Below are 52,535 nucleotides of genomic sequence, written 5' to 3' on the forward strand. Positions count from 1 at the left end.
CGCTGCACGCCGAGGAACTCAACCCGGTCATCGACTTCGAGAGCTCGCCGTTCACCGTGCAGCGGGAGACGGCGCCGTGGCCGCGCGCGTACGACGATGCCGGCCGTGCGCTGCCGCGCCGTGCCGCCGTCAGCTCGTTCGGGGCGGGCGGCACCAACGCGCACGTGATCGTGGAGGAGTACCTGACCCCCGAGCCGGCCCCGGCCGGGCCCGAGCAGGCGGAGCTGATCGTCCTGTCCGCCCGCGACGAGGACCGGCTGCGCGCCCGCGCCGCCGACCTGGGCCGCACCCTCGCCGAGCCGGGTGCCCCGAGGCTGGCCGACGTCGCCCACACCCTGCGCGTCGGCCGCGAACCCCTCGCCGCACGGCTGGCGTTCGTCGTCGCCGACCTCGCGGACGCGGCCGGCAAGCTCGCCGCCGTCGCCCGGGGCGAGGGCGGCCAGTGGCTGCACCGGGGCCGGGTGGAGCAGCACCCGCCGTTGGCCGGCCTGCTGACCGACGGCACCGGTGGCGAGGACTTCCTCGCCACCCAGATCGCGGCCGGCGCCGACGACCTCCTCGGCCGGCTGTGGGTCTCGGGCGTCACCGTCGACTGGGACCTGCTGCACCGCCTGCGCCCCGCCGAGCGCCGCCGGGTGCCGCTGCCGACGTACCCCTTCGAGCGGGTACGGCACTGGCTCGACACCACGCCCGCCCCCGTCTGCGCGCAAGGCCCGCGCCGGTGGGAGCGCCGGCTCGCCGCCGACGAGCCGATGCTGCGCGACCACCTGGTCGACGGGCGGCCCGTCCTGCCCGGCGTCGGCCATCTGGACCTGGTCGCCGAGGCGAGCGGGGGACTGGCCGGCCGGGCCTGCGTGGACGTCCGCTGGGTCGTCCCGCTGGCCCTGAGCGGGGCCGAGGAGACGGTGGCGGTGGCCTTCGACGGCGACCGGTACGAGATCCGCGGCACCGACGACGCCGTACGCTCCTGCGGCCGCCTCGCCGCCGCCCCGGCCGCGCCCGCCCCCCTCGACGTCACCGCGCTGCGCGCCCGCCTGGACGAAGGCCCCGGCGAAGGCGCCTTCTACCGGGCGCTGGCCGGGCAGGGACTGCCGTACGGGCCCTTCTTCCGCCGCGTCCGGCAGGTGTGGACCGGCCGGGACGAGGTGCTCGGCCGGATCGGCGAGCCCGCCGGCGACGACCCGGCGCACGTCCTGCACCCGGGCGTCCTGGACGCCGCCCTGCACACCGTCGCCGCCCTGCTGGTCCGCCGCCGGGGCGCACACGCCCGGCCGATGCTGCCGTTCGCGGCCGACCGCGTCGAGGTGTTCGGCCCCGTCCCCACGACCGGCTGGTCGTACGTCCGGGAGACCGGAACCGACCGCTGCGAGGTGCTGCTCTGCGACGACACCGGCGAGGTACGGGTCCGGTTCGAGGGCCTGACCTACCGCGAGGCCAAGCCGTCCGCGGTGGTCGTGCACCGGCCGGTGTGGACCGCCCGGCCCGCCGAGGAGCGCGCCGCGGCCGCCCACAGCGTGCTGCTGGTCGGGGAGCGGCTGGACGCCGAGCCCGCCGTCGGCATCGCCCGCGCCCACCACCGCGCCGACGTACGACGGCTCCCGGTCGGCCCCGGCGGCCTCACGGACGCCGAACTCGACCGCGCCCTGGCCGGATCCGGCGCACCGGACCTGGTCTACTTCCTCGCCACGGCCCCCGGGCGCGAGCCCGCCGGCCGCGCCGAGCTGCGCGCCCTGACCGACCGGGGCCCGGTCGCCCTGTACCGCCTGGTGCGGGCGCTGGCCCGGCACGGCCTGCTGGAGCGCGAGACACGTCTGAAGGTCGTCACCACGGACGTCCACCCGCTGGAGGCGGGCGACGACTCCGCCCCGTGGGCGGCCGGGACCGCCGGCCTGGCCGCCGTCGCGGCCAAGGAGTTCCCCGCACTGCGGGTGGCGCTCGTCGACGTGCGTGCGGCGGAGGCCGCCCGGGCGGCCTCCGCGATCGTGGCCGAGCCGTTCCCGGCCCGGCCGGTTCCGGTGTCGCTGCGCGCGGGCGTGCGCCGGGTGCGCACCCTGGAGCGGGTCGAACTGCCCGCCGCCGCACCCCGGTTCCGGCCGGGCGGCGTCTACCTGGTCGTCGGCGGGCTCGGCGCCGTCGGCAGGGACACCTGCCGGCACCTGGCCCGTGTCTACGGCGCGAAGCTGGTCGTGGTCGGCCGCTCCCCGCTCGACGAGACCCGGCGGCAGACCGTCGCGGAGCTGGAGAAGGCGGGCGCCGAGGTCCGCTACCTCGCCCTCGACGCCACCGACCCGGACGCGCTGAAGGGGGCCGTCGATCTCGCCGTACAGGAGTTCGGCGCCCTGCACGGGGTGATCAACGCCGCGATGGTGCTGGTCGACCAGGTGCTGAGGGAACTGCCGGAGGACGGGCTGCGGAGCGCCCTGGAGTCCAAGACCGACTCCACCTGGAGCCTGCTGCACGCGGTGCGCGAGGTGCCGCTGGACTTCGCGCTCCTCTACTCGTCCGGCGTGGCCTTCGAGGGCAACCACGGCCAGGCCGGCTACGCCGCCGGCTGCACCTTCGCCGACGCCTGGGCCCTGCACGCCGCCCGCAGCCTGCCCTTCCCGGTGCGGGTGCTCAACCTCGGCTACTGGCACGCGGGCGGCGACCCGGAGCGGGAGCGGGTGCTGCGCCGCTTCGGCGCCGTCGGCATCCGGCCGCTGAGCGCCGAGCAGGGCATGGCCGTCGTCGAGCGGACCCTCGCGGCCGGGCTGCCCCAGGTGTTCGTCCTGGACGCCGACCGGCCGATCCTGGACAACCTCGGCATCGACCCCGACCGCACCCTGAGCGTGCTGCCGGGCGGTGCGCCGGACCCGCTGCCCGAGGTCCGCTTCCCGGGCGCGCCCGGCGCCGACCGCGAACTGGCCGCGCACCAGCGTGCGGTCGTTGAAGGGGAGGAGCTGGCGCTGCGCCTGCTGGCGTCGGTGCTCGACCGGGCGGGCCTGTTCGGCGCGGGCGATGCCTCCCGGGAGGAACTCGCCGCCCGCCTGGGCGTGGTGCCCGAGCACGCCGCGCTGTTCCAGGCGCAGCTGGACATGCTGGCCGAGGCGGACTGGCTGACCGTCACGGACGGCGGCCGTCTGCGTCCGACGGGCCGCAGCACCGCGCCCGAGGCGGAACTCGTCGTCGAGTTCACTCGGTTGACGGAGCGTCATCCGTCCCTCGCGCCGGTCGTCACGCTCCTCGGTGACTGCCTGACCGCGCTGCCCGACGTGCTCACCGGCCGCCGCCCCGCCATGGAGGTCCTCTTCCCCGACGGATCCGCCGAGCGGGTGGCCGCCGTCTACCGGGGCGACCCGGTCACCGACCGCTGCAACGGGGAGGTGGCGCGGCTCGTGGCCGAGCAGGTCGAGGCCCGCCGGGCCGCCGACCCCGACGCACCGGTGCGGATCCTGGAGATCGGCGCCGGCACGGGCGGCACCACGGCGGCCGTGCTCGCCGCCCTCGTCCCCTACGGCGACGGCATCGAGTACGTCTTCACCGACGTCTCCCCGGCCTTCGTCCGCAAGGCCAGGAACCGCTTCGGCGCGCAGTACCCCTTCATCCGCTTCGAGGTGCTGGACATCGAGGCCGACGCGGCCGGGCAGGGCCTGACCCCTGGCGCCCACGACGTGGTGCTCGCCACCAACGTCCTGCACGCCACCCGGCGGCTGTCCGACACGCTGACCGGGGTCAAGCGGCTGTTGCGGCGGGGCGGCGCCCTGCTGCTGGTGGAGGGCACCCGGGCGCGGCACCAGCTGGCGCTCGTCTTCGGCCTGACGGCCGGCTGGTGGCTGTTCTCGGACCCCGAGCAGCGCATGCCCCGCTCCCCGCTGGCGAGCGAGCGCCAGTGGCGGGACGCGCTGGCCGCGTGCGGCTTCACGGACATCAGCGCGGCCGCCCCGACGACGGAGGCCGGACCGGCCTTCCAGAGCGTCATCGCCGCCGTCAGCGACGGCGTGGTGCCCCGCGACGGGCGGGCTGCGGCGGCCGAGCGCGAGCCGAAGCGGACCCCGGCTCCGGCTCCGGCTCCGGCCCTTGCGCCGACTTCCGCCGTCGCCCCGGTCGCCCCCGTCCCCCCGGCCTCCCAGGACGACACCCTGCGCCAGGTGACGGACGTCTTCGCCCGCGTCCTGGAGATGACCCCCGACCGGCTCGACCCCGACCTCACCTTCGAGAACTACGGCGTGGACTCGCTGGTCGTCCTGGAACTGACCCGCGCCCTGGAAGCGGTCTACGGACCCCAGCCGGCGACCCTGCTGTTCGAGCGGATCACCATCCGGCAGCTGGCCGGGCACCTCGGCGCCCCGACCCACAGCCCCGAAACCCCCGACATCCCCGATGCCCCCGTCACCACCCCCCAGCCCACCACCCCCGCAGCGCCCGAACCCGCCCCGGCCGGCGACACCGAGCGCCTGGTCGCGGGCCTGTCCGACGCGGCCGTCGACGAGCTGCTGGCCGAACTGCTCTCCCAGCGCGGGGAGTCCGAAGGAGGCGGACGATGACTGCCGAGCCGTTCAGCTGTGTCGTGATCGGCGAGGAGACCCTCCTCGTCGAGTGCACCAGGCTGCTCGTGGCCCGCGGACACACGGTGGCCGCCGTGGTGTCCCCCTCCGCCGAACTGCTCGACTGGGCCGAGGGGGAGGGGCTGCCCGCCGTACCGTTCGGCGCGGACCTCGCCGAGCGGCTGACCCCGCTGCGCTTCGACTACCTGTTCAGCGTCGCCAACCTCCGGATGCTCCCGGAGGAGGTGCTCGCCCTGCCCACCCGGCTGCCCGTCAACTTCCACGACGGTCCGCTGCCCAGGCACGCGGGTCTGTTCGCCACCAGCTGGGCCATCCTCGACGGCGACAAGCAGCACGGCGTCACCTGGCACGTGATGCAGCTGGAGGCCGACACCGGCGACGTGCTCAAGAAGCGCACGGTGCCCGTCGACCCGGCGGCCACGGTGCACGACCTCGACGTCGCCTGCTTCGAGGCAGGCGTCGAGTCGTTCGCCGAACTCGTCGACGAACTGGCCGCCGGCACGGCCACCCGCACGCCGCAGGACCTGGGCCTGCGCACGTACCACGGCCGGTACGACGGCCTGCCCCGGGGCGGTGTGTTCGACTGGCGCCAGCCCGCCGCCGAACTGGACGCGCTGGTGCGGGCCACCGCGTTCGGGCGCCGCCGCAACGACTTCGGCACGGCGCTGCTGGCCCGCGGCGACGACCTGCTGGCCGTCCGCGCCGTGGAGGTCACCGACCGGCCCTCCGACGCCGAGCCCGGCACCGTCGTCGACGCCGGCCCCGACGCCCTCACCGTGGCCACCGGCGACCGGGACGTCCGCCTCACCGACCTCGCCGCCCTGTCCGGGGAACGGCTCGACCCCCTCGCCCTGGCCCGGGAACTCGGCGGCCGCTTCCCGCACCTGCCCGACGCGGCCGTCGCCGAACTCGCGGAGTCCGCCCGCGCCGCCCACCGCCAGGAGCGCCGCTGGCTGCCCGCCCTGCGGTCGCTGCGGCCGGTGCTCCCGCCGAGGTTCGGCCCGCTGCACCCGGTGGCCCGCCCGGCGGGCCCGGTCCCGCTGCCCGAGGCCCTGCGCGAGCGGAGAACGGAGCCCGAGCGGTCGGCCGTCGCCGCCGCCCTGGCCTTCCTGGCCCGGCTCACCCGGGGCGACGAGCGGCACGTCGCCGTGTCCGTCCCGCGGGCGGCCTCCCCGGCCGCCTCCCGCATCCTGGCGCCCGACGTGCCCCTGCACGCCCCGGAAGGGCTGCTCGACCTGACCCTGTCCGGCCTCACCGAGCTGATCGGCACCGCACTCGACGAACTCCGGGACCGCACGCCGTACCGGCGCGACGTGCCCCTGCGCCACCCGGACCTGACCGGCGCCGCCCGCACCGGGCTGCCCGTCGCCGTCGTACTGCCCGGCGGCGCGGCCGAACCGGACGACCGGCCGCTGACCGTCCGCATCGACGCCGACGGAGCCGTCGGCTTCCACGCGGGCGCCGGACTGACCGCGGACCACGAGCGCTGGCTCGCCGAGCACTTCGCCGCCTTCCTCGACGCCCTCGCCGCCGACCCCCACCGCCCACTCGGCACCGCCGACCTGCTCGCACCCGAGGAGCGGCAACTGCTCGGCCGGTGGAACGACACCGACGAGGAGTATCCGCGCGAGGAGACCGTGACCCGGCTGGTCACCGACATCGCCTGCGCCGCGCCGGACGCCACCGCCGTCCGCTTCCAGGACCGCGCCCTCGGCTACGGCGAACTCGACGAGGCAGCCGACCGGCTGGCCCGGCACCTCGCCGGCCTCGGCGCGGGCCCCGGCGCGGTCGTCGGCGTCTTCCTGGAGCGCTCGCCCGAACTGCTGGTCAGCCTGCTCGCCGTCCTGCGCACCGGCGCCGCCTATGTGCCGATCGACCCGATCTACCCGCCCGCCCGGATCGGTCACATGCTCCAGGACTCCGGCGCCCGACTGGTCGTGACCGACGAGACGCTGGGCGCCGCCCTGGCGGAGTTCCCGGTCACCCCGGTACCGGTGTCCACCGCGCTCACCGCCGGGCCGCCGGCGGCCCCCCTCGACCGCTCCGACCCCGACGCCCCCGCCTACGTGATCTACACCTCCGGCTCCACCGGCCTGCCCAAGGGCGTCCAGGTCGGCCACCGGGCGCTGGTCAACTTCCTGTGGACGATGGCCCGCAGGCCCGGCTTCGGCTCCCGGGACTCGCTGCTCGCGCTGACCACCGTGTGCTTCGACATCGCAGGCCTGGAGCTGTACCTGCCGCTGGTGCGGGGCGGCACCGTGGAGGTCCTCTCCGCTGCCGAGGCCGCCGACGGCGTCGCCCTGCGCGAGCGCGTGGAACGCTCCGCGCCCACCGTCCTGCAGGCCACCCCGACCACCTGGCAGATGCTGCTCGCCGCCGGCTGGAGCGGCGATCCGGCGCTGCGGGCGCTGTGCGGCGGTGAACCGCTGCCCCCGGAGTTGGCCGGGCAACTCGCGCCCCGGGTGGGCGCGTTGTACAACATGTACGGCCCGACCGAGACCACCGTCTGGTCCACCGTGGACCGGGTGCTGCCCGGCGAGGCGGCCACCATCGGCCGGCCCGTCGGCAACACCCGCTGCCACGTCCTCGACGAGCGCGGCGTCCCGGTCCCGCCCGGCATCCCCGGCGAGCTGTACCTGTCCGGCGACGGCGTCGCCGACGGCTACCTCGCCCGGCCCGAGCTGACCGCCGAACGCTTCGTCACCGCCCCCGGCGGCGGCGCCGGCCGCGCCTACCGCACCGGCGACCTGGTACGCCACCTGCCCGACGGCCGCCTGGAGTACCTGGAGCGGATCGACGGTCAGATCAAGCTCAACGGCTACCGGATCGAACTCGGCGAGGTGGAGTCCGCCCTGCGCCGGCTGCCCGGCGTCACCGCCGCCGTCGCCGTCGTCCGCGAGGACCGGCCCGGCGAACGCCGCCTGGCCGGCTATCTGGTCGGCCCGGCCGGCCCGCCGGACGCCGCCGGGCTGCGCGCCGCCCTGGGCGAGCGCCTGCCCGCCTACATGGTCCCCTCCGCCCTCGTCGTCCTGCCCCGGCTGCCGCTCACCCCGAACGGCAAGGTCGACCGGGGGGCCCTGCCCAAGCCGGACGTCGTCCGCGTCGCCGGCGGCGCGACGGCCGTCCGTACCGACCTGGAGCGGCGCATCGCCGAGGTCTGGTGCGAGGCGCTCGGCCTGGAGCGGGTCGGCGCCGAGGACAACTTCTTCGACGTCGGCGGCGATTCGCTGCGTCTGACGTCCGTGGTGGCGAACCTGCGCGAGCGGCTCGGCCTCCAGGTCACCCGCCTCGACATGTTCGGCCATCCGACCGTACGGGCCATGGCCGCCCATGTCGCCGGCGCCGGCCGCCCCGCCGAGCCCGCCGTGTCCCGGCCCCGGCGCTCCCGGGACACGGCGGCGCTCGCCCGCCGCCGCGACCGCAGGGGGCGGCCCTCATGACCGGCCGACACGACTTCGCCGCACCCACCGCACAGCCCGATCCGTCCGTCTCGCCAGGGGGTTCCGTGTCCAGTTGCCAGGTCTGCGCGCTCAAAGCCGGCCATCCGGGAGTGGTGCTCGACGACCAGGGGGTGTGCAATCTGTGCAACCTGGACTTCGCCGAGGACCTGCTCGTCAACTACCGCTACACCAGCGAGGTGTTCACCGAGTTCCAGCAGGCGCCGTCCGGCACCGGCGAGTACGACTGCCTGTTCATGTACAGCGGCGGCAAGGACAGCACGTACATGCTGGACAAGTTCGTCAACGAGTACGGCAAGCGGGTGCTGGCCTTCACCTTCGACGTGCCCTTCGAGAGCGTGCACGCCGCCCAGAACATCGCGCTGGCCCGGGAGAAGATCCCGGCGACGTTCGTCCTCGACGCCGACGACGACAACATCAAGCTGATGATGCGCGAGGTGTTCAACCGTCCCGTCCCGAAGAAGCCCGGCAAGTACCTCGACGAGAAGCTGCCCTGCGTCTCCTGCCGCACCTTCTTCGTGCTGCGCGCGATCCTCATGGCCTACCGGCAGAAGATCCCGTACATCGCGCTGTGCGCCGACCCGCAGCAGATCCTCACCATGGAGTCCAACGTCCGGGAGGTCGTGCGCGGCTTCTACAAGACGTTCGGCGAGCGGCTCGCCGACACGCTCTTCGGCGGGCAGCTGGAGGAGCTCCTCTTCGACGACGACGAGAACCTGCCGAAGATCGTCTTTCCGTTCATCGCCATGCGGCACGAGTACGACCCCGACCGCATCGTCGAGGAACTGCGCGCCAAGGGCCTCTACCAGTCCTCGCCGCTGGAGACCCACTGCACGCTCTTCCCGCTGCTGAACTACTACTCGTTCGCGAACTTCGACTGCATGTTCTACAAGCTCAATGCGGCCAGCCATGTGCGGTCCGTCAAGCGCAACGCCTCCTACGACCGCAACACCTTCAGCATCAAGTTCCCGCGCTCCCTCGACCTCGCGGACGTGGAGCACCGGCTCGGCAGGGTCGTCAAGGAGATCGCGGCGGGGGAGGGCGACCGCGACGAGCAGGAACGCAGCCTCGTCGACGTCTTCCAGCGCATGGACGCCTCCGAGGACGCCGCCCGCTTCGTCGCCCGCAGCTTCCTCGACATGCGCTCCGTCGCCGCCGACCTCGGCATACGGCTGAGCTGACACCCGAGCAGGAGAACCAGCACCATGACGCTTTCCGACTCCGACGTCGCCATCATCGGCATGACCTGCCGCTTCCCGGGCGCCGACTCCGTCGACCGCTTCTGGGACGTCCTCGGCGAGGGCCGCGAGACGCTGACCCGGTACACCGACGAGGAACTCCTCGCCGCCGGCGTGCCCGCCACCCGGCTGGCCGATCCGCGCTATGTGAAGGCCGCCCAGACCGTCCCCGGCACCGACCTGTTCGACTCCGAGCTGTTCCGGTTCACCCAGGACGAGGCCGAGATCCTCGACCCGCAGCACCGGATCTTCCTGGAGTGCGCCCTGGAGGCCCTGGAGCGGGCCGGCTACGACCCCGAGCGCACCGACGCCCACATCGGCGTCTACGCCGGCGCCGGCATGAACACCTACCTGCTGCACAACCTGGGCGAGCGCTACCGGGCCGCGTCCTCCGTGGACCACTACCGGCTGATGCTCGCCAACGACAAGGACTTCCTCGCCACCCGGGTGTCGTACAAGCTCAACCTGACCGGCCCCAGCGTCAGCGTCAACACCGCCTGCTCCACCTCGCTGGTCGCCGTGCACACCGCCTGCCTCGCCCTGCTCGGCGGCGAGTGCGACATGGCCCTGGTCGGCGCGGTCCACCTCAACCCGCCGGGCCAGGGCTACCAGTACCAGGAAGGCATGATCTTCTCGCCCGACGGCCACTGCCGCGCCTTCGACGCCGAGGCCCGCGGCACCGTGATCGGCAGCGGCGCCGGAGCGGTCGTCCTCAAGCGGCTGAAGGAGGCCCTCGCCGACGGCGACTGGATCCACGCCGTCATCAAGGGCTCCGCCGTCAACAACGACGGCTCCGCCAAGACCGGTTACACCGCGCCCAGCATCTCCGGGCAGGCCGCCGTCATCGCCGACGCCCAGGACGTCGCCGACGTAGACCCGGAGACCATCGGCTACATCGAGGCGCACGGCACCGGCACTCCGCTCGGCGACCCCATCGAGGTCGCCGCGCTCACCCAGGCCTTCCGCCACGGCACGGACCGCACCGGGTACTGCGCGCTCGGCTCGGTGAAGACCAACATCGGACACCTGGACACGGCCGCCGGCATGGCGGGCCTGATCAAGACCGCACTGATGCTGGAGCACCGCACCCTGGTGCCCAGCCTGCACTTCACCGAGCCCAACCCGGACATCGACTTCGCCGCCGGCCCGTTCTTCGTCAACACCGAGAAGACCGAGTGGAAGAGCGGGACGGGCCCGCTGCGCGCCGGCGTCAGCTCCTTCGGCATCGGCGGTACGAACGCCCATGTGATCCTCCAGGAGGGCCCGGCCCGCGCTCAGGCCCCGCACGAGAGCCGGCCGGAGCTGCTGGTCCTCTCCGCCCGCTCCGCGGACGCCCTCGAACAGGCCGCCGCAGCCCTGGCCCGCCATCTGCGGGCCCACCCCGGCCTCGACCCGGCGGCCGTCGCCCAGACCCTCGGCCTCGGCCGCCGCGCCCACACCCACCGGCTGGCCCTGGTCGCCGGCAGCACCCGCTCCGCGGCCATGGCCCTCGCCCTCGGCGACGAGGAGCGCATTCGCCGTGGCGTGACCGGACGCGAGCCGAGCGCCCCCGTCCTCGTCCTGACCGGCACCGGCGCCGACCCGGCCGACGCGGCCGAGCTGTACGCGTCGGCGCCCGCCTACCGGGACGCCGCCGACGCCTGCGCCGCCGCCCTCGGACGCCCCGGCGAGGCCGAGGCACTCCTCGCCGAGGACGGCACGGTCGCCGCCTGCTGCCACGAGTACGCCCTTGCCACCGCCCTCACCGCCTGGGGCGTCGCACCGGCCGGCCTCGCCGCCACCGGCGCCGGCCTCGCCACGGCCGCCGCCCTCGCCGAGGCCCTCCCGCTCGCCGACGCCCTCGCCCTGGCCCTTGGCGCCGGCGCCGCCCCCTCCCGCGTCGCCCCGCCCCGGCTGCCCGTCGTATCGCCGCGCACCGGCCGCTGGATGACCGAGGACGAAGGCCGCGACCCCGCCGTCTGGACCGGCCCGGCCGACCCGACAGCCTCCCTGGACGCGCTGCTCGACGGCACCGGCCGGCACGCGGTCCCCCTCACCCCGCCGGACGGCGGACCCGGCGGCCTCACCCACCTGCTCACCCTCGCCGCCGACCAGTGGGTGCTCGGCGCCGACCTCGACTTCGCGGCCGTGCACACCGGCCGGGACATCCGCAGGGTGCCCCTGCCCACCCACCGCTTCGAACGACGGCGGCACTGGGTGGAGCCCGGCGACCACGGCGCCCGGACCGAGGCGGCACCGGCCGGGGACCGGCTGATCGCCCGCTTCGACCCGGCCGACCCGCAGCACAACGTCGAACTGATCCGGGACCACCTCACCGAGGCGATCGGCAGGATTCTCGGCGGCCGGCATCTCGCCGCCCTCGACACCAACCTCTTCGACCTCGGCCTGGACTCCCTGGTGCTCATCGAGGTCGTCGCCGGGCTCGGCCAGGAACTGGGCTTCGAGGTCCCGGCCGCCTCCTTCGTCGAGTTCCCCACCATCCGGTCCTTCGTGGACAACCTCGCCGAGCTGATGGGCCTCGCCCCCGGCACGGCCCCGGGCGGCGACGGCACCGCCCCGGCGCCGCGCATCTCCCGGCGAGCCCGGCGCGCGGCCGACCGCCACACCGGCCAGGCCTGACCCCCTCCCGGCGGCGACGCCCCGGCCCACGGCGGCCGACCGAAGACCTGTGAGAGAGAGCAACTGTGGACGACAAGCGAAAGCTGCTGCTGAGCCTGCTGGCCCGGGCCTCCGCCCCGGCCCCGGCGAGCGACGGCGTGGCGATCGTGGGCGTCGCCGGCCGCTACCCGCTGGCCGAGACGCCCGCCGAGCTGTGGGACAACCTGGCCGCGGGCCGGCACTGCATCCGTGAGGTGCCCGCCGACCGCTGGGACGCCGATGCCCACCACGACCCGGCGGGCACGCGCGGCAGCTACAGCAAGTGGGCCGGATTCATCGACGACGTCGACAAGTTCGACCCGCTCTTCTTCCAGATATCGCCGGCCGACGCCGAGGCGATGGACCCGCAGGAGCGGCTGTTCCTGCAGACCGCCGCAGCCGTCCTGGACGACGCCGGCCACCCGGCCGCCGAGCTGGCCGCCCGGGGCCCGGTCGGCGTCTTCGCCGGCGTCATGAACAACAACTACGAGTGGATGGGCGGCGAGGCCACCGCCCTCGGCGTCCGCACCGACGCGCACTCCAACCACTGGTCGATCGCCAACCGGGTCTCGTACACCTTCGACTTCACCGGCCCGAGCCTCGCCGTCGACACCGCCTGCTCGGCCTCCCTCACCGCGATCCACCTGGCCTGCGAGAGCATCAGGTCGGGGGAGTGCCACACCGCGATCGCCGGCGGCGTCAACCTGATCCTGCACCCCATGCACCTGCGCATGCTGGCGGACCGCGGGATGATCTCGCGCGGCGACCGGCTCAGGAGCTTCGGGGCGGACGCCGACGGGTTCGTCGACGGCGAGGGTGTGGGCGCCGTACTGCTGCGGCCCCTGAAGGACGCGATCGCCGACGGTGACCGCATCCTCGGCGTCATCCGCGGCTCCGCCATCAACGCGGGCGGCAAGACCGGCGGTTACACCGTGCCGAGCGCGGCCGCGCAGGCCGAGGTGATCCGCGCCGCCCTGCACCGCGCCCAGGCCGACCCGGCCACCGTCGGCTACGTGGAGGCCCACGGCACCGGCACCCCGCTCGGCGACCCCATCGAGATCGCCGGGCTCGTGGAGGCCTTCGGCGGGCGCATCGACGCGGCGGAGCGGGCCGAGCGGCCGACGGTCGCCGTCGGCTCGGTGAAGTCCAACATCGGCCACCTGGAGTCGGCGGCCGGTGTCGCGGGCCTGACCAAGGTGCTGCTCCAGCTGCGCCACCGCACACTGGCGCCCTCGCTGAACTCCGCCCGGCGCAACCCCGGCATCGACTTCACCACCACGCCCTTCGACGTGCAGCAGACCCTCCGGCCCTGGGTGCCCGCGGGGGACGACGGCGAGCTCCCGCTGCGCGCCGTCGTCAGCTCCTTCGGCGGGGGCGGCGCCAACGCCTGCCTGGTCGTGGAGGAGTACCGCACAGCACCGGCCGAGCCCGTCGCCCCGGACGCCGACCAGCTCCTCGTCCTGTCGGCCAAGAGCGAGGACCGGCTGTGCGCGTACGCCGCCGACCTCGCCGCGTTCCTGCGCGGCGCCACGGGCGCGGACCCGGCGGGCCCCGTCCGGGACGCCCTGGGCGACGCCCAGCGGCTGTGTCTGCGCCTGGCCGCCGAAACCGTCGGCGTGGCCCCCGAGTACCTCGACCTCGGCACCGACCTCGCCGACTGCGGCTTCGGCATCCCCGAACGCGCCCGCTTCGAGGCGTCGCTGACGGCGGAGCTGGACGGCGCCCTGCCCGCGGCCGTCGCCATGGCGCCGACGCTGGGCGCGATGGCGCAGGCGATCGCCGGGACCGCAGGCGCCGACGGGCCGACCGACAACGCCCCGGACGCCCCGGACGCCCCGGACGCGTCGGGCGCGGCCGGCACACAGGCCGTCGCCGCTGTTCAGGGAGCCACCCGCCCGGCCGAAGGCCCCCTCCGCCTCGCCGACATCGCCCACACGCTCCAGTCCGGCCGTACCCCCCACGAGTTCCGACTGGCCCTGGCCGTCGGCTCGGTGGCCGAGGCGGCCGCGCTGCTGGAGGCGTACGCCAAGGGCACAGCCGACGCCCGGATCGGCACCGGCCGGGCCACCCGGGCACGGGTCGTCCTCGACGGCACCGAGGCCGACGCGCTCGAGACCGCCCTGGCCCGGCGGGACCTGGTGGCGGTGGCCGAGCACTGGCTGGCCGGCGCCGACGTCGACTGGTCCCGTGTCACCCCCGCCGCGGCCCGCCGGACCGAGCTGCCGGCCTACCCCTTCGCCCGCAAGCGCTACTGGATCCCCGAGCCCCCGGCCCGTATCGCCCCCGCACCGCCGTCCGGGTCCGACGACGCCTGTGCAGAGCAACTCCCCGACTTCTACCGGCCCTTGTGGGTACGCGAGGACGGACCCGCTCCCGCTCCCGGACCCGCTCCCGCTCCCGGACCCGCCCCGCGCGCGGGCCGCGTCGTCGCCCTGGTGACCGAGGCCTCCGCCTGGCTCGCCGAGGCGATCTCGGCCCGCATCCCCCAGAGCCGTCTGGAGCCGGTCCGCATCGACGAACTGCCCCCGTCCGCCTGGCTGGAGCGGGCCGACGGCGCCGACCTGGTGCTCCACCTCGGCGGCGTCGGCACCGGCATCGCCGAGGGCCTGGGCGCCGACCGGGCCGCCGAACAGCTGCGCACCGGCGCTCTCTCCCTGTTCCGCCTGGTCCGCTCCGCCGGCGCCGCGCGCCTCGTCGTCGTCACCAGCGACGTCCACCCGGTCGCGGGCAGCACTGCTGCCAACCCCTTCGCCGCGGGCCTGCACGGCCTGCTCCAGGTGGTGGCCAAGGAGCGCCCCGAACTCCGGGTCGGCGCCCTCGACTTCGCCTCGGCCGAGCTCACGGGCGAGGACGCGACCGCCGCTCTCGCCGACGCGATCCTGGCCGCTCCCGCCGACGCCACCGGCCGCACCGTCGCCCTGCGCGGCGGGGCCCGTTACGTCCGCCGCCTCGGCCGCGTCACCCTGTCCGCCCCGGGCCCCGTCTTCCGGGACGGCGGCGTCTACCTGCTCATCGGCGGCACCGGCGGCATCGCCCAGGAACTCAGCCGCCACCTCGCCGAGCGCCACCGGGCCCGGCTGGTGTGGTTCAGCCGCGGCGACCTCGGCCCCGAACAGCGCGCCGCCGCCGAGGAGATCCGCGCCCTCGGCGGCGAGGTCGCCCACGTCCGCGGCGACGCCTGCGCCCCCGCGGACCTCGCCGCCGCCGTCGCCGAGGCGCACCGCCGCTTCGGTGCCCTGCACGGGGTCGTGCACGCCGCGATGGTGTTCGACAACCATGCCCTCGCCGATCTCGACGAGGAGACCTTCACCGCCGCGACCCGCGTCAAGACCGAGGGCGCCGCCGCGCTCGCCGCCGCCGTGGAGGGCCAGGACCTCGACTTCCTGGTCTACTTCTCCTCCGCCGGCTCCTTCGGCAGCTTCGCCGGCAACGGCGCCTACATCTGCGCCTCCGCCACCGAGGACGCCTACGCGCTGTTCCTGCGCGACCGGCTGCCGTGTCCGGTGACCGTCGTCAACCAGGGCTACTGGGGCATGGTGGGTTCCGGCGCCGAGCCCGGACTCGCCGACATCTTCGCCGGGCTCGGCATCCAGGCCTTCAGCCCCGCCGCGGGCATCGCCGCCGTCCACCGCATCCTCGGCAGCGGGCTGCCGCAGGTCATGCCGATCCGTGCCGGACGCCGGGCCCTGGAGGCCATGGGCCACGACCCGGCCCTGGACGCCGAGGTCCTCGGCGGCGGCCACCCGGCCGCCCTGGCCGCCGCGGCCGGACACCTCGGCACCGGTACCGCCGCCGCCCCGGCCGCCCGCCGCGTTCTCATCGGATACGAGGAGCTGGAGGCCGTCTCCGCACCCATGCTGCTCGGCGTCTACCAGCGCATGGGAGCCTTCCGGCGCTCCGGCGAACGGCACGGCGCCGAGGAGCTGCGCGGCCGCCTCGGCATCCTCGACCGCTTTCGGCGGTTGCACGAGGCACTGCTCAACATCCTGGCCGACGCCGGGTTCCTGACCCGCGACGGCGACCTGGTCAGCAGCACAGCGGCGGTCGGTGGAGTCGACGCGGACGAGCACTCGGGCCGCTGGGAGGCGGAGTTCGACCGGATCGCCGCGGCCTTCCCGGACATCGAGCCCACGGTCACCCTCAACCGCCTGTTCCTCCAGGCGTACCCGCGTATTCTGCGCGGCGAGGTGGGCGCCACCGAGATCATGTTCCCCGGCTCCTCGATGAAGCTGGTGCAGAACTTCTACAAGGGCAACCCGCTCACCGACTCCTTCAACCTCCTGGTCCGCGACACGGTCCGCCATTTCCTGGACCTGCGCCTGCCGCAGCTGCCGCAGGGCCGCACGGTCGAGGTCGTGGAACTGGGCGCCGGCACCGGCGCCACCAGCGAACGGGTGCTGCCCGCGCTGGCCGCGCACCCGGGACGCGTCGGGTACACCTTCACCGACATCTCGCCGCGCTTCCTGGAACACGGCCGGGAACGTTTCGCCGAACGCTACGACTTCGCCCGCTTCCAGGTGCTCAACCTCGAACGCGGCCTGGTGGAGCAGGGGTTCGAGCCGGCCTGCGCCGACCTCGTCGTCGCCACCAACGTCGTGCACGCCACCAGCGACCTGCGGGCCACCCTGCGCAAGGCCAAGGCGCTGCTGCGCCCCGGCGGCTGGCTGGTCCTCAACGAACTGACCTCCGTACGGCCGCTGCTGACCATCGGCGGCGGTGTCCTGGAGGGCTGGTGGGCCTTCGAGGACGGCCACCTGCGCATGCCCGACTCCCCGCTGGCCTCCCCGCAGGGCTGGACCCGGCTCCTGCACGAGGAGGGATACGCCCCGGTCCACGCGCTGGGCGCCGGCGACCCGGCACTGGGCCAGACCGTCCTGGTGGCGGAGAGCGACGGAGTCCTGCCGATCGCGCCCGCGCCCACGGCAGGCCCGGCCACCGCCGCCGCGTCCGCCCCCGTCTCCTCGGGCGCGGCCACCTCCACCGACGCCCTCACCGAGCGCCTGCGCGACCTCGTCGAACGAGTGCTCAAGCTGGACGAGCGCATCGACCCCGGCCGCCCGCTGGCCGACTACGGCTTCGACTCGCTCAGCGGCATGAAGATCGTCGCCGCCGTGGACGAGGAGTTCGGCGTCGCCGTACCGCTCGGCGACTTCTTCGAACAGCCGACCCTGCGCGAGCTCGCCGCCCACCTGGCCGCCGACCGGCTCGCCGGGGTGGCGGCCGGGCCCGCCCTGCCCGAAGCGCCCGGGACACCCGCCCCGGCGCCCACCGCACCTGCGCCGGCCACCGCCCCCGCCGTCTCCCCGGCCACCGAGGCCGCGGCCCGCGTCCTGCGCCCGCGCACCGACGGTGAGGAGAGCCGCCACGCCCTGTCCGAGGGCCAGCGCGCCCTCTGGGTGATCGAGCAGATCGCGCCCGGTACCTACGCCTACAACCTGCCCCTCGCCCTCTGGCTCGACCGCGGCCTCGACGTGCTCGCCCTGCGGGCCGCCCTGCAGGACGTGGTCGACCGGCACGCCGAGCTGCGGGCCACCGTCCACGCCGGCGACGAGGGGCCGTACGCCCGGATCGCGACCGAGCCCGAACTCCCCTTCCAGCAGGTCTTCCTGACCGCCGACAGCGACGCCGAGCTGCGTGACCGGATGCGCGCCGACCTGCGCCGCCCCTTCGAGCTCGCCGCCGGCCCCCTCGTCCGCGCCACCCTCTACACCCTGGGCGACGGCCGTAACGCGCTGCTGCTGACCTTCCACCACCTGGTCTTCGACGGCGTCTCCATCGCCCTGCTCCTGCGCGAGCTGGAACGCGGCTACCACGCGCTCCTCGCGGGCCGCGCCCTCCCCGCCGAGCGCCCCGCCCGCAGCTACGCCGACTTCACCGCCCGGCAGCGCGAGCTGCTCGCCGGCGCCGAGGGCCGACGGCTGCGCGCGTACTGGACCGAACGGCTGCGCGGGCGCAGGACCACCGTGCCGCTGCCGCTGGACCGGCCCCGTCCGGCCGCGCCGGGCTTCCACGGGGCGAGCCTGGACGGGCACATTCCGGCCGCGGTCGCCGACCGGGCCCGCGCGCTCGCCGGCGCCGAGCAGACGTCCTTGTTCGGGGTCGTCCTCGCCGCCTGGTTCACGCTGCTGCACCGCTACAGCGACCAGGCCGACATCGCCGTGGGCACGCCGACGGCCGGACGCCCGGCGAGCGGCTTCGACGACACGCTCGGCTACTTCATGAACATGGTGGTGCTGGCCGAACGCGTCGACGGCGCCGAGGAGTTCCGCGGCCTGGTCCGCCGCGTCCACCGCACCGTGCTGGACGCCCTGGAACACAGCGTGTACCCGCTGATCACCCTGGCCGACGACCTCCGCCGCGCGGACCCCGAGGCCGGTACCCCCTTCAACGTCGCCTTCTACTTCCAGAACTGGACCCGCACCGCCCGCCGCGGCGCGTCCGGCGACGCCGTGGTGCTCGGCCCGGTCGAAGGGGTGCACCAGGAGGGCGAGTTCGACCTGACCCTGGAGGTCGTCGAGCAGGAGCAGGGCTGCCGCTACACGCTCAAGTACGACCCCGGCCTCTTCGACGAGGAGACCGTGGCCCGCCTCGGCGCCCACTTCACCACCCTCCTCGCCGCCGCCGTCGAAAGGCCCGGCACCCCGGTGGCCGACCTGGAGCTGCTCACCGAGGACGAGCGGGCCCGGCTCACCCCGCCCGCCCCCGCCGACTACCCGGCGGACACCCTGGTCTGGGAACTCGTACGACGGCAGGCCGACGCCCGGCCCGACGCGGTCGCGGTCCGCCACGCCGGCACCGAACTGACGTACCGCACGCTCGTACAGCGCGTGGACGCTCTCGCCGCCCGGCTCACCGCCGCCGGAGCGGGCCGTGGCCGGAACGTCGGGGTGCTGCTCCCGCGCGACCAGGACCTGCCGGTGGCGCTCCTCGCCGTCCAGGCCTCCGGTGCCGCCTACGTACCGCTCGACCCCGCCTACCCGCAGGACCGGCTCGCCTACATGGCCGAGGACGCCGGGCTGCACCTGCTGCTCACCCATTCCACCTGCGGCGTCGGCCTCGCGGCGGTGCCCCGGCTGGTCGTCGACACCTCCGAGCGTCCGCCGGCCCTGCCCTCGCCCGGCCCGGCCGGCCCGTCCGACGCCGCGTATGTGATCTACACCTCCGGCTCCACCGGCCGTCCCAAGGGCGTCCGGGTGCCGCACCGCGCGCTGACCAACTTCCTGTGGTCGATGGCCCGCGAGCCCGGCTTCGGACCCGGCGACACCCTGCTGGCCCTCACCACCGTCTGCTTCGACATCTCCGGCCTGGAGCTGTACCTGCCGCTGGTCACCGGCGGCACGGTGGAGCTGCTCGCCGCCGACGACGCCCGCGACGGGCTGCGGCTGCGCGAGGCCCTCGAACGGGCCCGCCCCACCGTCGTGCAGGCCACCCCGGCCACCTGGAGCATGCTGCTGGCCGCCGGCTGGCAGGGCGACCCCGCGCTGAAGGTGCTGTGCGGCGGCGAGGCGCTGCCCGCCGACCTGGCCGAGGCGCTCCTCGCGGGCAACGGTCAGGTGTGGAACCTCTACGGCCCCACCGAGACCACCATCTGGTCGGCGGCGAGCCGCCTCACCCCGGGCGGCCGGGTCACCCTGGGCGCCCCGATCGCCAACACCGCGCTGCACGTCCTCGACAGCGCGCGCAGGCCCGTCCCCACCGCCGTCGCCGGCGAGTTGTACATCGGCGGCGACGGCGTGGCCGACGGCTATCTGGGCCGCCCCGAACTGACCGCCGAGCGCTTCCTGACCGACCCGTTCGCGGCGCGCGCCGAGGCCCGCATGTACCGCACCGGCGACCTCGTACGACGGCTCGCCGACGGCACGATCGAGTACCTCGGCCGGCTCGACTCCCAGGTCAAGGTGCGCGGCCACCGGGTGGAGCCGGAGGAGATCGAGGCGACCCTGCGCCGGCTCGACGGCGTCCGCGAGGCCGTCGTCGTGGCCCGTGGACAGGCAGCGGGCTCGCACACCCTGCTCGCCTGCTACGTCCTTCAGGACGGCGCGGCCGAGCCGGACCGCGAGCTGCTGGCGGCCTGGCTGCCGGACCACATGGTGCCCGACGCGCTGGTCCGGGTGACCGGCTTCCCGCGCACCCTGAACGGGAAGACCGACCGCACCGCGCTGGCCGCGCTGCCCCTGGCCGACCTGCGCGCCCGCTTCGGCGCGGGGTCCCCGCCCGCGGCCCGCGCCGGCGCCCCGGCAGGGGCGTCCGGCGGCCGCACGCAGGCTCTCGTCGCCGAGCTGGCCCGCATGGTCGCCGCCTTGGTGGACCTGCGCCCCGAGGACATCGGCGCACACACGCCGCTCGGCGAGACCGGCATGAACTCCGTGAGCTTCACCGCGCTCAGCGCCGAGCTGCGCAAGGTGTACGGCATCACCGAGTACCCGACCCTCTTCTACCGCCGCGGCACCCTGCACGCGCTCGCCGAGCACCTGTGGGAGCAGCACGCGGCCGCGCTGACGGCCCACTTCGGGACGGCCCCGCAGGCACCCGCCACCGAACAGACCGCTCCGGCCGGGTCCGAGATGCCGGCGGTCCCTGCCGGGTCCGAGACCCCGGTGGCCCCCGCCGGCCGTGAGGTCGCCGTCATCGGCATGGCCGGGCGCCTGCCCGGATCCATGGACCTCAGGGAGTTCTGGGACCACCTCGCCGCCGGCGACGACCTGGTCGGCGAGATCCCCGCCGACCGCTGGGACTGGCGCGACCATCCGCGCTCCCGCTCCCGCTGGGGCGGCTTCGCCCCGGACGTGGACCGGTTCGACGCCGCGTTCTTCGGCATCTCACCCCGAGAGGCCGAACTGATGGACCCGCAGCAGCGGTTGCTGCTCGAAACCGTCTGGCAGGCCGTCGAGGACGCCGGCCACCGCCCCTCCGAGCTGGCCGGGAAGCGGGTCGGCGTGTTCATCGCCGTCACCAACTCCGACTACCACGAGGTGCAGCGGGCCGCCGGACGCGCCACCGAGGGCCACACCCTCACCGGTGCCGCCCTGTCGATCGTCCCGAACCGCGTGTCGTACCTGCTCGACCTGCGTGGCCCCAGCATCGCCGTCGACACCGCCTGCTCCGGCTCCCTCACCGCCGTCCACCAGGCCTGCGCCGCCCTGCGCGACGGCACCTGCGACCTGGCCATCGCGGGCGGCGTCAGCCTCATCCTGGCCCCGGGTGTCTACGAGGCGCTCAGCCAGGGCGAGATGCTCAGCCCCGACGGCCGCTGCAAGGCCTTCGACAGCCGCGCCGACGGCTATGTGCGCGGCGAGGGCGCGGGCGTCGTCCTGCTCAAGCCGTACGAGCGGGCCGTACGCGACGGCGACGCCGTGCACGCCGTGATCAAGGCCGCCGCGCTCAACCATGCCGGCCGGACCACCTCGCTCACCGCCCCCGACCCCGAGGCCCAGGCCGACCTGCTGGTCGAGGCCTACCGGGCCGCCGGCGTCCACCCGGACACGGTCGGCTACATCGAGGCGCACGGCACCGGCACCGCCCTGGGCGACCCCATCGAGACCATCGGCCTGAGCACCGCCTTCCGGCGGCTGCGGGCGGGGGAGGACACACCCGGCGGGTCCGCTCCGTGCGCCATCGGCTCGGTCAAGACCAACATCGGCCACCTGGAGGCCGCCGCCGGTATCGCCGGACTCTTCAAGGCAGTCCTGTCGATGCGGCACGGCACCGTCCCGGCCAGCCTGCACTTCCGCGAGCAGAACCCCTACCTGGAACTCGACGGCGGACCCTTCGAGGTCGCCGCCACCGCCCGGCCCTGGCCGCGTCCCCGGGACGCACACGGAGCCGAGCTGCCCCGCCGTGCCGGCGTCAGCTCCTTCGGCTTCGGCGGGGCGGGCGCGCACATCGTGTTGGAGGAACCCCCCATGCCGGACACCCGCGACGAGCCTGCGGTCCAGCAGGTCTTCGTGCTCTCGGCCCGCGACGGCGACGCGCTCCGGCGCTCGGCCGCCCGGCTCGCCGACCACCTCGGGCGCCAGGACGTCCCGGCCCAGGACCTCGCCCACACCCTGCAGACGGGCCGGGAACCCATGCCGCACCGGCTCACCGTCGTCGCCGACGGCGCCGCGGCCCTGCGCGCCGAGCTCACCGCGTACCTGGCCGGGCGCCCCTCCGCCGTACGCACCGCCCAGGTGACGGCCCCTCAGGCGGGCGACCCCGTCTCCCCGGACGGGCGCGACCTCCACGCCCTGGCCGCCGCCTGGCTGCACGGCGCCGACGTCGACTGGCGCACCCTGCACGAGGGCGCCGCCCGACGCCGCGTCCACCTGCCCGCCTACCCGTTCGCCGGCCCCCGGCACTGGGTCGCCCCCGGCGAGCGCCCCGCAGAGCCCGGCCCCCGACTGCACCCCACCCTCCTGGACGCCAACGTCTCCACCTTCGGCGAGCAGCGGTTCGCCAAGACGCTGACCGGCGAGGAGTTCTTCCTGCGCGACCACGTCGTCGGCGGCGACCTCGTGCTGCCCGGCGTGGCCTGTCTGGAGATGGGCCGCCTGGCGGGCGAACTCGCCGCCGGGGGAGCCCCGGTGCGCGGCGTCGACGACCTGGTGTGGGCGGCGCCGGTCCGGCTCGCCTCCGGCCACACCGGGCACCCGCTGCTGGTCCGCGTCACCGGCGACCGCTCCCGCGCCGCCTTCGAGGTGGGCGGCGCCGCCGAGGACGCGCCGGTGCACGCCGGCGGCACCCTGCGGTTCGACGACCCCGGTTCTCGGCCCGCCCCCATCGCCCCGGCGGACGTACGGGCCCGCTGCACCCGCGTCCAGGCGGGGGCCGACTGCTACGACGCTTTCGTCCGGCTCGGCTTCGCCTACGGTCCCGCCTTCCGGGTGATCGAGGAGATCGCCGAGGGCCCCGGGGAGGCGCTGGCGACGCTGCGCCTGCCCGAGCCGCAGCGCGCGGACGCCGGTGCGTACGCCTTCCACCCCTCCCTGCTGGACGCCGCCCTGCAGACCGCGGGCCGGCTCGTCCCCGGCGCCGGGGACCCGGCGGGCCCGGCACCGTACCTGCCGTTCTCCCTGGGCTCGGTCCGGCTGTACGCCGCTCTGCCCGAGCGGGGCTACGCGTACGCCACCCCGGCCCGGCGTCCGGCCCCGGCGGGCTCCCTCGCCTTCGACGTCGCCCTGCTCGACGAGAGAGGGCAGGTGGCCGCCACGCTGGAGTCCTTCACACTGAGGGCGCTGCGCCCGACGGACGCCACGCGGGCAACGGACACCGCACCCGCGCCCGGGATGCTGGCCGCGCCCGCCGTCGACGTCGTCCACGCCTTCGAGCCCCTCTGGGCGGCCGCACCCGCTCCGCCCGGCCGACTCCCCTCCGCCGCACGGGTCCTGCTGCTCGAGCCCGCCTCCGCCGACGCCGGCGACGCCACCGACGTGGCCGTCGCCCTCACGGCGACGGGCGCCGATGTCCGTCGCATCCCGCTCGGCAGCGGCTTCGACGCCGAGGCCGCCGTGCGCGCCGCCGGAGCCGGCCCCGTCCACGTCGTCCACCTGGCCGGACGCGACCGCACCGCCGAAGACTCCGTGGAGCACGGCTTCCACGCGGCCCTGGCCTTCCTGCGGGCCTGGCAGCGTGAGCGCCGCGACGCGCTGCGCTATCTGTACGTCCACCCCGAGCCGGCCCCGTCGCCCGCCCAGCCGGCGATGGCCGCCTTCGCCCGCACCGTGCGCCTGGAGCAACCGTCGGTCGCCCTCGGCGTCCTGGCCCTCGCCGCGGGCCGCCCGCTCGCCGAGGCCGTCGTCGCCGAACTCGGCGCGGACGGCGGCCCCGAGGTGCGCATGGACGCGGAGGGCCGGGCCCGCCGTGCCTGGCGGCACGTGAGCCTCCCGGCCGCGCCGGGCGCCGCGTTCACCGGCGCCGGCGCGCACATCGTCACCGGAGGCACCGGCGCCCTGGGCCTGCTCGTCGCCGAGCACATCGCCGCCGCGCGGCGGGCCGCCGGTGTCACCCGCGGTGGCATCGTGCTCGCCGCGCGCACCGCCCCCGGTCCCGAGACCCGGGCCCGCGCCGACGCCCTCGGCGCCCTGGTGGTGCTCGCCGACGTCACCGACCCGGCCGCCGTACGCGACCTGGTGGCCGAGGCCCGCCGGACGCACGGCTCGGTCAGCGGCGTCGTGCACGCGGCCGGCGTCCTCCGCGACGGGCTCCTGCGCACCAAGCGGCGGGCGGACGCGGACGCCGTCCTCGCCGCCAAGGTGCACGGCACCGTGCTGCTCGACGAGGCGACGGCGGACGAACCGCTGGACTACTTCGTCGCGCTCTCCTCGGCGGCCGCGGCCTTCGGCAACGCCGGCCAGGGCGACTACGCCTTCGCCAACGCCTTCCTGGACCACTTCGCCGAGGAGCGCGAGCGGCGCCGCCGGGAGGGCGCCCGGCACGGTCGTACCCTCGCGGCCGCCTGGCCGGTCTGGGCCGACGGCGGGATGCGCGTCGACGCCGACGCCGAGGCCTACATGGAGCGTGTGCTCGGCATGCGCCCGCTGCGCACCGCCCCCGCCCTGCAGGCCCTGGACCGCGCCCTCGCCCACACCGCGCCGCGCCTGCTCCTGGCCGCCGGCGACCCCGACCGCATCCTCCGGGCCCTCGAAGACGCGGAACCGCACAAGGACGGGTCCGCCACCGCCGCGCCCGGGGCGCACGAGCGCGCCGAGGAACTGGTTCTGCGGCTGCTCGCCGAGGAGTTGAAGCTGCCCGAGGCGGAGATCGCCGTCGCCGAACCCTTCGACCGCTACGGCGTGGACTCGCTCATCACCATGAGCCTGATCCGCCGCCTGGAGGAACACGTCGGCCCGCTGTCGAAGACCCTGCTCTTCGAGTACGTGACCGTACGCGACCTCGCCGGCCACCTGGCCGGAGCCCACCCCGGAGCGTTCCCGGCCGCCGTCCCGGACACCACCGCCCCCGCGGCGGCCGTGCTTCCGACGAAGCCGGCCGAGCCGGTCGCGCCCGCCCCGCAGGACGCCGCCATCGCCATCATCGGCGTCGCGGGACGCTACCCCCAGGCCGACGACGTCACCGAGTTCTGGCGCAACCTGCGCGCCGGCCGGGACAGCGTCGAGGAGATCCCCGCCGACCGTTGGGACCACGGCCTGTTCTACGACCCCGACAAGTCCGCCACGGGCAAGACCTACGGCAAGTGGGGCGGCTTCGTCCCCGGCGCCGACCGCTTCGACCCGCTGTTCTTCCGGATGTCGCAGATCGAGGCGGAGCACACCGACCCGCAGGAGCGGGTGTTCCTGGAGACCGTCTGGCATCTGATGGAGGACGCCGGATACACCCGCGAGCAACTGCGCGGCACCCGCACCGGCGTGTTCGTCGGCATGATGTACGGCCACTACCAGCTGTACGGCGTCCAGGAGGCGCTGCGCGGCGAGGGTTTCGCGACCTCCTCGTCGTACGCCTCGGTGGCCAACAGGGTGTCGTACTTCTTCGACTTCGCCGGCCCCAGCATCGGCCTGGACACCATGTGCTCCTCGTCGCTGGTCACCATCCACCAGGCCTGCCTCGCCATCCGCAACGGCGACTGCGACGTCGCCGTGGCCGGCGGGGTCAACATCTCCAGCCACCCGGTGAAGTTCCTCCAGCTCGCCCAGCGCGGCTTCCTCGCCGAGGACGGGCGCTGCCGCAGCTTCGGCGAGGGCGGCACCGGGTACGTGCCCGCCGAGGGTTCAGGTGCCGTCCTGCTCAAGCGCCTGGACGCGGCCCTCGCCGACGGCGACCGGATCCTCGCCGTGGTCAAGGCGTCCGCCGTCAACCACGGCGGCGCGGGCGCCGGTTACAGCGTCCCCAACCCCAAGGCCCAGGGCGACCTCGTGCGTACGGCGCTGGAGCGGGCCGGGCTCGCGCCCGCCGACCTCGACTACCTGGAGGCGCACGGCACGGGCACCGCGCTCGGCGACCCGGTCGAGATCACCGGCATGCTGCGGGCCTTCGGCGAGGAGCCGCCCGAGCGGCTGCCCATCGGCTCGGTCAAGTCCAACATCGGCCACGCCGAGTCGGCCGCCGGCATCGCCGCGATCACCAAGGTGCTGCTCCAGATGCGGCACGGCGAGCTGGCGCCGTCCCTGCACGCGGACCGCCTCAATCCGAACATCGACTTCACGGCGACCCCGTTCGAGGTCCAGCGCGAGCGGGCGCCCTGGCCCCGCCGCGTCCTGGCGGACGGCAGGGTACGGCCGAGGACGGCGGGCGTGAGCTCCTTCGGCGCGGGCGGCACGAACGCCCACATCATCCTGCAGGAGTACGTCGGCGACGGCGACGGCGACGGTGCCGGTTCCGAGGCCGCCCCGACCGGTCTCCAGCTGGCGGTGCTCTCCGCGCGGGACGCCGGCCGGCTGGCCGCGCAGGCCCGGCGGCTCGTCGGCCACCTGCGCGCCGAGGGCACCGCCGTGACCCCCGCGCAGGTCGCCTGGACCTTGCAGAGGGGCCGGGAGGCGATGGCCCACCGGCTGGCCGTGCTCTTCCACGACCTGCCCGAACTGTGCGCCCGTCTCGACGAGTTCGCCGCGGGCGGCACCCCGGCGGGCAGCTGGACCGGCGTGGTCGACCCGCGCCGGCCCGCCGCGGGCGAGCGGCTCCCCGCCGACCCCGCCGCGTACGCCACCGCCTGGACCGGCGGACAGCAGGTCGACTGGCCTGCCCTGCACCCCGGCGGCAGGCCCGCCCGGGTGGCCCTGCCCGGCTACCCCTTCGACGGCGACCGGGTCTGGCTGGCCGCGGCCGACGCCGAACTGGCCGCCCTCGGCGCCGGGCGTGACGCACTCGGCACTGGCCGCGACGCACTTGGCGGCGGCCGGAGCGCTCATGGCGCGGACCACGACGCGTCCGATGCGAGCCACGGCGTCTCCGGCGCCCGACGCGACCCCGAGGGGCTGTTGTTGACTCGGCAGTGGCGCCCCGCCCCGCCCGTGCCCCGTTCGGCGCCGCCCGCCCTGACCGCCGTGCTCGCCGCACCCGGCACCGAGGCGCTGGCCGCCCGGCTCGCGGCGGCGCTGCCGGCCGCCGAGGTGCTCACCGTCGACCGGGTCGCCGCCGAACTCACCGACGCCGGCACCCGCTGGGACCGCTTCGACGCCGTCGTCGACCTGGCCGGCTGCACCGGACCCGTGCTGCCGCCCACGCACGCCGACCTGCCCTCCTGGCTGCGCTGGCTCCAGCACCTGATCGACCTCGGCCGCCGCGACCTGCGCGCCCTGCTCGTCTCGCGCGGTGCGCCCGCCCTCGGCGGAGCGGCCCGGGTGGGCCTGTACCGGATGCTGCAGAGCGAGTACCGCCACGTCCGATCCCGCCACCTGGAGATCGACCACGCCGCGACCGACGAGCAACTGTGCCGCTGGGTCGCCGAGGAACTGTCCGCCGACGACGAGCCCGCCGAGGTCGCCTACCGCGAGGGAGCGCGCCACCTGGCGACGCTTGCCGAGGCCCCGCGGGAACAGCGCGCCCAACTCGGCTTCCCCGCGGACCATGTGCTGTGGGTGACCGGCGGCACGCGCGGCCTCGGGCTGCTCACCGCGCGCCACTTCGTCGCCCGGCACGGCGTGCGCAAGCTGGTCCTCACCGGCCGCGAGGAGCTGCCGCCGCGCGCGCAATGGGCCGCGCACATCGCCGCGGACGGCCCGCTGGGGCGCAAGCTGCGCCCGCTCGCCGAACTGGCCGCCCAGGGCGTCGAACTCGAGGCCATCGCCGTGCCGTTGGACGAGAAGGAGGCGCTCGCCAAGGTCCTCGCCGACGTCAGACTGCGGCTCGGCCCGGTCGGCGGCGTGATCCACAGCGCGGGCTTCACCGACTTCGAGAACCCGGCGTTCGTCCGCAAGCCGCAGACCGGCGTCGACCGTGTCCTCGCACCGAAGGTGTTCGGCCTGGACGCCCTGCTGGAGTGCTTCCGGGACGAGCCGCTCGGCCTGTTCGTGCTGTACTCGTCGGTCGCCGCCGCCGTTCCCGCCCTCGCGGTCGGCCAGAGCGACTACGCCATGGCCAACGCCTACCTGGACGCGGTGGCCGAGGCCCGCCCGTACGGCCTGCCCCTGGTCAGCGTGCAGTGGCCGAGCTGGAAGGACACCGGCATGGGGGAGGCCCGCAGCGCCGCCTACCAGGCCTCCGGCCTCGCCGCGCTCACGGACGCACAGGGGCTGGCCCTGCTCGACCGTGCGCTGGAGGGCGGCGCCCGGGTCGTGCTGCCCGTACTGCCACGCCCCGGCGCCGAGTTCAGCGTCGAGCGCCTGACGGCACGGCGCCTGGAGACCCCGCCCGCCGCACCGGCCGCCCCGCCCGCCGCACCGGCCGCCGCGCCACGACCGGTGGCCGGCGCGGGCGCGGACGTGCGCGCCGCCGTCGAGGCGGTCACCTCCTGGCTGCTCGACCGGCTCGCGGCGGAACTGCGCTTCGACCGCGCCAAGCTGGCCGGGGACGTCCCGGTCCATGACTACGGCATGGACTCGATCATGGTCACCCAGCTCGTCCAGACCGTCGCCCAGCGCCTGGACGTCTCGGTCGACCCGTCGGCCCTGCTGGAACACCCGACGATGGACGGCTTCGCGGCGTATCTCGGCGAGGAACACCGGACGGAGCTGCTCGCAGAGTTCGGCGGCACGGAGACCGGCAGCACGGCACCTGAGGCTGAGACTCAGGCTGAGGACGGGGCTGCGGAGTCCGCCGCCCCGGCGCCGTCGGAATCCGCCGCCCCGGCTCCCGTCTGGGCCTTCGACACACCCGCCGCCCCACCCGCCACAATCCACCGGCAAGGCGCCACCTCCCACACCCCTGACCCGCGAGCGGGCGCCATAGCCGTGGTCGGCCTCTCCTGCCGCTTCCCCGACGCCGACTCCGCCGACGCCTACTGGGAGCTGCTGCGGGACGGCCGTACGGCTCTGCGTCCCGTCCCGGACTCCCGCTTCGGCCGCTCCCTCGGCTACCACGCCGGGCTGCTGCCGGAGGTGCTGCGGTTCGCGCCCGAGCGGTTCCTGCTGTCGGAGGCGGACGTCAAGGCGATGGACCCGCAGGCGCTGCTCCTGCTGGAGGAGGTCGACAGGGCGGTGCACCACGCCGGTCACCGCCCGGCGGACCTCAAGGGCCGCAGGGTCGGCGTGTACGTCGGCGGCCGGGCCACCCACACCCCCGACCCGGCGGCCCTGGAGCGGGCCAAGAACCCGGTCGTGGTCACCGGCCAGAACTACCTCGCGGCCAACATCTCCCAGTTCTTCGACTTCCAGGGCCCCAGCCTGGTGGTGGACACCGCCTGCTCCTCCGCCCTGGTGGCGATGGACATGGCCGTACAGGCACTGCGCACGGGTTCCGTCGAGTCGGCCGTCGTCGCCGGTGTGAGCCTGCTCGCGGACGACCGGGCGCACCGGGTGTTCGGGCAGCGTGGGCTGCTCAACCCCGGGCCGGAGTTCCACGCGTTCGACGGCCGGGCGGCCGGCCTGGTGCTCGGTGAGGGCGTCGGCGTCGTCGTCCTCAAGCCGCTGGCCCAGGCCCGGGCGGACGGCGACCGGGTGCTCGCCGTACTGGAGGGCATCGCGATCAACAACGACGGCCGCACCGCCGGACCGGCCACCCCCAACCTGCGGGCCCAGAAGGACGTGATGGCCGAGGCGCTGGCGCTCAGCGGCCGTGCGCCGCAGGACGTCGGCTGGGTGGAGACCAACGCCTCCGGCTCGACCGTCACCGACCTGATCGAACTGAAGGCGATCGAGGGTGTCTACGGCGCCGGCCCGGCCCGTTCCCTGCGGCTCGCGCTCGGATCGGTGAAGCCGAACATCGGTCATCCGCTGGCCGCGGAGGGCATCGCGGCGTTCATCAAGGTCGTCCTGATGCTGCACCACCGGCAGCAGGTGCCGTTCCGCTCCGGACAGCAGCCCCTGCCGCACTTCGACCTGGACGCCTCCGCGATGTACTTCCCGAGAGAGCCCCGCCCGTGGCCTGCGGGCGCGGACCGGGCCGCGCTCAACTGCTTCGCCGACGGCGGCACCAACGCGCATCTGCTGCTCGCCCCGGCCCCGGCGGACCACCGCGCCGCCCGGGCGCCGCTGCCGCAGCCCCCGTCGGAGCGCACGGTCGTCATCCGGGGCGCTGCCTGCGAGGCGCCCGACGCACCTGCCCGGTCGGCGGCCGGCCTGTTCTGGGAGACGTACCGATGACCGCGGCCGCCGGGACGCCCCCGACGCCCCCGAGGAACGAGCCGCCCATCGGGCGCCTGCCCGTGGTCTTCATGTTCTCCGGGCAGGGCTCGCAGTACTACCGCATGGGCGAGGAACTCTTCGAATCCGACGAGGTGTTCCGCTCGGCCCTGCGGCGGTACGACACCGTCGCCGCCGGGCTGCTGGGCGAGTCGGTCCTCGCCCGGATCCTCGACCCGGCCCGGCGCAAGAACGACCCCTTCATCGACACACGTCTCACCCACCCGGCGATCGTCATGATCGAACTCGCCCTGGCCGAGACCCTGCGCGCGGTCGGCATCGAGCCGCACTACCTGCTCGGCTCCAGCCTCGGCGAGTACGCGGCCGCGGTCCTCTCCGGCAGCATCGACGCCGAGACATGCCTGCGGCTGCTCGTCCGGCAGGCGGAGAGCCTGCCGGCGGGCCCGCGCGGCGGGCTGCTCGCGGTCATCACCCGCCCGGACGGCCGGGATCGGATCCCCGCGCTGCCCGGCTGCGAGGTCGCCGCCCGCAACTACCCCGGCCACATCGTGGTGGCGGGCGCCGACGCGGACCTGGACCGGGCCGAGGCGACCCTGCGCGCGGCCGACGTCCTGCACCAGCGGGTGCCGGTCGAGTACGCCTACCACTCCAGCCTGATGGACGGCGTCCTCGCCGAGTGCCGGGCCGTCTTCGACGGGGTGCCCTTCGCCCCACCGCGCATCCCCTGGGTGTCGTGCGTGGACGGACGGCTCGTCGAGCGGCCCGGCGCCGACCACTTCTGGCAGGTCGCCCGCAGACCCATCGAGTTCGAGCGGGCCATGGCCGCGATGCGGGCCCGCGGCGACTTCCTCTACCTCGACCTGGGCCCCTCGGGCACCCTGCACAACTTCGTCCGCGGCAACCTCCCGGCGGGTGACCGCTCCCGTTCGCTGCCGCTGCTCAGCCCGTTCGGCCACGACCCACGGGTCCTGGAACAGGCCCGGACACTCGCGGCACCGGCCCCCTCTCTCTCCCCCACTGCGATCACACGTCCACATGCACCACATCCACATCCACATCCACATCCGGCTCCGGTGGCAGTGAAGACGGCAAGGAAGGCACACGGTATGAAGGTCTACGGTTTCCCAGGTCAGGGGTCTCAGCAGCGGGGGATGGGCAAGGAGCTGTTCGCCAGGTACCCGGGGGAGACCGCGATCGCCGACCACGTGCTCGGCTACTCGATCGAGGAACTGTGCGTCCACGACCCGGAGCGCCGCCTGGGCCGTACCGAGTACACACAGCCGGCGCTCTACGTCGTCAGCGTCCTGACCTACCTCGACCGGCTCGCCGAGGACGCCGAGCCGGCCGACTACCTGATCGGCCACAGCCTCGGCGAGTACGCCGCCCTGTTCGCCGCCGGCGTCTTCGACTTCGAGACCGGGCTGCGCCTGGTGCAGCGGCGCGGGGCCCTGATGGCGGAGGCCGGCGGTGGCGGGATGGCCGCGGTGGTCGGTTGCGACGAGGAGACCGTGCTGCGGGTGCTCGCCGACTCCGGCCTCGACGATATCGACCTGGCCAACTACAACGCCCCCGACCAGTTCGTGCTGTCCGGTCCGGCCGAGCGCGTCGACGACGCCCGCGCCGCCTTCGAGTCGGCGGGTGTCCGCGCTGTCCGGCTCAACGTCAGCGCGCCCTTCCACTCCCGCCACATGCGCGACACCGCCGCGGAGTTCGCCCGCTTCCTGGACGGCTTCACCCTGCGGACCCCGGCCGTCCCGGTACTGGCCAACGTGGACGCGCAGCCGTACGCCCCCGGCGCCGTCAAGGCGAACCTGACCGCACAGATCGACTCCCCGGTCCGCTGGACCGACACGGTGCGTCGGCTGATGGGCCACGGCGACTTCGAGTTCGTGGAACTGGGCCCGGGCCGGGTCCTGGCCAATCTGGTCGCCAAGATCAGGAAGAACACGGAGCCGCTGCCCGCGCCGAGAGCGGGGGAACGTTTCGACGATCCGCTGCCCGCGCCGAGAGCGGGGGAACGTCTCGACGATCCGCTGACTTCCGGCCAGTTGCCGCCCCCCGTACGACCCGCGGCCCTTGCCGCCCCGACGGCTGACAACCTCGGTGCCGCGACCTTCCGCGAGCGGTACGGTCTGCGGCGCGCGTACCTGCTGGGCGCCCTGTACGGCGGCATCTCGGGTCGCGAGATGCTGGGCGCGGCGGCCAAGGCCGGGCTGCTCGGCTTCCTGGGGACCGGCGGCCTGCCCCTCGACGAGGTGGACGGCCTGCTGCGCGACCTGGCCGGGGAACTGGGCCTGGGCGGCTCCTTCGGCGTCAACCTGCTGTACCGGCACGGCGCCCCCGAGGAGGAGTCCGCCCTGGTGGACCTGCTCCTGCGGCACGGCGTCGACCTGGTCGAGGCGTCCGGCTTCCCGCTGATCACCCCGGCGCTGGTCCGGTTCCGCCTCAAGGGCGGCCGGATCGTCGCCAAGGTGTCCCGCACGGACGTGGCCGCCGAGTTCCTGGCCCCGCCGCCGGAGCGGCTCGTCGCCCGGCTGCTGGAGGCGGGCGAGGTCACCGCGCAGGAGGCCCGCGCGGCGGCCGGCCGGCCGATGGCGGACGATCTGTGCGTGGAGGCCGATGGCGGCTGGCTGAGCAGCACCGCCGACCTGCTCACCCTGCTGCCCGCCGTGCTGCGGCTGCGCGACACGACGGCGACGGGCGGTCACCGGGTGCACGTGGGGTGCGCGGGCGGCATCGGCACGCCCGAGGCCGCGGGGGCCGCGTTCCTGCTCGGCGCCGACTTCGTCCTGACCGGCTCGGTCAACCAGTGCTCCGTGGAGGCGGCCACCAGCGCGGAGGTGAAGGACATCCTTCAGGAGGCCCGCGAGTACGACGTGGACACCGCGCCCTGGGGCGAGCTGTTCGACCTCGGCGTCCAGGCCCGCTACCTCAAGCGGGGGTTGTTCTTCCCGGCGCGGGCGTCCCGGCTGCACGAGCTGTGGCGCCGGCACGGCTCGCTCGCCCAGCTGGACGACGAGACCAGGAGCCAGGTTCTCGACCGGTACCTGGGCGGCGAGGCCCCCGCGCCCGTCGCCGCAGGCAGTACCCCCGAGCAGCAGCTGGCGGCTGTGTTCCGCGGCTACTTCACCCGCGGTTTCCGCCTCGCCGTGAGCGGTGACCAGCGCTTCCGGGTGGACTACCTGGTGCACTGCGGCCCCGCGATGGGCGCCTTCAACCAGGTGGTCGCGGACACCGAGCTCCATCCGTGGCGAGCCCGCACGGTGGAGACGATCGCCGACACCCTGATGGACGGCGCCGCCGTCCACCTCTCCGCATGTCTCGGCTCGTTGCTCAACTCTGCGCGGTGAAGGGCGCCTGAAGGGTGCCTGACGGGCATCTGCCCTGTTCAGGCACCCTTTCCTGCGCCTAGAAGAAGCCCAGCTTCTTCGGCGAGTACGACACCAGCAGGTTCTTGGTCTGCTGGTGTCACACGCTCACCGTCGCCTTTGACCTGTGGAAAAGGGTGGAATCGTCTGCTGCTGAGCCGAGTTGGTCCGCACCTGGTCCGGATCTTGGTCCGTGATCTGTGGTGTTGGCATGCGAGTCCTGCGGTACGACATGGCACATGTCGTAGAAACCGTCCACGGGCGTCCAGTTGGTCCAGGGGGAGCGCGTAAGTCCAGGTCAGAGCCTTGTGGCGTGAGTGCGTCCGCGGGGTTGGTGACCCGCCCGTGATCGCTTGTGACACGTGAGGACCCCCGTCGGCTTGCTCCGGCGGGGGTCCTGCGTAGACGGGACCTGATACGACGATGCTGCGGCGGGGCGTCATTGTGCACTTGGTCATGACGGGAGCCGGTCGCCTCAGCCGGGCGAGCGTTGGCAGCAGCGCCCCCGCCAATGCCCGGCCCAAGCCCAAGGCGGCGGAGAAGGAAGCGGAGGCGCAACGCGAAGCCCGCGCCCGCCGGACCGCACTCGCGGTGGCAGCCAAGATCAACCAGGGGCAGGACCCCGCCGAAGCGATCAAGGGGACGGGAGCCGGGTGCCTCGTCGAAGCCAGATTGCTTTGGCAGAGCCCGTCGTTCCGGGATGCAGCCATAGAGGCCCTCGCCGACGTCCTCGGGCTGGACGGCGACGGAAGCCGCCCAGAGCCAGCCACTGCCGAGGAGGCATACGAGCGGGCCGCACCCGGAAGCCCCGTCACTCTCGAGTGGAAAGCCCCGGAACTCACCCTCCGCCTTCGCTGCCTGCGCACCACCGAGGGAATCACCGACACCCTGGGCATCGACCCCACAGCGCGGCCCAGGGGCAAAGCCCTGGAGGCCGGTATCAACGCCCGGCGGAAAACTGCCGCCGCATTCTTGGCCGACGACGGAGCTGACCCGCTTCACCCCAGCTTCGCCCTCGTGGAGATCGACCGACGCCAGGACTTCGCCCACCGTCTGGATGACCCCAAATACGCGCTCCGGCTGGGCTGCGCGGACGCGGGCGTCCTGACGCAATTCGCGCTCGCCCCCAAGAAGGCCAAGGGCTACAACAGCGAGAAAAACCTCTCCCACCGGGTCCATTCGGGCTGGGAAGACGCTTTACGCCAGTACGGCGTCCGTGTCCTGCCCGAGCACACGCTCGGCGAAGGGATCCCCAAGGACCTGCGCTACGTCGCCACGTACATGGTCAAGCGGCGCAAGGACGGCCCCACCCGACTGCCCCGCCACACCCCGGTGGCCGTCATGGTCACACCGCTGGCACCGGGCAGCGGCCTGGCGGCCGTCACAGGCTGGGACGAGCGGATGGGACGCTGGATTCCCTACCCCCAGTTCCTGCTCGGCCTGGTCAAGACAGCCGAAATCCCGGAGGTCAGCGAACCCACCGAGACCGAGACCACGACGCCCCCGGACACCGAAGCTGCCACCTTCGTACCGCAGCAGCGTTTGAAGTACCGCGTCTGGCAGCAGAACATGGACGAACAGCGCAGGGCGACCGCCCGATACATCCAGAAAATGGTCCGCTCTCTTCGCGGCCGCCCCACCACGTTGCTGACCCATTCGCAGAACAGTCGGCTGCACTGGCCGTGGCTCCAGGACGGCCGAACCGAACGAGACCTGATCAAGACCGGGCACGCGCAGCCGGTGGGACTCGACCCCGATCTCCGGTTGATTCGCGTACGTACGGCAGCAGGGCGGGAGACCCCGCAATGGTGGGGCAACGCCTCTCCCGGAGAAGTGAACGGCCTGCCCCAGGGGCTGTGGATGGAGGACGAAGACGCCGCACGCTCCTCGGGCCGGGTCTTCTACAGCACCACACCCAAAGCGAGCACCTTCCGAGACTCCGCCGTCGAGGCCGACAAAATCGCGCCCCGGCCGCTGCGCCAGGGACCCAACAAGGGCAAACCCACCATCGATACACACATCCCGGCCTGGAACCCCGGGCTAGTGGAGATCGCAGTCCTGGGCTGCCACGCGGATGTCGGCGACTCACCCGAAGCACTCGCTCTGGCGGTGCACCAGCTGCGCCAAGCCCCCGACTACCTGGACGCACTCTCCCTCCCCCTGCCCCTGCATCTGGCGAGCCTCGCCCAGCACTACGTACTGCCGACGGTCGCCGAGGCAGAGTCGGGTGACGCTGAGGAATCCTCCCTGGAGGAGCTGGCCACCGCCGAGGCGGCGGGCAACGTCAATGGGCAGCGCGTAGCGGCGGCGCTGGGCGTGATCGAGGAAGGCACGGACACCGAGCCGGCAGACCTGGACCCGGAATACGCAGAGGATCCCGGCCTCGCGCAAGCACCGGAGGACGAACAGCTCGCCTTGTTCCCCTGAGGGGTGAGGGAGCGCTGGCACCCCCACCGGCTCTGCCGTTGTTCTGCGGCGCGCATTCCATGAACGGCGATCATGCTTCCCTGCGCTGGTGATGCACAGCCGGTCCCCTTCGAAGAGACACCGTCGGTGTCGGCGGGCTCGATCTCCGGCTTGAGGGCGGGAAGCCGGGGACCGGGCCCCGGCAACCGCCGTGATGCCGATGACTTCATGGGCAGCGGATCGGACGAGATACCGCTCTTGCCACGGCGGTGGCCTCCGCGCGACGCCGTTGGTTGTCTCGCCGGGCTGCGTCCTGGAGCGCTGCCTCCGGGACGCGGCCGGTGTAGGTGACGTGCACGGGGCTGTCGGCGGGATGGAGCTGGTAGCGGGCGGCGCCGCTGCTCGGCCACCACTGCGGATCGGACCCGATCGTTGGCACGTTGGTGCGCTGCCCCGTGGTGCAGACAGCCAGGAAGAAGCCGCCCCGGTCGTGAAGTGGCCTGAACAAAGATGTCGGCTTCTGTGCCGTATAACGATCGGCCGGAGTCACATCCAGGATGTGCCAAGGGCTGGGACTGAGCGTGCTCAGTGTTTCTGGGTGGGGGTGATGTGAGGGGCGGGAGGATGGGTGGGTACTGTCCCGGGTCCGAGGTCTGACTCATGATATTTCTGACCGAAGTGTCCCGCTGTCACAGTGTCGGCCGATGGCCGGGGATGGTGCGTTGTCGGTACCGGGCTGGCGGGGCGTGTCCCGATAGGGGCCTGCCGATTGCTGTGGCGTCCTCACGATTCTGACCGTCCGACGCGGCCCGGTACCGGCAACGCGACACGTCATAGGACTGGGAAGGGATCGATCGGTGTGCGCATTGCACGCAAGGGCATTGTCGTCCGCCTCACCACGCAGGACACGGTCTTAGCCGGTCTTAGCCCTCTACAACTTTCCAAGTGCGGGGAGGAAGCCGTAGTAGCTGGAGGGGGCCGACGCTGAGGTCCCGTTGGGTGCGGTGACGGAGACTTCTACCGTGCCTGCCACGTGTGGTGGAGCTTCCACAGCGATCGTGTTGTCGTCGATGACATGGAGATCCCTACCTCCCAGGCCGTCGAAGGTCACGGCGGTGGCGCCGCTAAAGCCTGTGCCGTGGAGGGTTACTGTGGTGCCCCCCTTGATCGGGCCGACAGACGGCTCGATTCGGGAGATTGTCGGTACCGGCAGGTACCGGTACTCGGCTGTGTCCGATCCTCCCAGGCTGCTGACGGCGATGGACACGATGCCGGCGGAGGTGGTCGGTGGAGCGACGGCAATGATCGTCTGGTCGTCCACTCTGGTCACCGCTGCCGCGGGTGTGGCGGCGAAGGTGACCGTGCGCACGCTCCCAAGGTCTGTGCCGCTGATGGTCACATGAGTGCCACCGGTCATGGTGCCCTCATCGGGTGCCAGGTTCGTTACCTGTGGAGCAGGAGGGATGTAGGTGAGAACGCCGGCGAGCGTTCGGACAACGTCAGGGCCGATGAGGGTGGCAGGTACACGGCCCACTTCGTGATCAGGTGCGGTGAAGGTGAGCGTGCTGTCTGAGTGGGTGACGATCTCGGGCGTGGCCCCGTCCGTGTCGATGGCCGAGACTCCTGTCAGACCCGTACCTGTAACGGTCACTTCGGTGCCGCCTGTACTTGGCACAGCCTCGGGAATCATGCTGGTGACACTGGGTTCCCTGAGGAACGTGAAGGTAAGCGGGTTGCTGGTCTGTTCGCCGTCCGTCGCGTTCGCCGTGGCAGGCCCGGGGACGCCCGTGCTCGTCCGGAACCGCATCGTCGTTTCGTCCAGCACAGTTGTCGGGATGGGTTTACCTGCGACGAGTATGACGGTGTCGGCGGTGAAGCCGCTTCCGGTCACCAGGACCTCGGTGCCGCCGATGGCGGGGCCGCTGTTCGGGTGTAGAGACCGCAGTTGCGGGGGTGACTGGCAATAGGTGAAGACGCTGCCGGTTCTGCTGTGGCCGCCCACGTTCGTACCGATCGCTGCGATGGCGGTGCCCCCGTCGCCTGCTGGTGCCCTTGTGGCCGCCTGCCGTCCGGTTGCTGCCGCGGACGCATCTGACGACCCCGACCCGTCAGAGCGCGTGGCGAGTGTTGTCTCGGTGTCTTGGACCACAACGTGGGCACCGACGGTGCCTTCTCCCTCGATGTCGTTCAAGGCCGGCACTTCGGCAGTCTGAGGGGCAGATCCGTCGGTAAGTTGCTGCCAGGGGAAGCCGATACGCACAGCGGCCTCCAGGTGCACTTTCCAGAAGTCCCGCAGGGGGCCCACCCAGTTCTCCGCGTTGCTGTGCCCATCCTGTGACAGGCTCTCAAGGAGCAGCCTCTGCTGAGGCGCTACGTCCCGGATCAGATGCAGGAAGAGCGGAGACGGCTCGGACATGTGTGCATGGGTGCCCATCAGGAGGCTGCACATTTCCTCGGTGATTGAGCCAGCGTCCAGCAGCGTCCAGTCCTCGTACGCACGCATCAACCCCGACCAACTGGAGATGCGGTTGGGGTACTGCTTCAACGGGAGGGTCATGGTGGCTGCGCCGTTAGGTCGCAGCTCGATGCGAAGGCCGTCGGGAGACTTGGGGTCACCTACAGTCTCGACCTGGCCGTTCCACATCGCGGACAGAATGCGGTGCAGGATGTACTGCTGGTCGGCCACTGTGGCGATCGGCCAGTTCCTGTCCCGGTAGCCGGTCCTTTGGCGCCAGGCCAGGAGACTTCCCGGATCCTCGTTATCGCGCGTCTGGGCCCACAACCGCAGCACCTGCCGTGCCTCGGGAACCTCAGTAATACCCATCTCGCTGCGGAACAGAACCACCGTGATGGAATCCGTCGCCGCCGAATGGAACTCGGGGCTGCCTTCGCTGGGTAGCTGCAGCTCCTCCTTCAGGAACTGCTGCGCCAATTCCTGCTCATCGGTCTGCGGGTAGACGATGAGGGTCTTCAGGGGGCCTTCGCCCTCAGGGACGAATCCAGCGGGGAGCAGTCCCGCCAGTTGTGTGCGGAATCGGTCGACGTCCAGCCACTGTCCGCCAGCGACATCTGTCACCTTTTCGCCGTGTGCTGCGCTGGTGAGCAGCGTTCCGAGCGACGGGAGCAATGGGCGGTCCCCGGGTGCGCCGGTAGCGTAGAACAGCTTCTTGACCCGCTGTTCGAAGAGGCGTTTCGCTGAGTTCACAGTCTCTCGAGGGGGCCTGGCGGTGACGTGCTCCCACCGGTCATCGACGAGCATCCGCTCGAGCAGCCTGGCCACGCCCTTCTCGGCCGGGAGCCCTTCCTCCTGGAGCAGTCTGCCCTTGAGATCCTCGTAGAAGGCGTCGAAGGACCCCCGTGGGGGAAGGAGGTAGGCCACGCCGGTGCGGTCGTCTCGATACAGCTCGGTCTGCCTGTCCTGGAGGGTCCTCGAGCCTTCGTCGATGTACGCACTGAATGCCCGGACGAGCTCGTCCACATCGGACTTCGCCCGTTCTAGTGCCGCCTTCCATACGGTGGTGTGCTCTCTCCAGTGTTTGTGCCAAAGAGAGCGGCCTCTCCACGTGTACCACTTGTCTTGGTGCTCTACGGCAGGGGAGACTTCCGGATCCGTCCAGTGAACCTGGACGAGCCCGCCGTAGCGCCTCCTGACCTGGGGGACATTGGGCGGGGACTCGACGTCCCACTCTGCGCCGTCGGCTTGCTTCGGCTTCTCTGGAGTGTCTGCCCTGTTGGCGAGCAGCCCTTCGAATCCAGCAGCGGATACGCGATCCGAGTGACCCGCGATTCCGGTAACAACTCGCTGTGCGCGGAAGGGGTCGACCTTCTTGAGCAGCTCCTGCACGCCCTTCCTGGGGTTGAATCCTTCGGCTAGGGTCGTCACTTGCTGGTCGAGCTCACTGTCCATGCTCGAGAGTTGATCATTCATGGTGTCGAGACGGTCTCTGAGAGCCTGAATGATCGGATTCTTGCCCTTAGGGAGCGGATAGGGCTGTGGTGGGTCCAACACCTGGCGTTCCCACAGGTCTTTGATCCCTGAGTCGACGAACAAGCCCCGCACCAAGGCCGAGTTTTCCTCGCCTCTGCGGCTTTCGCTGCCGGTGAGGTCCTCGATCGCCTCACACAGCAGCCGGCCTGCGATGAGCTCTGCAAGCTCGTCTGTCGGGACCGTCATCGAAGCCGCCAGGCTGGTTGATACACCCCTCCGCCCGATTCCAGATGCGGCACGAGCAGCGCGATGTATCCCCCTGTTGACGAAACTGGCGGCGAATGATGGCGATTCGTCATCGGCTCCGCCAGATCCGGTCTTCTCTCCAACAGTTTCTGTACCTATGAGCGACAGCACCATGGCAACAATGGACCGCCTCAGGTCGTCCGGTCGAATTCCTGCAGTTCGGGTGAAAAGGAACGCGGTCTGCAGCGTTGAGGGCCGGAGATGCAGGCGTCCCATTTCTGGGTACTTGACGCTTAGTGTTCCTCGTCGGCCAGCGTCTGTGATATCGGGCTCGACAGTGGGCACGTTCTGCTCATCGACCAGATGGAACAAGTCAACCACCGCACGGGCGGCGTTAAGTTCCGCCTCCCGCCCGCCTCCAGATGCCGGAGGAAATGCAGACGGCATGATGACTAGCGGGTAGATGCTGACTCCTGGGAATCTTGCTGTGTCGAATGCCTGCCGGATCAAGTGCATGTAGTCGTAGAAGAGACCAGTTCCCGTTCCGCCTGCCAAGGAGAAGGCAACGAAAACATCGCAGCCTCGCAGTTGGCGACCGCCAAGCTCACGCAAGTCGGCTATGGAGCGACTAATTCCGTCGACAGCCTCACGAATGGGGGCCAGGACCGGTTCAGGCCCGCTTCGCAGGGTGGAGAAAAGAGCCGCGCGAGCCACACTCGGTAGCTGGCCGGCACCGTGGTAGAGCGGTGCAACCCGCGGCTCATGCTCGCTCGGAGGGAGCCATTCCTGCACATCGTCATGAAGGGCCACCCGCAGCATGCGCGTAAGGTCGGGCGAACTATCGTATGGAGGAAGCAGTCCTGGGGTGGCGTGGGCTGTGTGGCCGTAGGCCGTTCTCAGCGAGCGATCCACCCGCCGGTGCGGGAGCCTGTTGAGCTCGGCCTCGTTGAAGTCGGCATACACGAACTGTAGGCACTCGGGAAGCTGGAATCGCGATCGACCGCTCCCATTCACCAGCCTCACGCCATCAGGGCCGCACAGCTCCTCCCTCAACCTCTGCTCGAGTTCAGCGCCGATGAGGCAACCGGTGCCCCCCAGCCCTACGAACAGCATCGGCTGATGGATGTTCATCGTCGTTTCCATCCCCGTCTGCTCCCATCCGACTCGCCGGGTGCCTCACCCTAGAAATGATCATCCTTTCCGCTTGTTGGGCCATTGGTTTTATTTCCTGGGCCAGCGGGTCGAATCGACGACCGATAGGACGGCACTATGCTCCTATTGTTGCCGATATCATATGGCTGGCCGTCATGAACTTCTTGCTTTTCTCCGCTCAAAAAGCTTTTGATCTTAAGTCGACCCTTGGGTATCCAGCGGTGAATCTGATAGGACTCTTTGCTGCTGCGGCCAGGCTTCACTTCGTTCCCGGCGACGGTGAAGGGGTAAGGACCCTTCTGGCCGGTCTGCACTGGCTGAGATTTAGATAGCACTTCCCCCTTGTCTTTGGCGTAGAGTGTTAGCTGCAGCCCTGCCGGGTTTAGCCACCTGCGGTAGCGATCCCATGAGAATAGAAGAAGCAGTATCCCAGCCATGCATAGAGTGGCTATGAGCGCCCACGGGGGCGAGGGAGTCCCCGTCACTTCCGTTCCGACGAATACTGTTGCGAGTTGCTTGTTCCCGTCTGTGCTGTCGATGACGATTACACGCCCGCCAACCATCTGATCCTCGGGTGCTCTGTCGCTGACAGAGATCCCGAATTTATGCAATTCCTGCGAACTGCCAGCCGGCACAGACACGATCACGGGGCTGATCCGAGCGGGGACGGCTTTGTTCGAGTCCCGCAGCATGAGGCGAAGCTCATGCGGCTTGCTGTCAATGTTCGTGGTCTGCACGGTTCCGAAAACAGTTCCGCCCGGTTGGACCGTCTGCTGGTCGAGCACCCCGGTAGCTGCTACGAGTGGCTTTTCTATGGGGCCTACTTCTATGTCGACTGGCCGGGAATCACCAGTGATACCCGGAGCGGTGACTGTGATCGTGACAGCCAGCTTCCCGCGGGCGCTGCTTGGTATTTCCAAGTAACCGCTAAACTGGCCATCGCCAGACTCGCTGTCCGGTTCCCGGCCCGTATCCTCCAACTGGGCATTTGTTGGTTGGATGCTCTGTCCGGTGAGCCGGACACCGACTCGTCCACCGTACGCCTGTGGAAGGTCGGTGACGGGCACTCCTTGCTGATTTTGAAGCTGCACGCTTACCGGGATTTTCTCACCATTCTCCGCCTCCCTCTGTACGTCGACATAGGAATTGACGACACCTTGCCAGATCGCCCCGATGGTGGCTGTTTGGTCCCTGTGGCCAGGAGGTGCGTCGATATGTGCGGTCCAGTCACCCGGCGCGGACTGGCGGACCTGCAACCCCTCCACCGTGTTCTGAAGTCCGCTGACTTGATTGCGGGATACCTTCGTTCCCTGCGGATCGGAGTAATTCACAGTGACCATGGGATCGTGCTTGATCACTATGATCGCCGCGCTCGTGGCGATGGAGGGCAGCGTGACATGCAGGTCACTGGATGGTCGCCTACTCGTTCCCTCGGTCAGATGAGCGCATCGGGCGCCGGCAAATGTTTGGAGGAGTGCAGTGTCGACGTCGGCAGAACTATTGACGGTGCGAGCGTGGGGGGTGGCCTCTGGCAGGCCAGCGCACGCGTTCTGGTACCCGCCACTTGCCATAGCATTGAGAGCTGCTTTCTCCACGCCTTTTCCGAATCCTAGTGGCCAGACTTGCACCCCTGCCGACCTCGCTTGTTGCAGGGCGCCAGCCAGGGCTTTCTCACCGTTGGCCTGTCGCCTAGGAGGATCCGGACCGTACGCCGGGTCGTCGCGAACGTCGAGCTTCCCATCGGTGAGTAGGAAAATGGTCTTAGGGGTCCCAGGCGATGAATCCGCGGCGAGCCGGTTAGATGCCTGACGGATTGCGGAAGGAAAATCGGTTCCTGCGCCGATCTTCTCTCGGTTGAGACTCTTAACGCAGTCTCCCAGACGTTGTCTGCCAGCGGCGTCAAGTCTGGTCAAGGGACAGACTTCATCCACCGCTGCGTTACCAGAGTCGTCAGCTCCTCCGAATACGAGGACCATGCCACGGGAGCCAGTTGATATTTCACCTTGGGCAAGAAGGGCGGTTGCTTCTTTCTCCTCCTGTAGAGCGTCGGCCGGCACGCTAGGCGAGGCGTCAACGACAACAGCGAAATCAATGGGATCAGTACCGTTCCCGGAATTTTCCATGGGGCTGGCGGATGGTGCACCGGCAAGGAAGATGGCAAGGGCGAACACGCCACCCACCGCTGCGGTAAAAATTTGAATCCGCAACCGAGCCCACGAACACCGTCGCGGTCCTGTCCTCCGGTGACGCAGCCATCCGAAGGCGAACATGGATGAGGCGTTTCCGTTCGGAGACATAGCACTCTGTCCGGTCTGGGACGTAAGGATCCGGAAGGCAGCTCTACGGCTTGGCGTGCCAGTTGGCTAGTGGCCTCGACTGGTTGGTTCCGTCGTTCTCAGTTCAGCACGGTGTGAGGGTTCGGGCAAATGGGGGAGTCTCCCCAGAATATGGGTCCGGGGGATACACACTCTGAGGCAAATGATTTTTATCCTGACGGGGGTCAGGGCGTGCGATGGGCACACGGCGAACACGTCTACGACGTTCTCGGCATCCAATCGCGACACAGGGACGCCAGCGCACGACGGAGCTGAGTCCGTCCCGGGAGCCCCTGCCTACTGACCGGTGGTCGGTTTTCGGGTTCAGTCCGCTGCGGTGCGTTGCCTTGGAGATCGGCCCGGCCCCTCCCAGCGAAGAGCGACGCGCACAGCGAGGACGCCTTGGGCTGAGAGACCGACCAGCATGCACCGCTACATCGCCGAGCACGACTGGCTCACCGTCTACCAGTTATCCCCCTACGCGCCCGACCACCTCGCTGCTCGGCAGTGACAGGTGCTGAGGCTGCCCCTGCAGGGCTGTCAGTGGCGGACTTACCGTGGGGCCGCCCCCGTCGCCTCGTCGAGGCCGACGGGCCAGGGCGCTGAGACGTTCGGGTCTCTGCAGAATTAGACCGACGCCCGCCGCACGGTGAGGCGGCGCGGTCCGGCAAGCAATACGACACTGGTTGGCCCTGACGGTGGCCGCCGCTCAGTGCGCGGCGCAACAGCAGAACGAGCCGCGGCACGTGTAGCAACGTGGACGCCCGACGCACCGGCACGACTGCCCGCAGTTCACGGACTCGGTGTGCAACTTCACCTCGTCCGGGTTGCCCGGGTCGTACGCAGCGCGGCAGTCCCGGCAGGCAACCCGCCCAGGCTGGAGGTCTTCAGCACCTGACTTCGGGGGCGGCTCCGCGGCCGACGACGCCTTGAGGTCCCGCCCCGCGTGCGGGTCCTCGTCCTCGAAGAGCCGAAACACCACCACGTCGCTCCACTGGTCGGACATGGCCGCATCCTCTCAGACCGCGTTTGAGATCTGACATGGGACGATCGGTCGGTGACTCAACTCGTGAACCGTGACCTCTCCCTTGAGGAGCTTGAGCGCGACCGTTGGTCGGTCCCGTTGGGCGGTGAAACCCGGCTGATGGCGACCGTGCGCCAGCTTCGGCGCAAGCCGATCGGCGGCCTGACGGTTGAGGACATGCGGCTATTGATCAGGCAAGACGTGGGCCTTGCCTATCTCCTGCCCCTGGCGGTGGAGGCCCTCCGGATCGACCCAATGGCGGAAGGCGACATGTGCGAGGGTGATCTGCTGGCCGCCGTGCTCACCAGAAGTGCGGAGGTCTGGAGCGAGTCCCCCGAACTCGAGCGGGATGTCCGCCTGATCGTCTCGGAGTTGGCCGACGTGCCGCCTACCCTGAAACGTGAGGTTGAGAGGTTTCTGGCTCTGTAGCTCGCCGACAGCAGCTACCGCGGCGAGGAGCCGGCAGGTTGTCTACGAGGAGTGCCGCACGAGCGGTCGTGGGCCGGGACGCATCGCAGCACGGCCCCGAGTGAGCCGGCGGACCATGACGCCGATCATGGCCCATCGAATCATCGTCTCGGCGTGGGCCGGACTGGTCTCGTAGTCCCGGGCCAGGCGCCGGTGGGCGGTGAGCCACGAGAATGTAGGCTCTACCGGCCACCGCTTGGGCTGGACCTGGAAGCTACACTGGTCAGGGTCCTTGCGGACGATCTTCAGGTCGCGGCCGAGGACCTGTGCGGCCCACTCGACCAGGCGGCCGGCGAAGCCCTGGTCCGCCCAGACCTTCTGAACACTCGGGTGGTCGAGCCGAGTCCACAGCAGGGGGCGTCGAGCGCCGTCGCGGTCCTGTGTGTTCGCCGCGACGACGTGGACGGCCAGGAGCAGGCCAAGTGTGTCGGTGACGATGAACCTCTTGCGGCCCTTGACCTTCTTGCCCGCGTCGAATCCCCTGGTGGAGGCCGGAACGGTATCGGCGGTGCGGACGGATTGCGAGTCGATCAGGCCCCCGCTTGGCTCTGCTCTGCGGCCGTCGGCTTCACGGACCTTGCCACGCAAGGCGTCGTGGATGCGCTCGACGGTGCCGTCGTCGTGCCACCACGTGAAGTACCAGTACACCGTCGGCCATGGCGCGAAGTCCCTCGGCAGTTGCCGCCAGGCGCATCCGGTCCGTACGACGTAGAAGATCGCGTCCACGATCCGCCGCCGCGGGTGCTTCTCCCGTCGTCCGCCCTTCGGACCCACCCGCGCCGATGGCAGCAACGGCTCAACCAACGCCCACTGCCCGTCGGTCAGATCCGACGGATACCCACCCCCAGAACAACCACTCACGCAGGGCTCAACGACCGTCTCGGCACCGAGGCACGGCAGATCTCAAACACGGTCTCAGAGGTCGTTTTCACCTATCTCGTTCATAAATGGCCTGTTTCTAGTCGTGCAGGGGTGCGGTGCGGAAGAGGTACCCGTTGCGGTTGGGTCATGTGGGTCGGGTGGTGTGTCGTGTGGGGTGGGATATGGCTGGTGACTGTTTCATCCCAGGAAGCCTGGTCTTCGAAGCCCTGCGTGCTTCTGCCGGCGTTGCTGTGCGCCTGGGCGCACTCGGTCCGCGTCGGTACATCGCGAGCATGCCGAAGCGCTGCCCGTATCCGAGTGATCTGTCCGATGCTCGCTGGGATTTGATCGAGCCGGTACTGGCGGCCTGGCGCTTCGAGCGCCGCAGCAGGGCCCTGGACTTCGGCCGGCCGCCCGAGCATGACCTGCGCGACATCATGGACGCGATCTTGTACGTGGACCGGACCGGCGTTCAGCGGCGCTACCTCCCGCACGATTTTCCACACTGGAACACGGTCTACGGCTACTTCGCCAAGTGGGCGGACGAGGGAGTGTTCGCGCAGCTCAACGGCTTGCTCCGGCAGCTCCTGCGGGAGAAGGAGGGGCGGGATGCCGAACCGTCGGCCTGTGTGATCGACGCCCAGAGCGTCAAGACTTCCACCAGCGTCCCCGCCGCCGGCCAGGGCATCGACGCCGGGAAAAAGATCGTGGGCAGGAAGCGGAGCATCGTCACCGACATCATCGGGCTTCTGGTTGCCGTGCTGGTCACAGCGGCGAGCGTGCAGGACTCCGTCGCCGGCGCCAGACTCCTGGACCATGTCGCGGCCGAACACCCCGGCATCCGCAAGGTGTGGGTCGACGGCGGCTACCGTCAGCACCTCGTCGAGCACGCGGCCACCCTCGGCATTGACATGGAAATCACTCAACGCAAGCCCGGGACCAGGGGATTCACCCCGATCCCGAAACGCTGGGCGGTCGAGCGGACCTACGGCTGGCTCATGCTCAACCGCCGGCTAGCCCGCGACTACGAGACCCTGTCCGTCCGCTCCGAAGCCATGATCCACATCGCCATGACCAACCTCATGGCCCGCCGCCTCACCAGCGAGAACACCATCTCCTGGCGCGACCCGGCAATGCAGACCAAATAGCAGATTCCGGGATGAAACAACGGGAGAAAACGACCTCTCAGTGCTCTCACGGAAGCCGATGTGCTGCGACGGGCACTGGACGCCCTGTGCCTCAAGCCGGACGGCAAGGAGGCTGCTGCCAAGACGGCACGGCGCAAGCGGGCTGCGTTCAACGAAGTCCTCAACATCGCTGTGGAGAAGGGTTACTTCACGGAGAATCCCTTCAACGGGCTCAGGTGGAACGCTCCAGCGGTCAACGAGGAAGTGGACCCGGCTGCCGTTCCCAATCCCGCCCAGGTCGCCCGGCTGCTCACGGCGGTTTCCCGGCAGCGCGGGCGCGGCCCTCACCTGGAGGCGTTCTTCGCCTGCATGTACTACGCGGCGATGCGGCCTGCGGAGGTCATTCATCTCCGGCTCGAACAGTGTCATCTGCCCGACTCCGGATGGGGGATGCTCAACCTGTCGGGTGGCGTCGTCACAGCAGGCAAAGAGTGGACGGACGGCGGTTCGGTGCACGAGGTGCACTCCCTCAAGCGCCGCGCGGCTACCGCGACCCAGCCTGTGCCCATCCCGCCGCAGTTCGTACGCATGCTCCGCGCACACATTGAACGCTTCGGCGTGGCGCCGGACGGCCGACTGTTCCGGAACGAGGCCGGCAACTATGTGGACGCAGCTGCATATGGCACAACGTGGGCGCGGGCACGGAAGTACGTCCTGACCCGTACAGAACTCGCCTCCAAGCTGGCCAAGCGGCCCTACGATCTCCGGCACGCCGGGATCTCGTTCTGGCTGTACTCCGGTGTGGACCCCGCCGAGTGCGCTCGTCGCGCGGGCCAGAGCATTGAGGTCCTCTTCCGCCACTACGCCAAGTTCCTGGACGGCGTCCGAGAGCAGGCCAACCGCCTCATCGAACAGTCCATGCAGGAGTGGGACCGTGTCAGCCAGGGCGCGGAGTCTGAAGGGTGAGTCGGGGTTTGGTCCGTGACTGGTCCGGAAGTACTGGTCAGGATCGGGACAGCGGTGGGAGGAACTGGGAGTTATGACGTAAGTCGGTCCCTGCTCCGGGCGGGCCGAGAGGAAGGCGCCTGGCGGGCAAAAGCCCAGGCCAGGCGCCTTTTCTCGTGCCTCTAGAAGAAGCCCAGCTTCTTCGGCGAATACGACACCAGCAGGTTCTTCGTCTGCTGGTAGTGCTCCAGCATCATCTTGTGCGTCTCGCGTCCGATCCCGGACTGCTTGTAGCCGCCGAAGGCGGCGTGCGCCGGGTACGCGTGGTAGCAGTTCGTCCACACGCGGCCCGCCTGGATCGCCCGGCCCGCGCGGTACGCCGTGTTGATGTCCCGCGTCCACACCCCGGCCCCGAGACCGTACGCCGTGTCGTTGGCGATCTTGATGGCGTCGTCGAAGTCGTCGAACGAGGCCACCGAGACGACCGGACCGAAGATCTCCTCCTGGAAGATCCGCATACGGTTGTCACCCTCGAAGATCGTCGGCTGGACGTAGTACCCGCCCTTCAACTCCCCGTCGTACTCGGCGCGTTCGCCGCCCGTGAGGATCCTGGCGCCTTCGTTCCGGCCGATGTCGATGTAGGAGAGGATCTTCGTGAGCTGCTCGCCGGACGCCTGCGCGCCGATCATCGTGTCCGTGTCGAGGGGGTGGCCGGGCTTGATGAGCTCGGTGCGTGCGACGGCCGCCTGGAGGAAGTCCCCGTAGTTGCCGCGCTGGATCAGACCACGCGACGGGCAGGTGCACACCTCGCCCTGGTTCAGCGCGAACATGGTGAAGCCCTCGAGGGCCTTGTCACGCAGGTCGTCGTCCTTGTCCCACACGTCGTCGAAGAAGATGTTCGGCGACTTGCCGCCCAGTTCCAGCGTGACGGGCTTCAGGTTCTCGGCCGCGTACTGCATGATCAGCCGGCCCGTGGACGTCTCGCCCGTGAACGCCACCTTCGCCACCCGCGCACTGGACGCGAGCGGCTTGCCCGCCTCCTCGCCGAAGCCGTTGACGATGTTCACCACGCCCGGCGGCAGCAGGTCCGCGACCAGGCTCATCCAGTAGTGCAGCGAGACCGGGGTCTGCTCGGCGGGCTTGATGACCACCGCGTTGCCCGCGGCCAGGGCCGGCGCGAGCTTCCACGTGGCCATCAGGATCGGGAAGTTCCACGGGATGATCTGCGCGACGACACCGAGCGGCTCGTGGAAGTGGTAGGCGACGGTGTCGTCGTCGACCTCGCTGAGCGCGCCCTCCTGGGCGCGGACCGCGCCGGCGAAGTAGCGGAAGTGGTCGATGGCCAGCGGGATGTCCGCGGCCAGCGTCTCCCGCACCGGCTTGCCGTTCTCCCAACTCTCCGCGACCGCCAGAGGCTCCAGGTACGCCTCCATCCGGTCGGCGATCTTCAGCAGGATGTCGGAGCGTTCGGTCGCCGAGGTGCGGCCCCAGCTCGGCGCGGCCGCGTGCGCCGCGTCGAGCGCCCGCTCCACGTCCTCCGCCGTACCGCGCGCCACCTCGGTGAACGTCTCCCCGTTCACCGGAGACGGGTTCTCGAAGTACTGCCCGCGAGCCGGAGGCACGTACTCGCCGCCGATGTAGTGGTCGTAGCGCGCCTGGTAGGAGACGATCGCGCCCTCGGTTCCGGGCGCCGTGTAACGGGTCATCCTGCTCTGCCTCCCTCAGCAGCGCTGCCCGCCGTTGGGCAGCTCTCCGCGGGAGGCTAGGGAAGCGGACGTTGCAGGTACGTTGCAGCGCTGGTCGGACCCGCCGGCTGACGGGTCGCCCACCACTACGGGTGCGGGTGTGGCCATCCGGCCGGCGCCGCCAGCTCCGACTCCAGCGATGTGAGCCGCGCCCGTGTCGCGGCCGTCGGGCGGGCAGCCGCGAGCGCCCGCCACACCTCGACGTCGTCCTCGCCCCATGACGAGTGGGCCCAGTCCGCCAGCAGATCGGGGTCGCCGCAGGCGATGAGCGCGGCGCGCAGGCCGTCGGCGAGACGGCTCCTGAGCCGCACCACCGCGGGCGCCTGGGACGCCGGCAGCGGCGGCCCGGTGTACGCGCTCACGGCCGCCGTCACCGCGCCGGCCGCCAGCCGGCGCTCGACGACGGCCACGTCCGACTCGAATCCGACGGTGAGCCGGTAGGGACGCGAGGCCAGCAGCCCCGGACCGAGCACCCCGCGCAGCCGCGCGAGTTCGGCCCGCAGCGTCACCGGGGGCACCGACTCGTCCTCGTACAGCGCGCACAGCAGCTCTTCACCCGTCAGACCCTCGGGGTGACGGGCCAGCAGCACGAGTATCTCGCTGTGCCGACGGCTCAGCCTGATTCGCCGACCGCCGGTGACCAGGCACGCCTCGTCCCGGCCGAGCACGGTCAGCCGCGGTGTCTCGGCGGCGGGCCGCTCCGGGGCGAGCAGGGCCAGATGCGCCTCCGCGGCCCGCGCGACCGCCTGCACGAACCCCAGGCTGTGCGGATGCGCCAGTCCGTTCCCGCCCGTGATGTCCACGGCGCCCAGCACCCGCCCGGTTCGCGGATCGTGCACCGGGGCGGCCGCGCACGTCCATGGCTGAACCCGCCGGATGAAGTGCTCGGCCGCGAACACCTGCACCGGCCGGTCCAGGGCGACCGCCGTGCCCGGAGCGTTCGTCCCCACCGCGTTCTCCGCCCACCGCGCACCCGGAACGAAGTTCATCCGCCCCGCCTGCCGGCGCGTCGCCGCGTGACCCTCGACCCACAGGAGCCTGCCGCGCGCGTCGCACACCGCCAGCAGATGCTCCCCGTCCGCGGCGAACGTGCCCATCAGCTCGCGGAACAGGGGCATCACCCGCGCCAGCGGATGCTCGGAGCGGTAGGCGCCGAGCTCGCCGTCGGTCAGCTCCACGTTCGCGGTGCCGTCGGGGCCGACGCCGGCCCGCGCGGAACGCCGCCACGAGTCGGCCACGACGGCACGCACCGGCCGCGGCACGGTGCCCGCCTCGGTGAACGTCTCGTGCGCCCGTCGCAGGATCCGTACACGCTCGGCGGGGTCGGCCCCCGGTTCCAGGGCCACCCAGGGATCGGTCAACTCGTCCTCCCGGAAGGCGAAACGGCTGGGGTACGGCTTGGGGTCAGGCTTGGCGTACGGCTCGGGGTACGGCTTGAGGTACGGCTCGGGGTACGGCTGGGGACATCGTCACTCCGGGTGCGCGGGCCGACAACCGTTTGGACGATGGTCACCCGAAAGACGAGCATCCGGTTTCGATCCGGATCGGATCGGACGGAGTCGACGAGCCTCGGGTACCGGTACCGGTACCGCTCCGGTCGACTCAGCCGCGCAACGCCGCCGCCGTCTCGCGCAACCGCGCGTGCACGCCCCGGTGGGTCTCGCGGGCGGGCAGCCATTCCTTGCGGAGTTTGGCCACGCACGTGTAGTTCGTGTCGCACACATTGGCCAACGGCGACTCCACGGTCTGGGTCGCGAACTGGTACGCGTCCAACTCGCCGAACCCGTAGTCCCGCACCAGCCACTGGACCAGGTCGAGCTGGGATATGCGGAACGCGTCCTCGAGGGGCCGGGCCGAACCGGTCGAGACGATGTGCGTGTCCGACTCGATGCGCGGCCAGGGCGTGGCCAGTCCCTTGAGCAGTTCGACGATCACCACCGTGTTCATGGCGCACTCCACGGCGACCCCACAGGTCTCCCCCTCCCCCTGCCGGGCATGCCCGTCGCCCAGGCTCAGCAGCGCCCCCTCGACGTTCACCCCCAGGTAGCAGGTCACCCCGGCCCGCATCTCGGGCGTGTCCATGTTCCCGCCGTGCGCGTCGGGCACCAGCGCCGAGCGCACCTCCAGGTTGGCCGGCGCCACTCCCACCGTGCCGTGCATCGGGTCGAGGGGCAGTTCGATCTCGAACTCGCTGTCCTGCGCCCGGAACAGCGCCGTACGCCGGGTGAGGTCCAGCGGCCAGATCCACACCCGCTCCGGGAGCGGGGGCTGCAGTGTGGCAGTGGTGTGCGTGGAGGTCAGTGCGCCGAAGAGGGGGACCGTGGTCGAGGCGGCCCAGTCGCGGGCCGGTTCGATCGACACGAAGTGCACGGCGACCGTGTCGCCCGGTTCGGCTCCCTCGATGTGGAAGGGACCTGTCTGCGGGTTGAGGAAGGGGAACTCGCATACCTCGGACACCAGGTCCTTCTCGGACCGCACCCGCCCGGCGAAGCAGTCCTCCGTGTACAGGTCCAGGATGGTGCCCGGGGCGATGCGGGCCACCGGCGGCGCACCGCCGAACGTCCAGGCGTACTCGCCCTGCTTCGGACGCACAGTCAGGATTCGAGGGTCGCTCATCGCTGTAGGGCTCCGTTCTGTGGAAGGCCGGCGGATGCGCTGGAGGACGTGCACGAGCGCTCGCACGGATCACGTTACGGTGCCTGCCGGTCGGGCAGTGGGAACGCCTGAGATCGGTGGACGAGCATGCGCTTGTGGACAACTCGCCCACTCGAACGGGGAGTTCCGCCAGCGCCAGTACGCGTTGCGAACTGCCGCTGCCGCTGCCGCTGCCGCTGCCGCTGCCGCTGCCGCTGCCGCTGCCGCTGCCGCTGCCGCTGCCGCTGCCGCTGCCGCTGCCGCTGCCG

The 52,535-nt window shown here is 71.8% G+C and carries 16 protein-coding genes (1 of these 16 cut by a window edge); 10 read left to right on the plus strand and 6 right to left on the minus strand.

The window, feature by feature from the left end; genetic code table 11:
- The 7 genes from ABZ725_RS13815 to ABZ725_RS13845 all read left to right on the plus strand — a co-directional run.
- On the plus strand, positions 1-4,523 hold the final stretch of the coding sequence (locus tag ABZ725_RS13815; RefSeq protein WP_358802886.1) for an SDR family NAD(P)-dependent oxidoreductase. It extends 10,228 nt beyond the left edge of the window; only the last 4,523 of its 14,751 coding nucleotides appear in the window; its start codon lies off the left edge, out of view; it ends in the stop codon at positions 4,521-4,523.
- On the plus strand, positions 4,520-7,984 hold the full coding sequence (locus ABZ725_RS13820) for an amino acid adenylation domain-containing protein (RefSeq protein WP_358802887.1): 3,465 nt from the start codon (positions 4,520-4,522) through the stop codon (positions 7,982-7,984). The genes ABZ725_RS13815 and ABZ725_RS13820 overlap by 4 nt, the downstream gene beginning before the upstream one ends.
- Entirely contained in the window at positions 7,981-9,183 is a 1,203-nt protein-coding gene (locus tag ABZ725_RS13825; protein WP_358802888.1) for an OzmP, read from the plus strand. Before ABZ725_RS13820 ends, ABZ725_RS13825 begins: the two co-directional genes overlap by 4 nt.
- 24 nt (positions 9,184-9,207) lie before the next feature.
- Positions 9,208-11,859: a beta-ketoacyl synthase N-terminal-like domain-containing protein gene (locus tag ABZ725_RS13830; RefSeq protein WP_358802889.1), complete on the plus strand. Its 2,652-nt coding sequence runs from the start codon at positions 9,208-9,210 to the stop codon at positions 11,857-11,859.
- 65 nt (positions 11,860-11,924) lie between these two features.
- Positions 11,925-30,047, plus strand: a complete 18,123-nt coding sequence (locus tag ABZ725_RS13835) for an amino acid adenylation domain-containing protein (protein ID WP_358802890.1) — start codon at positions 11,925-11,927, stop codon at positions 30,045-30,047.
- The gene (gene fabD / locus ABZ725_RS13840) at positions 30,044-33,397 is read left to right on the plus strand and encodes an ACP S-malonyltransferase (RefSeq protein WP_358802891.1); all 3,354 of its coding nucleotides are present in this window, start codon (positions 30,044-30,046) and stop codon (positions 33,395-33,397) included. Before ABZ725_RS13835 ends, fabD begins: the two co-directional genes overlap by 4 nt.
- A gap of 474 nt (positions 33,398-33,871) precedes the next feature.
- Positions 33,872-35,842: an RNaseH domain-containing protein gene (locus tag ABZ725_RS13845; RefSeq protein WP_358802892.1), complete on the plus strand. Its 1,971-nt coding sequence runs from the start codon at positions 33,872-33,874 to the stop codon at positions 35,840-35,842.
- A 910-nt stretch (positions 35,843-36,752) separates the two neighbouring features.
- Here the strand turns inward: ABZ725_RS13845 and ABZ725_RS13850 are convergent.
- Both ABZ725_RS13850 and ABZ725_RS13855 read right to left on the minus strand, forming a co-directional pair.
- Complete coding sequence (locus tag ABZ725_RS13850; protein ID WP_358802893.1) at positions 36,753-41,138, minus strand: tubulin-like doman-containing protein; 4,386 nt, start codon at positions 41,136-41,138, stop codon at positions 36,753-36,755.
- Between the two features lie 38 nt (positions 41,139-41,176).
- Positions 41,177-43,318 (minus strand): vWA domain-containing protein, encoded by a 2,142-nt coding sequence (locus tag ABZ725_RS13855; RefSeq protein WP_358802894.1) that lies wholly within the window; start codon positions 43,316-43,318, stop codon positions 41,177-41,179.
- 1,201 nt (positions 43,319-44,519) lie between these two features.
- Between ABZ725_RS13855 and ABZ725_RS13860 the strand changes: the two genes are divergently transcribed.
- Complete coding sequence (locus ABZ725_RS13860) at positions 44,520-44,915, plus strand: contact-dependent growth inhibition system immunity protein (protein WP_358802895.1); 396 nt, start codon at positions 44,520-44,522, stop codon at positions 44,913-44,915.
- A 42-nt stretch (positions 44,916-44,957) separates the two neighbouring features.
- Here ABZ725_RS13860 and ABZ725_RS13865 read toward each other — a convergent pair whose 3' ends face one another.
- On the minus strand, positions 44,958-45,815 hold the full coding sequence (locus tag ABZ725_RS13865; RefSeq protein ID WP_358802896.1) for an IS5 family transposase: 858 nt from the start codon (positions 45,813-45,815) through the stop codon (positions 44,958-44,960).
- A gap of 293 nt (positions 45,816-46,108) precedes the next feature.
- On the opposite strand from ABZ725_RS13865, the gene ABZ725_RS13870 reads away from it, so the two are divergent.
- Together ABZ725_RS13870 and ABZ725_RS13875 are read left to right on the plus strand one after the other, a co-directional pair.
- Entirely contained in the window at positions 46,109-46,963 is an 855-nt protein-coding gene (locus ABZ725_RS13870; RefSeq protein WP_358802897.1) for an IS5 family transposase, read from the plus strand.
- Positions 46,964-47,023: 60 nt separating this feature from the next.
- Positions 47,024-47,908, plus strand: a complete 885-nt coding sequence (locus ABZ725_RS13875) for a hypothetical protein (protein ID WP_358802898.1) — start codon at positions 47,024-47,026, stop codon at positions 47,906-47,908.
- Positions 47,909-48,069: 161 nt separating this feature from the next.
- On the opposite strand, the gene ABZ725_RS13880 is transcribed toward ABZ725_RS13875, so the two are convergent.
- From ABZ725_RS13880 to ABZ725_RS13890, 3 genes are all read right to left on the minus strand, one after another.
- The gene (locus ABZ725_RS13880; protein WP_358802899.1) at positions 48,070-49,593 is read right to left on the minus strand and encodes an aldehyde dehydrogenase family protein; all 1,524 of its coding nucleotides are present in this window, start codon (positions 49,591-49,593) and stop codon (positions 48,070-48,072) included.
- A gap of 125 nt (positions 49,594-49,718) precedes the next feature.
- Positions 49,719-50,993, minus strand: coding sequence for a GAF domain-containing protein (locus ABZ725_RS13885; protein WP_358802900.1), 1,275 nt, complete (start codon positions 50,991-50,993; stop codon positions 49,719-49,721).
- A 241-nt stretch (positions 50,994-51,234) separates the two neighbouring features.
- The gene (locus tag ABZ725_RS13890) at positions 51,235-52,248 is read right to left on the minus strand and encodes an acetamidase/formamidase family protein (protein ID WP_358802901.1); all 1,014 of its coding nucleotides are present in this window, start codon (positions 52,246-52,248) and stop codon (positions 51,235-51,237) included.
- Positions 52,249-52,535: the final 287 nt, after the last annotated feature.

This window comes from Streptomyces sp. NPDC006872 (genome assembly GCF_040635845.1).
Taxonomy (GTDB): Bacteria; Actinomycetota; Actinomycetes; order Streptomycetales; family Streptomycetaceae; genus Streptomyces.

Excerpts from the sequence above, each read along its gene's own strand:
- ABZ725_RS13820 (WP_358802887.1), top strand. The coding sequence starts at position 4,520 with ATGACTGCCGAGCCGTTCAGCTGTGTCGTGATCGGCGAGGAGACCCTC.
- fabD (WP_358802891.1), top strand. The coding sequence starts at position 30,044 with ATGACCGCGGCCGCCGGGACGCCCCCGACGCCCCCGAGGAACGAGCCG.
- ABZ725_RS13825 (WP_358802888.1), top strand. The coding sequence starts at position 7,981 with ATGACCGGCCGACACGACTTCGCCGCACCCACCGCACAGCCCGATCCG.
- ABZ725_RS13880 (WP_358802899.1), bottom strand. The coding sequence starts at position 49,593 with ATGACCCGTTACACGGCGCCCGGAACCGAGGGCGCGATCGTCTCCTAC.
- ABZ725_RS13845 (WP_358802892.1), top strand. The coding sequence starts at position 33,872 with ATGACGGGAGCCGGTCGCCTCAGCCGGGCGAGCGTTGGCAGCAGCGCC.
- ABZ725_RS13850 (WP_358802893.1), bottom strand. The coding sequence starts at position 41,138 with ATGGAAACGACGATGAACATCCATCAGCCGATGCTGTTCGTAGGGCTG.
- ABZ725_RS13830 (WP_358802889.1), top strand. The coding sequence starts at position 9,208 with ATGACGCTTTCCGACTCCGACGTCGCCATCATCGGCATGACCTGCCGC.
- ABZ725_RS13870 (WP_358802897.1), top strand. The coding sequence starts at position 46,109 with ATGCCGAAGCGCTGCCCGTATCCGAGTGATCTGTCCGATGCTCGCTGG.
- ABZ725_RS13890 (WP_358802901.1), bottom strand. The coding sequence starts at position 52,248 with ATGAGCGACCCTCGAATCCTGACTGTGCGTCCGAAGCAGGGCGAGTAC.